The sequence below is a fragment of the Streptococcus infantis genome (assembly GCF_047464215.1).
Taxonomy (GTDB): domain Bacteria; phylum Bacillota; class Bacilli; order Lactobacillales; family Streptococcaceae; genus Streptococcus; species Streptococcus infantis_P.
Window position 1 is genome coordinate 115,344 of record NZ_JASHCG010000003.1, and the last position, 57,671, is coordinate 173,014.

Annotated in this window: 60 protein-coding genes (2 of these 60 cut by a window edge); 12 read left to right on the forward strand and 48 right to left on the reverse strand. The window is 38.2% G+C overall.

Features of this window, described 5'->3' with window-relative positions; genetic code table 11:
• On the forward strand, positions 1-102 hold the 3' end of the coding sequence (gene lysS / locus QM469_RS02840) for a lysine--tRNA ligase (protein ID WP_414276054.1). It extends 1,389 nt beyond the left edge of the window; the window shows 102 of its 1,491 coding nt (coding positions 1,390-1,491); its start codon lies off the left edge, out of view; its stop codon occupies positions 100-102.
• Between the two features lie 90 nt (positions 103-192).
• On the opposite strand, the gene QM469_RS02845 is transcribed toward lysS, so the two are convergent.
• The 3 genes from QM469_RS02845 to QM469_RS02855 form a co-directional block, all read right to left on the reverse strand.
• The gene (locus QM469_RS02845) at positions 193-1,863 is read right to left on the reverse strand and encodes a formate--tetrahydrofolate ligase (protein WP_414276055.1); all 1,671 of its coding nucleotides are present in this window, start codon (positions 1,861-1,863) and stop codon (positions 193-195) included.
• A gap of 171 nt (positions 1,864-2,034) precedes the next feature.
• On the reverse strand, positions 2,035-3,510 hold the full coding sequence (locus tag QM469_RS02850) for a hypothetical protein (RefSeq protein WP_414276056.1): 1,476 nt from the start codon (positions 3,508-3,510) through the stop codon (positions 2,035-2,037).
• Positions 3,491-4,690: a hypothetical protein gene (locus QM469_RS02855; RefSeq protein WP_414276057.1), complete on the reverse strand. Its 1,200-nt coding sequence runs from the start codon at positions 4,688-4,690 to the stop codon at positions 3,491-3,493. Before QM469_RS02855 ends, QM469_RS02850 begins: the two co-directional genes overlap by 20 nt.
• A 141-nt stretch (positions 4,691-4,831) precedes the next feature.
• Between QM469_RS02855 and QM469_RS02860 the strand changes: the two genes are divergently transcribed.
• The 3 genes from QM469_RS02860 to QM469_RS02870 are packed head-to-tail and all read left to right on the forward strand — an operon-like array spanning position 4,832 to position 6,631.
• On the forward strand, positions 4,832-5,521 hold the full coding sequence (locus QM469_RS02860; protein WP_371607709.1) for a phosphopantothenate--cysteine ligase: 690 nt from the start codon (positions 4,832-4,834) through the stop codon (positions 5,519-5,521).
• Positions 5,522-5,532: 11 nt separating this feature from the next.
• Positions 5,533-6,084, forward strand: a complete 552-nt coding sequence (coaC, locus tag QM469_RS02865; protein ID WP_371607708.1) for a phosphopantothenoylcysteine decarboxylase — start codon at positions 5,533-5,535, stop codon at positions 6,082-6,084.
• Positions 6,068-6,631 carry an ECF transporter S component gene (locus tag QM469_RS02870; RefSeq protein ID WP_001042711.1) on the forward strand — a complete coding sequence of 188 codons (564 nt, stop codon included), beginning with the start codon at positions 6,068-6,070 and terminating at the stop codon, positions 6,629-6,631. The genes coaC and QM469_RS02870 overlap by 17 nt, the downstream gene beginning before the upstream one ends.
• A 193-nt stretch (positions 6,632-6,824) precedes the next feature.
• On the opposite strand, the gene udk is transcribed toward QM469_RS02870, so the two are convergent.
• The 3 genes from udk to QM469_RS02885 form a co-directional block, all read right to left on the reverse strand.
• Entirely contained in the window at positions 6,825-7,463 is a 639-nt protein-coding gene (gene udk / locus QM469_RS02875) for a uridine kinase (RefSeq protein ID WP_007555045.1), read from the reverse strand.
• A 124-nt stretch (positions 7,464-7,587) separates the two neighbouring features.
• Positions 7,588-9,321, reverse strand: coding sequence for a phosphoenolpyruvate--protein phosphotransferase (gene ptsP / locus QM469_RS02880; protein WP_153225717.1), 1,734 nt, complete (start codon positions 9,319-9,321; stop codon positions 7,588-7,590).
• Between the two features lie 4 nt (positions 9,322-9,325).
• Positions 9,326-9,589 carry a phosphocarrier protein HPr gene (locus QM469_RS02885; protein WP_000146952.1) on the reverse strand — a complete coding sequence of 88 codons (264 nt, stop codon included), beginning with the start codon at positions 9,587-9,589 and terminating at the stop codon, positions 9,326-9,328.
• A 363-nt stretch (positions 9,590-9,952) separates the two neighbouring features.
• On the opposite strand from QM469_RS02885, the gene nrdH reads away from it, so the two are divergent.
• From nrdH to QM469_RS02915, 6 genes are all read left to right on the forward strand, one after another.
• Positions 9,953-10,171, forward strand: coding sequence for a glutaredoxin-like protein NrdH (nrdH, locus tag QM469_RS02890; RefSeq protein ID WP_000259242.1), 219 nt, complete (start codon positions 9,953-9,955; stop codon positions 10,169-10,171).
• Positions 10,172-10,239: 68 nt separating this feature from the next.
• On the forward strand, positions 10,240-12,399 hold the full coding sequence (gene nrdE / locus QM469_RS02895; protein ID WP_153225716.1) for a class 1b ribonucleoside-diphosphate reductase subunit alpha: 2,160 nt from the start codon (positions 10,240-10,242) through the stop codon (positions 12,397-12,399).
• Between the two features lie 173 nt (positions 12,400-12,572).
• Complete coding sequence (nrdF, locus tag QM469_RS02900; RefSeq protein ID WP_049526102.1) at positions 12,573-13,535, forward strand: class 1b ribonucleoside-diphosphate reductase subunit beta; 963 nt, start codon at positions 12,573-12,575, stop codon at positions 13,533-13,535.
• Between the two features lie 128 nt (positions 13,536-13,663).
• Positions 13,664-14,431: a DeoR/GlpR family DNA-binding transcription regulator gene (locus tag QM469_RS02905; protein ID WP_311522327.1), complete on the forward strand. Its 768-nt coding sequence runs from the start codon at positions 13,664-13,666 to the stop codon at positions 14,429-14,431.
• 274 nt (positions 14,432-14,705) lie between these two features.
• Positions 14,706-17,045 (forward strand): Xaa-Pro dipeptidyl-peptidase, encoded by a 2,340-nt coding sequence (locus tag QM469_RS02910; protein ID WP_315639203.1) that lies wholly within the window; start codon positions 14,706-14,708, stop codon positions 17,043-17,045.
• Entirely contained in the window at positions 16,996-17,466 is a 471-nt protein-coding gene (locus tag QM469_RS02915) for an arginine repressor (protein ID WP_075231622.1), read from the forward strand. The genes QM469_RS02910 and QM469_RS02915 overlap by 50 nt, the downstream gene beginning before the upstream one ends.
• A gap of 35 nt (positions 17,467-17,501) precedes the next feature.
• Here the strand turns inward: QM469_RS02915 and QM469_RS02920 are convergent, their stop codons facing one another.
• The 41 genes from QM469_RS02920 to ybeY all read right to left on the reverse strand — a co-directional run bounded on the left by QM469_RS02920 (position 17,502) and on the right by ybeY (position 53,626).
• A complete protein-coding gene (locus QM469_RS02920) occupies positions 17,502-17,666 on the reverse strand; it encodes a hypothetical protein (RefSeq protein ID WP_371559167.1) in 165 nt (54 codons plus the stop codon).
• A 9-nt stretch (positions 17,667-17,675) separates the two neighbouring features.
• Positions 17,676-18,986 (reverse strand): GTPase ObgE, encoded by a 1,311-nt coding sequence (gene obgE / locus QM469_RS02925; protein WP_045763293.1) that lies wholly within the window; start codon positions 18,984-18,986, stop codon positions 17,676-17,678.
• Positions 18,987-19,061: 75 nt separating this feature from the next.
• Positions 19,062-19,196 (reverse strand): DUF4044 domain-containing protein, encoded by a 135-nt coding sequence (locus tag QM469_RS02930; RefSeq protein ID WP_049548929.1) that lies wholly within the window; start codon positions 19,194-19,196, stop codon positions 19,062-19,064.
• Positions 19,197-19,226: 30 nt separating this feature from the next.
• Positions 19,227-19,418, reverse strand: coding sequence for a PspC domain-containing protein (locus QM469_RS02935; protein ID WP_075229473.1), 192 nt, complete (start codon positions 19,416-19,418; stop codon positions 19,227-19,229).
• A 26-nt stretch (positions 19,419-19,444) separates the two neighbouring features.
• Positions 19,445-20,761: a glycosyltransferase family 4 protein gene (locus tag QM469_RS02940; protein ID WP_414276058.1), complete on the reverse strand. Its 1,317-nt coding sequence runs from the start codon at positions 20,759-20,761 to the stop codon at positions 19,445-19,447.
• Between the two features lie 8 nt (positions 20,762-20,769).
• Positions 20,770-21,822 (reverse strand): glycosyltransferase family 4 protein, encoded by a 1,053-nt coding sequence (locus QM469_RS02945; RefSeq protein WP_414276059.1) that lies wholly within the window; start codon positions 21,820-21,822, stop codon positions 20,770-20,772.
• A gap of 99 nt (positions 21,823-21,921) precedes the next feature.
• Positions 21,922-22,251 (reverse strand): metal-sulfur cluster assembly factor, encoded by a 330-nt coding sequence (locus QM469_RS02950; RefSeq protein ID WP_000331926.1) that lies wholly within the window; start codon positions 22,249-22,251, stop codon positions 21,922-21,924.
• Between the two features lie 17 nt (positions 22,252-22,268).
• Positions 22,269-23,378 (reverse strand): RNA polymerase sigma factor RpoD, encoded by a 1,110-nt coding sequence (gene rpoD / locus QM469_RS02955; RefSeq protein WP_000201894.1) that lies wholly within the window; start codon positions 23,376-23,378, stop codon positions 22,269-22,271.
• Positions 23,379-23,380: 2 nt separating this feature from the next.
• On the reverse strand, positions 23,381-25,141 hold the full coding sequence (gene dnaG / locus QM469_RS02960; RefSeq protein WP_414276060.1) for a DNA primase: 1,761 nt from the start codon (positions 25,139-25,141) through the stop codon (positions 23,381-23,383).
• A 103-nt stretch (positions 25,142-25,244) separates the two neighbouring features.
• The gene (locus QM469_RS02965) at positions 25,245-25,628 is read right to left on the reverse strand and encodes a hypothetical protein (RefSeq protein WP_414276061.1); all 384 of its coding nucleotides are present in this window, start codon (positions 25,626-25,628) and stop codon (positions 25,245-25,247) included.
• A 69-nt stretch (positions 25,629-25,697) separates the two neighbouring features.
• Positions 25,698-26,123, reverse strand: coding sequence for a hypothetical protein (locus QM469_RS02970; RefSeq protein WP_414273425.1), 426 nt, complete (start codon positions 26,121-26,123; stop codon positions 25,698-25,700).
• A 36-nt stretch (positions 26,124-26,159) separates the two neighbouring features.
• The gene (locus tag QM469_RS02975; protein ID WP_414273426.1) at positions 26,160-26,468 is read right to left on the reverse strand and encodes a hypothetical protein; all 309 of its coding nucleotides are present in this window, start codon (positions 26,466-26,468) and stop codon (positions 26,160-26,162) included.
• Positions 26,469-26,767: 299 nt separating this feature from the next.
• On the reverse strand, positions 26,768-27,100 hold the full coding sequence (locus tag QM469_RS02980; RefSeq protein ID WP_414273427.1) for a DUF2185 domain-containing protein: 333 nt from the start codon (positions 27,098-27,100) through the stop codon (positions 26,768-26,770).
• Positions 27,093-27,632: an ankyrin repeat domain-containing protein gene (locus tag QM469_RS02985; RefSeq protein WP_414273428.1), complete on the reverse strand. Its 540-nt coding sequence runs from the start codon at positions 27,630-27,632 to the stop codon at positions 27,093-27,095. Before QM469_RS02985 ends, QM469_RS02980 begins: the two co-directional genes overlap by 8 nt.
• 9 nt (positions 27,633-27,641) lie before the next feature.
• Positions 27,642-27,713 carry a GH-E family nuclease gene (locus QM469_RS02990; RefSeq protein ID WP_142995355.1) on the reverse strand — a complete coding sequence of 24 codons (72 nt, stop codon included), beginning with the start codon at positions 27,711-27,713 and terminating at the stop codon, positions 27,642-27,644.
• A gap of 57 nt (positions 27,714-27,770) precedes the next feature.
• Positions 27,771-28,256 (reverse strand): hypothetical protein, encoded by a 486-nt coding sequence (locus tag QM469_RS02995; protein WP_414276062.1) that lies wholly within the window; start codon positions 28,254-28,256, stop codon positions 27,771-27,773.
• Positions 28,257-28,287: 31 nt separating this feature from the next.
• Positions 28,288-28,815 (reverse strand): hypothetical protein, encoded by a 528-nt coding sequence (locus tag QM469_RS03000; protein ID WP_414276063.1) that lies wholly within the window; start codon positions 28,813-28,815, stop codon positions 28,288-28,290.
• Positions 28,816-28,854: 39 nt separating this feature from the next.
• On the reverse strand, positions 28,855-29,478 hold the full coding sequence (locus tag QM469_RS03005; RefSeq protein ID WP_414276064.1) for a TipC family immunity protein: 624 nt from the start codon (positions 29,476-29,478) through the stop codon (positions 28,855-28,857).
• 319 nt (positions 29,479-29,797) lie between these two features.
• On the reverse strand, positions 29,798-30,520 hold the full coding sequence (locus QM469_RS03010) for a TipC family immunity protein (RefSeq protein ID WP_414276065.1): 723 nt from the start codon (positions 30,518-30,520) through the stop codon (positions 29,798-29,800).
• 86 nt (positions 30,521-30,606) lie between these two features.
• A complete protein-coding gene (locus tag QM469_RS03015) occupies positions 30,607-31,329 on the reverse strand; it encodes a TipC family immunity protein (protein WP_414276066.1) in 723 nt (240 codons plus the stop codon).
• A gap of 263 nt (positions 31,330-31,592) precedes the next feature.
• Positions 31,593-32,351, reverse strand: coding sequence for an ABC transporter ATP-binding protein (locus QM469_RS03020; protein ID WP_414276068.1), 759 nt, complete (start codon positions 32,349-32,351; stop codon positions 31,593-31,595).
• Positions 32,348-33,214: an ABC transporter permease gene (locus QM469_RS03025; RefSeq protein WP_414276069.1), complete on the reverse strand. Its 867-nt coding sequence runs from the start codon at positions 33,212-33,214 to the stop codon at positions 32,348-32,350. Before QM469_RS03025 ends, QM469_RS03020 begins: the two co-directional genes overlap by 4 nt.
• Before the next feature lie 61 nt (positions 33,215-33,275).
• Positions 33,276-34,277, reverse strand: a complete 1,002-nt coding sequence (gene trpX / locus QM469_RS03030; protein ID WP_414276070.1) for a tryptophan ABC transporter substrate-binding protein — start codon at positions 34,275-34,277, stop codon at positions 33,276-33,278.
• Between the two features lie 435 nt (positions 34,278-34,712).
• Positions 34,713-37,538: a phosphoenolpyruvate carboxylase gene (gene ppc, locus QM469_RS03035; protein ID WP_414276071.1), complete on the reverse strand. Its 2,826-nt coding sequence runs from the start codon at positions 37,536-37,538 to the stop codon at positions 34,713-34,715.
• Between the two features lie 24 nt (positions 37,539-37,562).
• Positions 37,563-38,774, reverse strand: a complete 1,212-nt coding sequence (gene ftsW, locus QM469_RS03040; RefSeq protein WP_371559161.1) for a cell division peptidoglycan polymerase FtsW — start codon at positions 38,772-38,774, stop codon at positions 37,563-37,565.
• A gap of 272 nt (positions 38,775-39,046) precedes the next feature.
• Positions 39,047-39,988, reverse strand: coding sequence for a peptidylprolyl isomerase PrsA (gene prsA / locus QM469_RS03045; protein ID WP_371559160.1), 942 nt, complete (start codon positions 39,986-39,988; stop codon positions 39,047-39,049).
• A 73-nt stretch (positions 39,989-40,061) separates the two neighbouring features.
• Complete coding sequence (locus QM469_RS03050) at positions 40,062-40,775, reverse strand: O-methyltransferase (protein ID WP_075230470.1); 714 nt, start codon at positions 40,773-40,775, stop codon at positions 40,062-40,064.
• Positions 40,776-40,780: 5 nt separating this feature from the next.
• Positions 40,781-42,583 carry an oligoendopeptidase F gene (gene pepF / locus QM469_RS03055; RefSeq protein ID WP_414276072.1) on the reverse strand — a complete coding sequence of 601 codons (1,803 nt, stop codon included), beginning with the start codon at positions 42,581-42,583 and terminating at the stop codon, positions 40,781-40,783.
• A gap of 18 nt (positions 42,584-42,601) precedes the next feature.
• On the reverse strand, positions 42,602-43,558 hold the full coding sequence (locus QM469_RS03060; RefSeq protein ID WP_414276073.1) for a competence protein CoiA: 957 nt from the start codon (positions 43,556-43,558) through the stop codon (positions 42,602-42,604).
• Between the two features lie 94 nt (positions 43,559-43,652).
• Positions 43,653-44,801: a hypothetical protein gene (locus QM469_RS03065; protein WP_311522349.1), complete on the reverse strand. Its 1,149-nt coding sequence runs from the start codon at positions 44,799-44,801 to the stop codon at positions 43,653-43,655.
• Between the two features lie 203 nt (positions 44,802-45,004).
• A complete protein-coding gene (gene tehB / locus QM469_RS03070; RefSeq protein WP_248034186.1) occupies positions 45,005-45,865 on the reverse strand; it encodes an SAM-dependent methyltransferase TehB in 861 nt (286 codons plus the stop codon).
• 14 nt (positions 45,866-45,879) lie between these two features.
• On the reverse strand, positions 45,880-46,347 hold the full coding sequence (gene smpB, locus QM469_RS03075; RefSeq protein WP_153224728.1) for an SsrA-binding protein SmpB: 468 nt from the start codon (positions 46,345-46,347) through the stop codon (positions 45,880-45,882).
• The gene (gene rnr / locus QM469_RS03080; protein ID WP_248034185.1) at positions 46,310-48,652 is read right to left on the reverse strand and encodes a ribonuclease R; all 2,343 of its coding nucleotides are present in this window, start codon (positions 48,650-48,652) and stop codon (positions 46,310-46,312) included. The genes smpB and rnr overlap by 38 nt, the downstream gene beginning before the upstream one ends.
• Positions 48,653-48,750: 98 nt before the next feature.
• Entirely contained in the window at positions 48,751-48,984 is a 234-nt protein-coding gene (gene secG, locus QM469_RS03085) for a preprotein translocase subunit SecG (RefSeq protein WP_000282514.1), read from the reverse strand.
• A 39-nt stretch (positions 48,985-49,023) separates the two neighbouring features.
• Entirely contained in the window at positions 49,024-49,173 is a 150-nt protein-coding gene (rpmG, locus tag QM469_RS03090) for a 50S ribosomal protein L33 (RefSeq protein ID WP_001809104.1), read from the reverse strand.
• Complete coding sequence (locus tag QM469_RS03095) at positions 49,173-50,372, reverse strand: multidrug efflux MFS transporter (protein ID WP_311522351.1); 1,200 nt, start codon at positions 50,370-50,372, stop codon at positions 49,173-49,175. The genes rpmG and QM469_RS03095 overlap by 1 nt, the downstream gene beginning before the upstream one ends.
• Positions 50,359-50,964: a dephospho-CoA kinase gene (coaE, locus tag QM469_RS03100; protein WP_311522352.1), complete on the reverse strand. Its 606-nt coding sequence runs from the start codon at positions 50,962-50,964 to the stop codon at positions 50,359-50,361. Before coaE ends, QM469_RS03095 begins: the two co-directional genes overlap by 14 nt.
• Entirely contained in the window at positions 50,964-51,788 is an 825-nt protein-coding gene (mutM, locus tag QM469_RS03105; protein WP_414276074.1) for a DNA-formamidopyrimidine glycosylase, read from the reverse strand. The genes coaE and mutM overlap by 1 nt, the downstream gene beginning before the upstream one ends.
• A 48-nt stretch (positions 51,789-51,836) precedes the next feature.
• Positions 51,837-52,736: a GTPase Era gene (gene era, locus QM469_RS03110; RefSeq protein WP_414276075.1), complete on the reverse strand. Its 900-nt coding sequence runs from the start codon at positions 52,734-52,736 to the stop codon at positions 51,837-51,839.
• A 16-nt stretch (positions 52,737-52,752) separates the two neighbouring features.
• Entirely contained in the window at positions 52,753-53,148 is a 396-nt protein-coding gene (locus QM469_RS03115) for a diacylglycerol kinase family protein (RefSeq protein ID WP_414276076.1), read from the reverse strand.
• Positions 53,129-53,626, reverse strand: a complete 498-nt coding sequence (gene ybeY / locus QM469_RS03120) for an rRNA maturation RNase YbeY (RefSeq protein WP_000275156.1) — start codon at positions 53,624-53,626, stop codon at positions 53,129-53,131. The genes QM469_RS03115 and ybeY overlap by 20 nt, the downstream gene beginning before the upstream one ends.
• A gap of 104 nt (positions 53,627-53,730) precedes the next feature.
• Between ybeY and QM469_RS03125 the strand changes: the two genes are divergently transcribed.
• Both QM469_RS03125 and QM469_RS03130 read left to right on the forward strand, forming a co-directional pair.
• Complete coding sequence (locus QM469_RS03125; protein ID WP_414276077.1) at positions 53,731-55,386, forward strand: NFACT family protein; 1,656 nt, start codon at positions 53,731-53,733, stop codon at positions 55,384-55,386.
• A gap of 60 nt (positions 55,387-55,446) precedes the next feature.
• Positions 55,447-56,304, forward strand: coding sequence for a YitT family protein (locus QM469_RS03130; RefSeq protein ID WP_414276078.1), 858 nt, complete (start codon positions 55,447-55,449; stop codon positions 56,302-56,304).
• A gap of 92 nt (positions 56,305-56,396) precedes the next feature.
• On the opposite strand, the gene nox is transcribed toward QM469_RS03130, so the two are convergent.
• A protein-coding gene (gene nox / locus QM469_RS03135; protein WP_414276079.1) for a H2O-forming NADH oxidase crosses the window boundary here: on the reverse strand, positions 56,397-57,671 show its 3' portion. Its footprint extends 105 nt past the window's final position; 1,275 of the gene's 1,380 nt are visible here — the last part of the coding sequence; its start codon lies beyond the right edge, outside the window — the gene reads right to left on this strand; its stop codon occupies positions 56,397-56,399.

Consider the following 57,671-nt stretch of genomic DNA (forward strand, 5'->3'; position numbering starts at 1 on the left):
CCACCAACAGGTGGTTTGGGAATCGGTATCGACCGTCTCTGCATGCTCCTCACTGATACAACTACTATCCGTGATGTGCTTCTTTTCCCAACTATGAAATAAAATACAAATCTCCTAGTCACATTCTAGGAGATTTTTTAGTATTAATATAAAAGACAAACTCGATTTTGAGCTTGTCTTTTTGTTGTTTAATTAGAATAATCCAAGAACAGTTCCATCACTTTCAACATCCATGTTGAGAGCTGCTGGTCGTTTTGGAAGTCCTGGCATGGTCATGACATCACCAGTAAGGGCAACGATAAAGCCTGCACCAAGTTTTGGTACCAATTCACGAATGGTAATTTCAAAGTTTTCAGGTGCTCCAAGTGCGTTTGGATTATCTGAGAAACTGTACTGAGTCTTAGCCATACAGATTGGTAGTTTATCCCAACCATTTTGAACGATTTGAGCGATTTGAGTTTGAGCTTTCTTCTCGAAGTTTACTTTGCTACCACGATAGATTTCAGTGACAATCTTTTCAATCTTCTCTTGGACAGAAAGATCGTTGTCATAGAGACGTGTGTAGTTTGCCGGATTTTCAGCGATAGTCTTGACAAGCGTTTCAGCAAGGGCTACTCCACCTTCTGCTCCATCAGCCCATACGCTAGCTAGTTCGACTGGAACATCGATTGAAGCACAAAGTTCTTTCAAGGCTGCGATTTCTGCTTCGGTATCAGAGACAAATTCATTGATAGCAACAACTGCTGGAATACCGAACTTACGGATATTCTCAACGTGACGTTTCAAGTTTGCAAATCCTGCACGAACAGCTTCTACATTCTCTTCTGTCAAAGCATCCTTGGCAACTCCACCATTCATCTTAAGAGCACGAAGGGTTGCAACGATAACTACTGCATCTGGCGCAGTTGGCAAGTTTGGAGTTTTGATATCCAGGAATTTCTCAGCACCAAGGTCTGCACCAAAGCCAGCTTCTGTCACTGTGTAATCTGCTAAACGTAGAGCCGTTTTCGTTGCCAAAACTGAGTTACATCCATGAGCAATATTGGCGAATGGGCCACCATGTACAAAGGCAGGTGTTCCATAGATGGTTTGAACCAAGTTCGGTTTGATAGCATCTTTCAAAATCAATGCCAAGGCACCTTCAACCTGTAAATCACCAACTGAAACAGGTGTACGATCATAACGGTAACCGATGACGATATTTGCCAAACGACGTTTCAAATCTTCAATGTCAGTTGCCAAGCAAAGGATAGCCATGATCTCAGAAGCAACTGTAATATCAAATCCATCTTCACGTGGAATACCATTAAGAGGACCACCGAGTCCAACAGTTACATGACGAAGAGCACGGTCGTTTAAGTCAACAACACGTTTCCAAAGAATACGACGTTGGTCAATTCCTAGCTCATTTCCTTGGTGCAAGTGATTGTCAATCAAGGCAGAAAGAGCATTGTTGGCAGTTGTGATAGCATGCATATCACCAGTAAAGTGAAGGTTTATATCTTCCATTGGTAGTACTTGAGCATAACCACCACCAGCTGCACCTCCTTTAATCCCCATTACAGGACCAAGAGAAGGTTCGCGAATAGCAATCATGGTTTTCTTACCAATCTTATTTAAAGCATCAGCAAGTCCGATGGTAATGGTTGACTTTCCTTCACCTGCTGGCGTTGGGTTAATAGCTGTCACCAAAATCAACTTACCAACTGGATTTGCCTCAACCTCACGAATTTTATCAAAGCTAAGTTTAGCCTTGTACTTTCCATACAACTCCAAATCATCGTATGAAATACCGAGTTTCTCAACAACATCAACAATCGGTTTTAACTCAATACTCTGTGCAATTTCAATATCTGTTTTCATAACAAACTCCTCTACCTCAAATGTGTTAATTCATTATAACACAAAACAAGATTTTTAACAGACATAAAGCTTGATAACGTTCGTAAATATACCGCTCTTAAAGGATTTATCGGCTACTATTTAAATTTTTATATGCCTTTATAGGTTTTAACTATATTTGAAAGCTTTCTACTAACTCAGAAAGTAACTATCAATTTCGGATAAATCATGTAGAATTTCGTCATCAGAAACTCCTATATACTCAGCTAATTCAATTGAATACTCAAAACGAAGACGTGTATTGATAGATAGATCAAAAGAGTAATCCTGTAATCGTCCTAGTTTATGATATTTATCCATAATATCATTAAAAATAATCTTGTATTTATCATCTAAGTTTTTGATATGGTTATCTAAGTTTTCCCTGTAATTTTGAATTAATTCCTGTTCCCTATCACTTAAAATCCCTTTGCCTATTTCCCAAATTATTGAAGTAGCAATTGAACCTACTACTGCTCCTAAGACAGGGACAGGAATAAGTGTTTGCCCAACACATGAACCAATTGTCGCTAATGTTGTATCCAATGTATTGATAGTTATAAAATTTATAAATTCATCCTCAGTAATCTCATTTGTTCTAAGTTTAGTAATAATATCTACCATACCGTAACTTGCTGTTACAAACGCACTTGCATTAGGAGCACTCATTTTAAAAACATTAGTGAGACCATAAATCACGTAACCTGATATACAACCTTTTACCGCACCTTCCACTGTTTCTAATCCACAGTCTAACCAATCTGATTGTTCAAATTCAAAAATTGTTTTTCCTTCTTTGTATTTCCCATACACAGCTGACATTAATGCTAAACCACCTTGTAAAAGAAAAGTATTTTTTGCAATCTTGTTAGCTTCTCTTAAATTTGGTAAAGAATTTTTTTTGGCAAGAATTTTCTTCTTAGCTAATTCTCTCCGCTTTACTTTGACCTTTTTATCAATTTTTATTTTCTCTAAGTCTAATACTTTATTAATTGAATTTCTTTTAGCATCATCATAATTTAGAACAGATGATTTCATCCAAGATTTATATGAAGTAAGTCCCTTGCTTTCGGTAATATCATTAATCATTTGTCGTATATCAGTAATTTGTTTAATAGATAATCTTTTACCATTAAATTCAACTTCTTTGGCGCCAGCCATAATTTTTTCGTATACTAACACGTGATCTTTTGGAAACATCATTTTCATTTTTTTACTGTAATGAAATGATTGAGCTAGTTCATCACGTAAATTATTATAAAACTTCATTTGAATAGTATTTCTACCAATTAACAAATCAGCTGGTCCATTATCATTCAATACTTTTACAATAGGATTTAACCCTTCAAAAGCTCTTCTCGCATTCACAATTCCTGCTTCTGCAAATTCAGCAATAAAACCGTGACCGCCGTATTCACCTCCACGATTCTTTAGAATAACGTCTTCAATGTTATCTCTAGCATAGTTTAAGATTTTAGAGGCATTGTCCTTGTTTAAAATGACATGTCGAGATTCATCCTCAATCATTTTCATGGCAATTTGTAAGTCTTGAATTCTCAAGTTGTTTAAACAATTGACATATGCACCTATCCCTTGATAAAATGCTCTATTAACAGCCTGATTCATCATTTATTTTAATTTCCTTATTAATCATCGAAGTAAGTGAGAGGGTTGAATTTACTAAAGCACCTGCTTGATATTTTTCTTCTTCAGAAAATAAGCTATAGTCCAGCCCAGTTAAAGATAAGTTGGCTAAATAAATCCCCTCAGTTTGCTTTTCAATTAAATTAATTAATTCACTAATTTCTATTATTGATTTATCAGTTTGTCTAATTAATAACTCAATTTTCTTTTGTTCATCAAGCGCTTCTTTAGCTACTTCTTCATTTTTTTTATTAGCAAAAACACCTGCTCCGACAGACGCTGTTAACATTAAGCCAGCAATCCCCCAACCAACAGGGCCCGCCATGGCTAAAAAGGCATTGCCAGCAGCCATACCTCCTCCTCCTGCTGCTAGACTTCCTCCACCTAACCAAGCTAATGCCGCACTATTTGCTGCTGCACCTGTCAAGCTAGAAATTGCTGTTCCTGTTGATGCGACACCAAAAGTAGTTGCAACTCCCATAGCTGCAGTAGGACCTAAAGTTGCGACTGTCACACCTAAAGCACTTAAAGAAGCTGTAGCTGCCGTACTACCGCTGGCTAATTCTGCTTCTTTGATTGCCTGAGTAATAGCTAACTGCTTATCTTCGAAATTCTGTATTTCAACAATTATTTCGTCTAATTTTGTTTCAAATTCTTTCGGTTTATTTGCTAATTTACTAATTCTTTCTTCAATGATTTTGACAACTTTGATCGCCTTGTCTCTACTTTTATAAAGCTCAGTCGATTTATTCGTTAGATCTGTGGCTTTTTCATTATATGTTTGAATAGATTCATGATAGTTCTCAACAGCTTCGGACCTTAGTTTACCATTAAAAAGATCTATTGAATCAATTTGAGATTTTGCTTCAGTTGCAACTTTTCCAGCTTGATTGATTGTGCTAGTTGTCACCTCTGTTACTTGTTGAACAGTATCATTCGCTACTGTAGCAGCTTGACCTGAAACGTCTGAAACAACATTTCCTATCTTATTTGATACATCTCCTATTACTTTTACAGAATCTGATAATAAATCTCCTGTAACTTTCCCAGCGCTATCTAAAGCTTTTCCAGCTTCATTAAGTACACTACTGGTTGTCTTACTAGCATCATCAATTACTTTACTAGCTTCTTTAACCATATTATCTGCAAACTTAAAAAAGTCCATAACGGCTTCCCCTTTTCATATATAACTAAAATAATTATCTTATATCTTAAATTAATTGTCAATAATAATATAGTTATAAAGTTTAGTTATATTTTATCGCTTTCATTTTACTTACTGTTCATTTTTTTGTACAATAGTTCTATGAAAATTTTAGTTACATCTGGTGGTACAAGCGAAGCAATTGACCGAGTTCGCTCCATTACCAACCACTCTACTGGTAGACTTGGTAAAGTTATAACTGAGACTTTACTAAAAGCTGGTCACCAAGTTTGTCTGATTACTACGCAACAAGCACTAAAACCAGAACTACACCCGAATTTGACTATGATTGAAATCAAAAACACTTCCGATTTACTCCAAGAGATGAAACGGATTGTCCCTGATTATCAAGTCTTGATCCATTCAATGGCTGTTTCTGACTACAGCCCAGTTTACATGACAGGTCTTGACCAAGTTCAAGCGAGCCAAGATTTAAGTGAATTTTTACATAAGAAAAATATGGAAACAAAGATCTCCTCTAAGGATGAGGTGCAAGTCCTATTTCTCAAGAAAAATCCAAAGATTATCTCTCTTGTTAAAGAATGGAATCCAAGTATCCATCTCATTGGCTTTAAACTGCTTGTCGATGTTACTAAGGAGCATCTGATTCAAATCGCTAGAGAAAGTCTTGTAAAGAATCAAGCAGACTTGATTGTCGCTAATGACCTCACTCAGATTAATGTTGATCAACACCTGGCTTATCTAGTAGAGGAAAAAGATTATCAGATTGCTGCTAGCAAACAAGAAATTGCTGACTTGTTAGTCAGAAAAATTCAAGGATTTGATCGTTAGAAAGGAAAATTATGGCTCGTATTACACTCGCTGTGACAGGCTCTATCGCCTCTTACAAGGCTGCTGATTTGGTAAGTGGCTTGAAGAAACAAGGGCATTCTGTTACTGTACTCATGACTCAGGCTGCGACTGCCTTTATTCAACCTTTAACCCTTCAAGTCTTATCTCAAAATACAGTTCATCTCGATCTTATGCAGGAACCATATCCTGACAAAGTCAATCATATCGAGCTAGGAAAAGAAACAGACTTGTTTATCCTTGCCCCTGCGACCGCTAATACGATTGCGAAAGTCGCGCACGGTTTTGCCGACAATATGGTTACTGCTACTGCTCTTGCCTTGCCACACTATATTCCAAAACTAGTAGCACCTGCTATGAATACCAAAATGTATGACCATCCAGCAACTCAAACAAACCTAAAAACTTTAGAAACTTATGGTTATACAATTATTGCTCCAAAAGAGTCCCTACTGGCCTGTGGCGATGTAGGACGTGGTGCTCTTGCTGATCTTGATACTATTTTACAACAGATAAAGGAAAAACTTCATGAACAAACGCTCTAATATTGCTCCAATTGCTATCTTTTTTGCCAGCATGATCGTCATTCATCTGCTGAGCTCTATTGTCTTTAATGTCTTGCCCTTTCCAATTAAACCGACCATAGTCCATATCCCAGTCATCATTGCTAGTATCATCTACGGACCACGGATTGGTGCAATCTTAGGTTTCTTGATGGGAATGATTAGCTTGACAGTCAATACGATCACGATTCTCCCAACCAGCTACCTCTTCTCTCCATTTGTGCCAAATGGTAACATCTACTCCCTAGTTATTGCGATTGTACCACGCATCCTTATTGGTTTAACTCCATACTTTGTCTACAAACTCCTCAAAAACAAGGCAGGGCTTATCTTCGCGGGAGCACTCGGTTCCCTCACAAATACTGTATTTGTACTAGGCGGAATCTTCTTCCTCTTTGGAAATGTTTTTGACGGAAATATCCAAAAACTATTAGCTACTGTTATCTCAACAAATTCTATTGCAGAACTCATAATCTCAGCAATACTGACCCTAGTTATTGTTCCGAGACTTGAAAAAATCAAAAAATAAGAGGTCGGGAAAATCCCGGCCTCGATTTTTATTTGACCTAAGTAACTGACTCTGTATTTAATTAAGATTACAGACTTCTAAAAGTCCCTTTGACGAGACTATCTAAAAGCATGATTGTAAAGACTCACTGATATTGGAAAAGGCTTCAATCTTAGAAAAATATTTACTTTCCCACAGCCTTTTTATCTGCTTATTATTGAGCAAGACGTGCTTCTTCTAAAATCTTTTCAATCTTTGTTGTCAGCAAATCAATAGCTACTGTATTGGTTACTCCTTCTGGAATAACGATATCTGCATAACGCTTTGTTGGCTCAATAAATTGATGATACATGGGTTTTACCACACCAAGATACTGGTCAATAACGCTATCCAGGCTACGACCACGTTCTTCCATATCACGTTTAATACGGCGAATGATACGAACATCATCATCTGTATCTACGAAAATCTTGATATCCATCAAATCACGAAGTCGTTTGTCCTCCAAAACCAAGATTCCTTCTACGATAAAGACATCCTGAGGTTCTTGACGATAAGTTTTAGAACTTCTGGTATGGGCAGCATAATCATAGGTAGGAATATCAACTGGACGACCTGCCAACAACTCTTTGATTTGCTCAATCATCAAATCAGTATCAAAAGCAAAAGGATGGTCATAGTTGGTCTTAATACGCTCTTCAAAGGTTAGATGAGATTGATCTTTATAGTAGGAATCATGCTCAATCATAGAGATTTTTTCATTTGGAAAATGCGACAAGATTGCTTTAGATACGCTTGTCTTTCCTCCTCCAGATCCACCTGTTACTCCGATAATGATTGGTCTATTTTGCATTGTAGCCTCCTTGTTTTTTCCCCTGTCTATTTTACCATATTTTTGATAAATTTTACAGATGGAGTTTTCTACAAAATAGAAGAAAAAATCCTCATAGCTATAAGCTACAAGGATTTGTAATTGATTAATCGAAGTTAACGTATTCTTTAGAAAGTTCAAGAACTTCTTCCATTGTTGAACATTCAGTAAGAGCACGGTTAGCGTATTCTTGCATTTTAGCAGTGTCGAGTTTCTTCATCAAGCTACGTGTACGAAGTACAGATGTTGCTGACATAGAGAACTCATCCAAGCCCATTCCGACAAGAAGTGGAACAGCTGTTTGGTCACCAGCCATTTCACCACACATACCAGCCCATTTACCTTCAGCGTGAGCTGCTTTGATAACGTTATTGATCAAACGAAGGATTGATGGGTTGTATGGTTGGTAAAGGTATGAAACTTGTTCGTTCATACGGTCTGCCGCCATTGTGTATTGGATCAAGTCGTTTGTACCAATTGAGAAGAAATCAACTTCTTTTGCAAATTGGTCTGCAAGCATAGCTGCTGCAGGAATTTCGATCATGATACCAACTTGGATGTCATCCGCAACTGCAACACCTTCAGCAAGAAGGTTAGCTTTTTCTTCATCGAAGACTGCTTTAGCTGCACGGAATTCTTTCAAAAGCGCAACCATCGGGAACATGATACGCAATTGACCGTGTACAGAAGCACGAAGAAGAGCACGGATTTGAGTGCGGAACATTGCATCTCCTGTTTCAGAGATAGAGATACGAAGAGCACGGAATCCAAGGAATGGGTTCATTTCATGTGGCATATCGAAGTAAGGAAGTTCCTTGTCACCACCGATATCCATTGTACGGACAACAACTGGTTTACCGTTCATTCCTTCAAGAACAGCCTTGTACGCTTCGTACTGTTCGTCTTCAGTTGGGAAGTCTTGAGAATCCATGTACAAGAACTCTGTACGGTAAAGACCTACAGCTTCTGCACCGTTTTCGTTAACACCTTCAACGTCTTTTGGAGTACCAATGTTTGCAGCCAATTCGAAGTGTTTACCGTCAGCAGTAACTGTTTGAGCATCCTTCAAGAGTGCCCACTCAGCTTTTTGTTGAGCGTAAGCTTCACCAGCTGCTTTAAATTCAGCTGCTTGTTCTTCAGTAGGGTTGATAATCACTTCACCTGTAATACCATTAACAGCAAGTAGGTCACCATCTTTAACGATTTCAGTGATATTGTTTGTACCCAAAACTGCAGCGATTTCAAGTGTACGAGCCATGATAGCTGAGTGACTTGTACGACCACCAATGTTTGTTACAAAAGCTTTAACAAAGTTTTTGTCCAATTGAGCTGTATCAGATGGAGTCAAGTCGTGAGCAATCACGATTACTTCTTCATTGATAGAAGCTGGGTTTGGCAATTTTTTACCAAGGAGGTTAGCCAATACACGTTTTGTTACGTCGCGGATATCCGCTGCACGTTCTTGCATGTATGGGTTGTCTTCCATGCCTTCAAAGATTGTGATAAACATGTCTGTAACTTCTTTCAGACCTGCTTCTGCATTCACTTTCTTAGCACGGATAGTTTCTTTGATTTGACCGATCAATTCAGGGTCAGCAAGAACCATCAAGTGAGCGTCAAATACTTGTGCCGCTTCTTCACCAAGCGTACCTACAGCCTTCTCGCGGATAAGAGAAAGCTCGTTTTGAGAAGCTTCAAGAGCAACATCCAAACGAGCCTCTTCTGCATTTGTATCTTCGACTGTAACAGTCTCGAATGATAAATCCGGTTGAACGAGTAGATATGCTTTTGCAACTGCAACACCGTCAGATGCTGCGATTCCTTTAAGCATTTCTGTCATTTCCTTATGCCAATCCTTCTTTTTCCATTGTTTCTGAGATTGCAGCGATAGCGTCATCAGCGTCTGCACCTTCAGCAGTGATTGTAACGTCAGCACCTTGACCAACACCAAGGCTCATTACACCCATGATAGATTTAAGGTTAACTGATTTACCTTTGTACTCAAGAGTGATATCTGAAGCAAATTTGCTAGCTGTTTGTACCAACAATGTTGCTGGACGTGCGTGAATACCTGTTTCTGCCACTACGTGGAAATCTTTAGAAGCCATAGTTTGACTCTCCTTTAATAGTTTTCTTGTTGAGTTACATATCTGATAACCCTTACAATTTAGTATTATATCACCTTCATTGATATTTTTCAAGTATTTTATGGACTTTCTTCAATTTCCTTTCAGATAACTTGCTGAAAATCTTCTATTAAATTTAGCAAAACACAGTATGTAGTTTTTGTCGAGACACCTATAATGAAATCATTGCTTTTTCTGTAATTATTTTTTAATGCTACACTATATATTGTGTTTGTTAGTAAAATCAGTAAAATAAGTACACAAGATTTAGTTTTAGAAAGTTGACAAAGTTTTTTTTTCTGATATACTAAGAAAGTAATAATTTTTTAAAGAGGAGTTACAGAAATGGTAACCGTATATTCTAAAAACAACTGTGTCCAATGTAAAATGACGAAACGTTTTTTAGACAGTAATAATGTTGAATATAAAGAAATCAATCTTGATGAACAACCTGAATACATTGATCAAGTAAAAGAGCTCGGCTTTAGTGCTGCTCCTATTATTCAGACACCAACAGAAGTTTTCTCTGGTTTCCAACCAGGTAAACTCAAACAACTTGCTTAAGAACCAGGACAAAAGCTTCTATGTCTACCTTAGAAGCCTTTCTTTTGTAATTAGATAAAGGATTTTTTATGGGATTAAAACAACTTGAAGATGTGACTTACTTCCGTCTTAATAATGAAATTAACCGTCCTGTTAATGGACAAATTATGCTTCACAAAGACAAGGAAGCTTTAGAAGCCTTCTTTAAAGAAAATGTTGTACCTAACACAATGGTTTTTGACTCAATAACGGATAAAATCAACTTCCTCATTGAGCATAACTACATTGAGACAGCATTTATCAAGAAATACCGTCCAGAATTTTTGGAAGAACTGCATCAATTTATCAAGGATCAGAACTTCCAATTTAAGTCTTTCATGGCTGCCTATAAATTCTATAATCAGTATGCTCTGAAAACTAATGACGGAGAGTACTATCTTGAAAGCATGGAAGACCGTGTCTTCTTTAATGCCCTTTACTTCGCGGATGGTGATGAAGCGATTGCTATTGATATCGCTAATGAAATCATCCACCAACGTTATCAACCTGCTACTCCTTCTTTCTTGAATGCAGGTCGTGCACGTCGTGGTGAATTGGTATCTTGCTTCTTGATTCAGGTAACAGATGATATGAACTCTATCGGACGTTCTATCAACTCTGCTCTTCAACTTTCACGTATTGGTGGTGGTGTGGGAATTTCCCTCAGCAACCTTCGTGAAGCTGGAGCTCCTATTAAAGGCTATGAGGGTGCTGCTTCTGGTGTCGTACCAGTTATGAAGCTTTTCGAAGACAGCTTCTCTTACTCTAACCAACTCGGTCAACGTCAAGGTGCTGGGGTTGTTTACCTCAATGTCTTTCACCCAGATATCATCGCCTTCCTTTCAACTAAGAAGGAAAACGCCGATGAAAAAGTGCGTGTCAAGACTCTTTCACTTGGTGTTGTGGTTCCAGATAAATTCTACGAATTGGCTCGTAAAAATGAAGAAATGTACCTCTTCAGTCCTTACTCTGTAGAGCTTGAATACGGCGTGCCATTTAACTACATCGATATCACAGAAAAATACGATGAGCTAGTTGCAAATCCAAACATCCGTAAGACAAAAATCAAAGCGCGTGATTTGGAAACTGAAATTTCTAAATTGCAACAAGAATCTGGCTATCCTTATGTAGTAAACATCGATACTGCTAACCGTGCAAATCCTGTCGATGGTAAGATTATCATGAGTAACTTGTGTTCAGAGATTCTTCAAGTCCAAGAACCAAGTCTTATCAATGATGCTCAGGAGTTCCTAAAAATGGGTACTGATGTCTCATGTAACCTTGGTTCAACAAACGTGGTCAACATGATGACTTCACCTGACTTTGGTCGCTCCATCCGTGCTATGGTTCGTGCCCTTACTTTTGTTACAGATAGTTCACACATCGTCGCTGTTCCTACTATCGACCACGGAAACAGCCAAGCTCATACATTTGGACTTGGAGCTATGGGACTTCACAGCTATCTTGCTCAACAATTGATCGAATACGGATCACCTGAGTCTGTTGAATTTACAAGCATCTACTTTATGCTTATGAACTACTGGACCTTGGTTGAGTCAAACAATATCGCACGTGAACGTGGTGTAACCTTCCACAACTTTGAAAAATCAGACTATGCTAACGGAAGCTACTTTGATAAGTATTTAACTGGCGAATTCCTTCCGAAATCAGACCGTGTTAAAGAGCTCTTCAAAGATATCTTTATTCCTACTGCTGCTGACTGGGCTGAACTTCGTGATAAAGTTAAAGCAGATGGACTTTACCACCAAAACCGCCTTGCTGTAGCGCCAAATGGTTCTATCAGCTACATCAACGATGTTTCTGCCTCTATTCACCCAATTACGCAACGTATCGAAGAACGCCAAGAGAAGAAAATTGGTAAGATCTACTATCCTGCTGCTGGTTTGTCAACAGAAACAATTCCTTACTACACTTCTGCTTATGACATGGATATGCGTAAGGTAATTGATGTTTATGCTGCTGCGACTGAGCACGTGGACCAAGGACTTTCACTCACACTCTTCATGCGCAGTGATATCCCAACAGGTCTTTACGAATGGAAATCAGAAAATAAACAAACAACACGTGACTTGTCTATCCTTCGTAACTATGCCTTCAACAAAGGTATCAAGTCTATCTACTACGTCCGTACCTTTACAGATGATGGTGGAGAAGTCGGTGCTAACCAATGTGAGAGCTGTGTGATTTAATTCAACTCTCAAAAAAATTACATTTACTTAATCCATTTAACGTATTTTGCTGATAAAATCATGTAAGAACATAAAAGTCGGGCCTCCGACTTTTTGTTCGATTATAGAATAGAATTATGATAAAATAAGAATGATTATGTTATCGTATTACTACACACAGAAAGAGATTTCAAATGAAAACTTACTACAAAGCTATTAACTGGAATGCCATCGAAGATGTCATCGACAAATCAACCTGGGAAAAGCTGACTGAGCAATTCTGGCTCGATACGCGTATTCCCTTGTCAAATGACCTAGATGACTGGAGAAAGCTTTCTAACAAGGAAAAAGACCTTGTTGGTAAAGTTTTTGGAGGTTTGACCCTTTTGGATACCATGCAATCAGAAACTGGTGTTCAAGCCCTTCGTGCTGATATTCGTACGCCTCACGAGGAAGCTGTTTTTAACAATATCCAATTTATGGAATCTGTTCATGCTAAGTCTTACTCTTCTATCTTCTCAACCTTAAATACCAAGTCTGAAATTGAAGAAATTTTTGAATGGACTAATACCAATCCATATCTTCAGAAAAAAGCTGAAATTATTAATGAAATCTACCTAAACGGAACGCCACTTGAAAAGAAAGTAGCTAGTGTTTTTCTTGAAACCTTCCTCTTCTACTCTGGTTTCTTCACTCCTCTCTACTATCTTGGAAACAACAAGTTGGCCAACGTAGCTGAGATCATCAAGTTGATTATTCGTGACGAGTCTGTACACGGAACCTACATCGGCTACAAATTCCAACTTGGTTTCAATGAATTGCCAGAAGATGAACAAGAAAAACTCAAAGAATGGATGTACGACCTTCTCTATACTCTTTATGAGAATGAAGAAGGCTACACAGAGAGCCTCTATGACGAAGTCGGATGGACCGAAGAGGTTAAAACCTTCCTTCGCTACAATGCAAATAAGGCTCTTATGAATTTGGGGCAAGATCCTCTCTTCCCTGACTCAGCGGACGATGTCAACCCAATCGTTATGAACGGGATTTCAACTGGTACATCAAACCACGACTTCTTCTCTCAAGTTGGTAATGGCTATCTACTTGGTGAAGTTGAAGCTATGCAGGATGATGACTATAACTATGGACTAAATTAATACCTAACCTAAAAAAACATCTAAGTTTAATTACAAACCAGATGTTTTTTTTTGTTTATTTTTGTTTTCTTTAAGTTGCTTAGCTGTTTAAAATATGATAAAATAATATTAGATTTGGGGGTGGTTCAATGCTGAAGCAAGAAAAATTAGATACTATTTTAGAAATTGTTAATACAAAAGGAACTATCACTGTTAAAGAGATTATGAATCGCCTTGATATTTCCGATATGACAGCTAGACGATATTTACAAGAGTTAGCGGATAAGGATTTACTGGTTCGAGTTCATGGAGGAGCTGAAAAACTTCGAACAGGTTCCTTATTAAATAATGAGCGTTCTAACGTTGAAAAACAAGGGCTACAAACAGCAGAAAAACAAGAAATTGCTCGCTTTGCAGGTCACTTAGTTGAAGAAAGAGAAACTATTTTCATTGGTCCAGGTACCACATTAGAATTCTTTGCGCGTGAGCTTCCTATCGATAACATTCGTGTTGTTACCAATAGTTTGCCTGTATTTCTTATTCTAAACGAGCGTAAGCTAACTGATCTCATTCTAATCGGTGGTAATTATCGTTCAATTACAGGAGCTTTTGTCGGTACTCTCACTCTTCAAGATATCGCTAGTTTGCAATTTTCAAAAGCCTTCGTTAGTTGTAATGGTATCAAGGATCAAGCTATCGCTACTTTTAGTGAAGACGAAGGTGAAGCGCAGAAATTAGCACTTGAAAACGCCAACAAAAAATATCTCCTAGCTGACCATAGCAAATTTGATAAATTTGATTTCTTCACATTTTACAATATCTCAGATATCGACACCATTATAACGGATTCAAAATTAAGTGACCAAACACTCCAATCACTGTCTAAACAAACTAAAATTATCAAGTCAAAACCTTAAACTCTACAACTAGTCATAGAATTTAGTAGCTACTACTAATTCCATGGCTAGTTTTTTATTTTATATTAAGCGTGCAATCTAAAATATTTCAATTATTTTTCAAATCTATGATTTCTGTATTTTTAATTTAATAGATTCCTCGAATCTGTCTTTTTATATTCCATTTCACGAAGTCATCCTTTTTAGTTTATTATAACAGTTACTTGTATTTTCTATCATTTCCCCTACTTTTTTGATATAATAAATTTAGAATGATTCTTCAAAGGAGGCATCTATGCGTTTTAATCAATTCAGTTACTATCCTGTAAGCCAGCAACAAGCTTTACGGGAATTATCCAGCCTTGGATTCAAGCTTGACCAATCAAATTCTGATAAAGAACTGTTTGAAGCTTTTGTTAGAACTTGCTTTTTCAATTACAAAAATACGGATTATCCCCTCTCAACTTTAGCGGTTGATAAAGAAACTGATCTGCTCACTTTCTTCAACTCTGATCGTGAATTAACTGCAGAAATTTTCTATACTGTTGCCTTTCAGTTGCTTGGTTTCAGCTACTTAACGGACTTTGAAGATGGTCTTGTTTTTCACAAAGAAACGGCATTCCCAATTGTATACGGAGATTTGATTGACAATCTCTATCAACTCCTTAACACGCGCACTAAAAAGGGAAATACCTTGATCGATCAATTGGTTAGCGATGGTCTTATCCCTGAGAACAATGATTACCACTACTTCAATGGTAAGAGCTTGGCAACCTTCTCTGCAAACAATGCTATTCGGGAAGTTGTTTATGTGGAAAGTCGAGTTGATTCTGATAATGATGGACTGCCAGATCTTATCAAGGTAAACATTATTCGTCCATCTTACCACGGCAAAATTCCAGCTGTTATGACGGCAAGTCCTTACCATCAAGGAACCAATGATAAAGCAAGCGATAAAGCTCTTTACAAAATGGAAGTTGAGCTAGAAGTCAAGGAACCGCATGAAATTTCTCTAGAAAAACCAACATTAGACTTGGTTGAACCAGTTGGCCAAGCAGAACTCGTTCCAGAAGCTGAAGAAAAACTGACTCATATCAATAGCAGCTACACACTTAACGACTACTTCCTTCCAAGAGGATTTGCAAATATCTACGTATCTGGTCTTGGAACCAAGGATTCTCAAGGTCAAATGACCAACGGAGATTACCGCCAAGTTGAAGCCTATAAAAATGTTATTGATTGGCTCAATGGTCGTTGTCGTGCCTTCACAGACCACAGTCGTAAACGTCAGGTCAAGGCTGACTGGTCAAATGGAAAAGTTGCCACTACTGGTCTTTCTTATCTAGGAACAATGTCTAATGGTCTTGCAACTACAGGAGTTGATGGTTTAGAAGTCATTATTGCTGAAGCCGGTATTTCTTCTTGGTACAACTATTATCGAGAAAATGGTCTGGTAACAAGCCCTGGTGGCTATCCAGGGGAGGACTTCGATTCATTAGATGAATTAACTTATTCTCGTAATCTCTTAGCTGGTGACTATATTCGTGGAAACGAAGCTCATAAAGAGTCTATAGAAGAACTCAAGAAAAATCTAGACCGTAAAACTGGAGATTATAACCAATTCTGGCATGACAGAAACTACCTACTTAATGCTGAAAAAGTTAAGGCTGAAGTTGTCTTTACCCACGGTTCGCAAGACTGGAATGTCAAACCACTTCACGTCTATCAAATGTTTAATGCTCTTCCAAGTCATATTAATAAACACCTCTTTTATCATAACGGGGCCCATGTTTATATGAACAACTGGCAGTCTATTGATTTCCGTGAATCCATGAATGCTCTTTTGACACAGAAATTATTGGGGCATGAAACTGATTACCGACTTCCAAGAATCGTTTGGCAAGACAATACAGCTCCTCAAACATGGATGACTCTTGAAGATTTTGGAAATCAAACTGACCACAAAACTTTCACATTAGGTACTGAAGAAGCTGTCATTCAAAACCACTATGAAGACTCTGATTTTGAACGATTTGGAAAAACTTACCAAACCTTTAATAATGAACTCTATCAAGGGAAAGTCAATCAAGTTACGATTGACCTGCCAGTGACAGAAGAACTTCATCTCAATGGGCGTGTTAAACTAAACCTCCGTCTCAAATCAAGTACAAACAAAGGCTTACTATCTGCCCAACTTCTCGAACTTGGTCAAAAGAAATACCTACAACCGTATCCAGGAGTCTTGTCTGCTCGTACGATTGATAATGGTCGTTACCACATGCTGGAAAATCTTTGCGAGCTACCGTTTAGCCCAAATGCACAGCGCGTTATCACCAAAGGCTATCTCAATCTTCAAAATCGTCATGATTTACTGAAAATTGAGGAAGTTAAGCCTGATGAATGGATGGAATTTCAATTTGAACTCCAACCAACTATTTACAAACTAAAAGAAGGCGATACAGTACGTCTCGTTCTTTACACAACAGACTTTGAGATTACTGTACGTGACAATACAGACTATCACTTGACTGTCGACCTTGAACAGTCCAATCTTGAGATACCTTTTCAAAGGGAGGTAACTGTAGATGAACAAAGCCGAGCAAAGACACCAGCTCATCCGAGCCTTAATCACTAAACAAAAAATTCATACCCAAACTGAATTACAAGAACTACTGATTGAAAACGGAGTACAGGTCACACAAGCAACACTTTCAAGAGACATTAACCTGATGAATCTTTCTAAGATTCGTGAAGGTGAACACTCCTATTATTCAATCAACACTGACTCTACATCCAAGTGGGAAAAACGGCTAGAAGTCTATATGGAGGAAGCACTCTACATGATGCAACCCGTCCAACACCAGGTTGTTATCAAAACCTATCCAGGTTTGGCACAATCCTTCGGATCTATCTTGGACGCCCTAAACTTCCCTGAAATAGTGGCTACTATCTGTGGAAATGATGTCTGTTTGGTTATCTGCGAGGATAAGGAACAAGCTCAATCTTGCTTTGAACGCCTCAAACAATTTGCACCACCTCTATTTTTTGATCGGTAACAAAAACCCGTGATGGCTATCATCACGGGTTAATTTTATGATTTGCTACTGTCTGCTTGCTTTTTAGTTCTTGCTAGTCTCAAAGCACGATTTGGATTGAGGCGATTAAAGAGTTCTTCTAACTTTTTCTCATTCCAGACGTCTGCTGCAGAAACAAAATTTCCATCAGCATCTCGGAAAGATATCGGTTTATCTCCCATAGCTATCTCCTAGTCTACAAACTCAAACTCAAACTTACCGATACGAACCAAATCTCCATCCTTGGCGCCACGAGCACGGAGAGCTTCATCAACTCCCATACCACGCAACTGACGAGCAAACTTCATGACAGACTCATCACGATCAAAGTTAGTCATGTTAAAGAGTTTGATGAGTTTTTCACCTGAAAGTACCCAAGTTGCATCGTCATCACGACTAATTTCAAATGGTTTTTCTTCTTCGTCAAAGCCATAATAAACTTCTTCTTCCATTTCTGACTCATCATAAAGAAGGAATTCTGGAGTCTTATCAAGGAGCTCTGCTGTTGCATCTAGTAAAGGTGCTAAACCTTGTTTAGTCAAACCTGATATTGGGAAGATTGCTGGTAATTCCTCGAACTCATCAAAGTTAGTTGCCAATTTTTTCTTGAATTCTTCAAGGTTTTCCTGACTTTCTGGCATATCCATCTTATTAGCAACAATGATTTGGGGACGCTCCATTAGACGAAGGTTGTAAGATTCCAACTCTTTGTTAATAGCTAGATAATCTTCGTAAGGATCGCGACCTTCACTGGCTGACATATCGATGATGTGAAGGATAACGCGAGTACGCTCAATATGGCGAAGGAATTGAGTTCCCAAGCCCACACCTTGACTTGCTCCTTCAATCAAACCAGGAAGGTCTGCCACTGCAAAGGACTCACCTGATTGGGTACGGACCATACCAAGATTTGGAACGATTGTTGTAAAGTGATAGGCACCAATTTTAGGTTTTGCAGAGGTAATTACGCTGAGCAAAGTTGATTTTCCAACTGAAGGGAATCCAACCAAACCAACATCAGCAAGAATTTTAAGTTCTAACTGTAATTCGCGCTCCTGACCAGGTTCTCCATTCTCAGAGATCTCTGGCGCAGGATTTTTGGGTGTCGCAAAACGGATATTTCCACGGCCACCTCGACCACCGTGAGCAACGATAAACTCTTGGCCGTGCTCAATCAAGTCAGTGATAACTTTTCCAGTTTCTGCATCACGTACAGTTGTACCTTGAGGCACTCGAACAATCAAGTCCTCTGCTCCTCTACCATGCATTCCTTTGGTCATCCCTTTTTCACCCGATTGGGCTTTGAAATGACGATTGTAACGGAAGTCCATCAGGGTACGTAAACCTTCATCTACAACAAAGACAACGTTACCACCACGGCCTCCATCACCTCCCCATGGACCACCATTAGGGACGTATTTTTCACGGCGAAAGGCAACCATCCCATCGCCACCATTTCCAGCCTTGACCTTGATCTTGGCTGTATCTAAAAACATACTCATATTCTTTTCTCACTCTAAAAAGGGCTGGGAAATCCCAGTCACCAACTATTACTACTTGCTAGAAAATCTAGCATTTTAAAATCTGCTAAATACACCGATGGCTGTAGCAAAGATACCTGCTAGGGTTACAAACAACATAATCAAAACGACGAATAGTGTCAATTTCTCAAAAAATGTTTTTTTACGTTTTCCATTATCACCAAATGCCATTATTTTCTCCTTTTCTATAATTCCCTATTTTTAATATTCTTCCGAAACTGGAGCAATTGCCCATAAAATTAAGTAAGCAATCAGTCCACTACCATAACAAAAAGCTAGAACTCCCCAGATTACACGTACAATCGTAGGATCAATATCAAAATAATTAGCTAGACCAGCGCATACTCCACCGATTTTTTGATCTCGACTACTTCTCATAAATTTCTTTTTCATTTCTTCATTTCCTTTCTTCGATGATCTTAGTCATTCCAATAATCTCTCAAATCATTCAACTGTTTCTTAGATGCCTTTAACATTCGTTTAGAACTTTTGACTGGAACTGAAACTGCCTGTTGTGGTATATAAAATACTGTCTTTAAAATACGTTTCGTAACAGGTTCATCTGCAGTCAATTCTTTTTCAAAATTGTTTGAGATGATAGCATCCAAATAAAACTCATGGACTCTCTTAGCAAAATTCTCAGCTGAAATTTCATACAATTTATCAGCCAAAAGGTTTTCATCCATGTCAGGCGTAGCAATAAGAGCCTCTAAAATAGCACCTGATAGATCACGCTCTTCATAATAAAGAGTTCCAAACATCTTATCGCTAATCAAATTATCTAGATAAGGATTTCCATGAGCTATTACCGGAGTCTTACTTGCAAGACTTTCAAGATAGGTCAAGCCTTGCGTCTCACTAGTTGAAGCTGAAATGAAGAAGTCAGCAGCCTTATAGTAAAGTGCGGTCTCACTTGGGGCAATCATCCCTGTAAAAATAACAGAATCTTGAATCTGTAAATCTGCTGCTTGCTCCTTGAGATTTTCCAGATAAGGACCATCTCCAGCTACGACTAATTTAACATTTTGCTCTTCTTTTAGAACATCTGGAAATGCTGCCAGAACGGCTTGAATGTTCTTCTCGTAAGAAACACGCGAAAGGCTAAGAAGCATCTTTTCATCTTCCTTAATACCTAGTTTAACCCGTAAGTCTGCGATATGTTCTGGTCCAATCTCAGGTCGTTCAAACTTGGCTAGCTCAATCCCTGTAGGAATAACTCGTTTTTCAACTTTTACCTTATAATCTGATAGAAGGTCTCGCACAATCTCACTTGGACAAATCACACCATCAACATCATGAAGGAAGCCTCTTACAAGATACCTGACCATACCTGGACGAATCAACATCCCTTTAGCGATATAGTGAACATAATCTTCGTACTGGGTATGATAGGTATGAATAACAGGGATTTTCAACTCACGCGCTATCCAAATCCCTAATAAACCAAGAGAAAATTCGGTCTGCGTATGAATAATATCCAGCTTGTATTGCTTTGCTATCTCAAGAGCTTTCGTAAATCCACGATAGGCGAAACGACGATCCTTAAAGGCAAAGAAAGGAACACTAGGGATACGGATAATCTGCCAGTCTTCATAACGATTAACATCCTTGTCTGTTGTTGTAAAGATAAAGACGGCATGTCCTTGCTTTTCAAGTTCTGTTTTTAAGGTTCGAATACTGGTCGCAACACCCGAGACCTGCGGGAAATAAGTATCTGTAAATAATCCAATTCGCATATACTACCTCATTTTTTTCCTAAAGCTGCTTGCTCCCGATAGAATTTTAGCCAGATTTCAAGAAGATGCTCTTCTGAATATTCTCTTGAAATGGCCTTAGCCTTTTCTTTCAACTCTTTTAGTGCTTCTGGATGCTCTCGATATTCCAAAATAGCCGCTTTCATCTCTTCTACATCACTTGTTGGTCTGTAATTTCCTTCAAGAATGACCTTGTAAAGATCTAGATCACGAAGCATAACGGGTGCTTCACAACTCGCAGCCTCTAAAATAGTCATTGGAAAGAGCTCGTTATAACTTGGAAGCAAGAAAAGATCAGCCAAGGCATAGAATTCTCTCATCCTTTCTGGATCAACAATCCCTGGGAAAATTAGATTTTCAGGAGGGTTATCCATAATCTTTTTATAGCGTTCATAACCATCGGTTATTCCCCCAAAAGAGAAGCCACCAGCCCAAATAAAAGTGATATCAGGTAATTCCTCAGCTAGAGTGATAAAGTCATCTATTCCTTTACGCTTCTGAACCTGACCTGCACCAACGACTACAAACTGATTCTCATCAATTCCCATATCTTTACGAAGTTGTTCGACTTGCTCTATAGGAAGTGGATGCCATTTTTCTTTGTTGACAAAGTTAGGAATATAGGTCACTTTTTCACGTGGAATTCCAGCAGCAACCAAATCCTCAATGAAGCTAGGATTGACAACAACCAGATGCTCCATACGGTCATAAAAAGAAAATACATAGCGTTTGACAATCCCCTTTAAGAAGAATGGAATCTTCAAACTACCTTCCAAGGTGTCTGGTAAGAAGTGAACATAGCCAATCTTACGTCCAGAACGTTTTTTCTGAAAGGTCGAGAGATAATAAGGAAAATCAATCGTATGAAAATGAGTAACATCCGCTTCGATTGGAAGATTTTCTGTTACGATCAGTTGGTCTTTCGCATCTCGTTTTAAAAGCTGTACCAGTTCACGGTAAGCCCCAGACACACCTTGACCAGCTACCTTTTCACTTGAACTTAGCATATTGATGCGTAATTTCTCTTTTTCCATAGTAACCATTATACCATTTTCTTCAAATAAAATCAGCAAATAAAAAGAGAGATAGCATAAAAGCTGGGAATTCCTGGCGTCTACACTATTTCTCTTTTCATAATATACTTACTTGATACCTAAAGCGATACGAGCGTAACGACTCATTTTTTCAACTGTCCAAGCTGGATACCAAACTAATTTGACTTCAACGTTAGTAACTTCTGGAACATCTGTCATAGCATCATAGATTTGGTCAGTTAAAAGATCTGCCAAGGGACAACCCATGGTTGTCAAGGTCATATCAATTTCAGTCTCACCTGTATCGCCATCAAAACGAATCTCGTAGATCAAGCCTAGATTGACAATATCAATCCCCAATTCAGGGTCAATCACTTCTTCTAGGGCTGTCAAAATACGTGTTTTGATATTTTCAATTTGCTCTTCTGTATAAGCCATCTTCACTCTCCCTCAACTTAATCTTCAATGAAATCACGAAGTGGTTTGCTTCGACTTGGCTGGCGAAGTTTTCTCAAAGCTTTCGCCTCAATCTGACGGATACGCTCACGAGTCACGTTGAAGACTTTACCAACATCTTCCAAGGTACGCATTTTCCCATCATCAAGACCAAAACGGAGACGCAAGACATTTTCTTCACGATCTGTAAGAGTATCCAAGACTTCATCCAACTGCTCACGCAAAACGATACGAGTTGTGTAGTCAACTGGATTTTCAATCACTTCATCTTCGATAAAGTCACCAAGATGGCTATCGTCCTCTTCACCGATTGGTGTTTCAAGAGAAACCGGCTCTTGGGCAATCTTGAGGATTTCACGAACCTTGTCAGGTGTCATATCCATGCGTTCAGCGATTTGTTCAGGAGTTGGATCTTGTCCCAACTCTTGAAGAAGATTACGTTGTTCACGAACAAGTTTGTTAATGGTTTCCACCATGTGAACTGGGATACGGATGGTACGAGCTTGGTCAGCAATGGCACGAGTAATGGCCTGACGAATCCACCAAGTCGCATAAGTTGAGAATTTGAACCCTTTAGAGTAGTCAAATTTATCAACGGCCTTCATCAAGCCCATGTTTCCTTCTTGGATCAAGTCAAGGAACTGCATTCCACGTCCAACATAACGTTTAGCGATAGATACTACCAAACGAAGGTTCGCTTCTGCAAGGCGTTGTTTAGCTTCGATATCACCCGCTTCAACAGCAAGGGCCAACTCTTTTTCCTCTTCATTTGTAAGCAGAGGAACAACCCCGATTTCCTTCAAGTACATACGGACAGGGTCATTGACCTTAGCAGAGGTTGAACCGATCAAATCTTCATCCGTCAACTCTGGTTCTTCCTCAGTGCTTAAAACACGCGCACTTGGATTTCCTTCGTTGTCCGTAATTGAGATACCAGCATCTTGAATGCGTTGCAAAAGATTCTCAATACCTTCCACATCTAAAGTGAAGGGAATTACGAGGGCGTTATTGATTTCATCATCAGTTGCTGTACCAGTTTTTTTATGATTGCGAATAAATTCCGCTACTTGGACGTCAAAGGTTGTTACTTCTTTTTGTTTTGTTGCCATTCTTACTCCATTCTTCTTTTTTGGGCAATTAAGCGTTCTAGCTCTTCTAATGCGGTGTCTGTATCACCGACATGGCTAGCTTCCTGAACTTTCTTTTTAATTTGCAGATTTTCCTGATTCAAAAGAGCTCTTTTTCTAGACTCTTCCACTTCGGCTAACTCGTGAGGGGACATCTCAGGTGGCAAATCTAAGGCTAGGACTTGATACCAAGCACTCTCCACTTCTCTGGTCTGATGAGCCAAATCCTCAGATGAGATACTTCCATTATCAATCAAGAGTCCATACAAGGTCTGAAACTCTGGAGTTTCAAAGATAAAATCCTCTCTTAAGCGATAGTCATTAAGCACCAAGGGATGTTCCATCATTCGGTAGAGGATATGGGCTTCCGCTCTCATCACTGCTGTCAGCTGCTTGGTAACAGACATAGTGACAGGACTCGGACTATAGGTCTCCTTGACCTTCTCCTTTCTCTGTCTGACACGACTTTCATTGACAATATGTTCGACTTGCTGATAGTCAAAAGATGGCAAGTGATCCGTCAAAATGTGAATGTAGGAATTCTGAGCTGTGATAGAGGGTTCCTTGGCAATTAAGGGGGCAATTTTCTCTATAAATTCAATCTGTGCTTGTAGATTTTCACTATTTTCAGGTCTGAAATGATGAATGTAAAACTCAACAGGACTAATGCGTGTATTGGTTAAGAGATAAGCCAAGTCTTGAGGAGAATTTTTCTGCAGATATTCATCCGGATCCATTCCGTCAGGAATCTGGACGACTTGGACAGGTATATCTTTAAGCTCATCCAAGGCTTTCGCTGTGGCAGCTTGCCCAGCCTTATCTCCGTCATAAGTGACGATAACCTTTTTAGTAAAGCGTTTCAGATGCTCCACATGTTCACCCGTCAGTGCGGTCCCCATAGAAGCAACTGCATTTTCAATACCAGCTCGATAAGCCGCAATGACATCCATAAATCCTTCCATCAGGTAGATTTCAGGAGCCTTACCCGATCCTTTTTTTACCCTCTCCAAATGATATAATTCGTAACTTTTATTAAAAATTGCCGTCGCTCGACTATTTTTATACTTTCCAGTTTGAGAATCAGTCTCTTGCCATACACGACCAGAAAAGGCAATCACCTTTCCTTGATCATTTGAGAGCGGGAACATAATGCGATTATGAAAGGTATCAAAGAATTGGTTACTCTCAGATAGATAAAACAAACCCGAATCCAGCAAGTCCTTCTCACTATAATCATCTGCTAAACGCTGATATAGATAAGAGCGTTCTGCTGGAGCTAAACCAATCATAAAATGCTTGAGAACATCATCTGTTAAGCCACGTTTATAAAGATAGTTTCTCGCCTCCTCACCCATCTTCGTCGTCATGAGGATGGCATGATAAAAACGAGCGGCTTTCTCATGCATATCGTAGAGATTTTGATGGGGCGACCTAGGCTGTACAGAACTATGAACAGGCGCTGCCATCTGAATCCCAAGTCTCTCAGCTAATATCCTCACTGCATCCGCAAAGGTTACCTGCTGATACTCCTCGATAAACTTAAAAACATCTCCAGAACGACCACATCCAAAGCAGTGGTAAAATTGCTTATCTTCTACCACGTTAAAGGAAGGGGTCTTTTCACCATGAAAAGGACAGAGCCCTAAAAAGTTCCGTCCAGATTTTTGTAAAGAAATCACTTCTCCTATGATTTCGACAATATTGGTATTGTTTTTGATCTCTTCGATGAGTCTCTTGTCAACCATAGACAATACCTCCATTTTATCACAGTTTACTCTAACTAGTATAGCTTATTTCTGAAAAAAAGTAAACCATTTCATACACTTTACATGAGACTATTTCATAAAACTAGCTAGTCACTTTCTCCACTTTTACATCGTTTTCAGATACAATAGCCACTAAATATTCTGTCGACATTATGAAATAGTGATAAAGCTTTTTATTCAATACATTTGCAGAAGCGACCAAGTCCCCAAAATCTGTATTTTCGACCTCATAGATATAGTTGGTCAGATAAAGTGGTCTGTTCTCTGCTAATCCTTGCTCCCAATATTTATCTCTTAATTCTAAACTTTCCTGAACTGTTCGGAAAGCCCAAATTTTTGTAAATGTAAATTTAAATTTTTCTGAATCTTCCAAGTAGGCAATTAGAGTATCCCCATCTATATTTATCTCGATGCCATAGTCACCAAAAGGGATGAATCCCGGTTTAATTTCCGTCCATTTTTCCATATCATTTCTCCAAGTTCTATTTTCTGATAATTGTACTACAGCGGTGTACATATTTATTTAGCAAATTTTTTAGTATTGACTGATATTTAATTTCAAATTTGCAGAAACAAGAATATCTAGTACACTATCTTGAGTTATGATGATATAATGCCGTGAATGCAACGTTCCTGGGTCATAATATGATGTGTATTCCAGTTTCTTCACTAATTGACTATTCTTGACTTCGTAAATGACATTTTGGAAATTATTTTTTTCAAATTTTTTAAACATCTCTTTATCCAGAACTGCAGATAAATACAATTCCCTGCTAAAAAATCGTGCTTCATCATAACAAAAACATGATAATTTAAAACGATTCTTTTCTCCAATCAACCGAATTTCTTGACCATCTGACAAGTTTGTCAACAAGACTTTTAACTTATACTTATCTACAGGAATCAAACCTTTAAAGACTTCTACCCATTCTTCATTTTTAGTTTCTAGCTCTGATGTCATAAATACCTCCATTATTCCATTTTACGTTTTAAACCTCTAATTTTCATATATTTCATTTGATACTTCAATCAGTAAATCTTGAAGTTCCTCTAAATCAAGATACAGATTTCTAACTCCTACAAGTAACTGAGAAAAGGCTTGTCTATCTAATTGGCGATTCTCACTTAATGACTTAACAATCCAAGAATTTCCCTTCTCAATCCATTTTAAATGAAGGGGTAAATAATCATTTAAAATATCATCTATATTTTCTAAATTAGTAGAAGATATCTTGTTAGAGGTTTGACTATTATTTATTAAAGATAAACTTTTACTAATTTTTTTCAACTCTGTTTCTATCGTCACTTTAATCTACTCCCTTGTGCGCCAATATCTAAGCCTCCAAATCATCCAAAGACTGCATGCTATAGTCTAAATGAAGGCCTTATTCCCCAGCAAACTCCCTTGTAAAATAGTCCATCTTAAATCCAATTTAAAAAATCCATTCTTGAAAATCTTCTTGTGTGTATGCCATGTTTTTATCTCCTACTATTTGTATTTTCGGAAAAACAGTGCTTTATCTTCATTTATCTTTTATACTTTTAGCTACTTGGCTTAACCATTCATTTGTTTTTTTAAAATATACCATAGTCATTCAGAAAAGATTATTGCAAAATCTCTGTAATAGTAACTTCTCTTTCTGACTTTAAATCATAAAATCCTATATGTACATTGTCCTTGTATAGCCAAAACAAATCTGTTCCATATTTTGCAGGAAAAATTTCTAGTAGAACCGGAGCAATTTGCAGTATACTTGTCGCACCTAGAATTGTAAAATTATCAGGATCAGAAATATATTCTTCATCATCAATAGAAGATAATATTGTCCAGCCATTTAACTGAGAAATTGAAGATTTCTCTCTATAAGTGTACTGAATCGGATAGCCATTCAATACATTATTTGAAACCATAAATCCACCAAAATCACTATTATTCATCAGCAAGTAACCCTCCATTTTCAGATAATAAATCTTGTCTCCAACTGAATTCTCTCGCATAATCTATAGCTGACTTCCCTTGAAAATCTTTATGGTGAATATCAGAACCACTAGCAATCAACATCTCATATAAAGGCAAGGCTTCCTTGGTTGTTAATTTCAAGACTGTAATCGCAGTAATCAATGGAATTGCCCCATATTTATCAACTTGGTTAACATTTATCCCTGCTTTCAACAACATTGACATGACCTTAGTTGCATACTCAACATCTACTCTCCAATTCGCTTTAAATTGAAACAAATTATGTAAGGCATTTCTATTATACGAGTCTAAACAATTAACATCAATTTTTTCATCAATAAGAAACTGAATAATCTTTAGTTTTTCATCTAGCAAAGTATTGCTAGTTAAAACCATGTTTAACAAATTCAACTTCTCATGTGTAATTTGATTCACATCGCCCTTGTAGAGCGAATGAAACTCTTCAAACGTTCCTTCTTGAGCTGCATCAAATATATCTCGTAATATCATTTCTTTCTCCTATTCATATTTATGACTTCTATTTGATTTTGGTACTTCAATTTGAAAATTAGCAGGATTTGACTGGTTTATTTTTAATCAATCTAGTATTTGAATCTATTGCTTGCTAAACTATCAAATTACCAAACCTTAATCATATGTCACTTTTACTTTAACCTTAACAGTTTGGTTAGATAAATTCTTTATTTTGATTTCAAATCCTTTTTTTGAAGCAAATGAAAAAAGTGTCTTTTGAGGTGGATCCATGATAATACCTTCGCGATCGACACCAATGCCATTATGAGGATTCTCTAACATCGTTACATCCCAGCTTTGTGTTTTTTCATTATAATGATAGGTTTCAATCCTAGAATCCTTAATATTATATCCAATTCCTTTTTCAGGATCAAACCAATCATCGTCTCGAGAAAGCTTTATCTTTCCATATGTAGTAACTGGAATGACCTCTACATGGATTATGGAGTCCAAACTCTCAGAGTGTCCGTTTACATGCACCTTTGTCTCTTCATTTGCACCTAAAGTGATGATTTCCCATTTTATATTACAAATCACAAGAGTTAGGATGGATACAGTAAACAGTAAGATGGTTAAAATAACGAAATCTGATTTTTTCAATTTATTCCTCATTTAAATTTTTCAAAAAAACTCAACTTGATACAATCTCAAAACAAAAATACCCATATGGGAGGGATTCCACATCTAGTGTGGTCATATCGTAAAGCCATACCATCATTTGAGGAATCCCTCGAATCATCAGATAATCCATGTACCTATTAATACTATCTTGAAAACCAGTAATATCTTTCTTTTCTACTAAAAAATTAGTATGTTCTACATCTTCCATTGATATGTAATTCTCAAGGATTTTATAATCAGAATCTGGATGTAACCAATACATTTGTTTTCTTAAAAAGTTCTGTTTATCTTCTACAGTTACAGTGTCCGCACACTTGAGATAGAAAACTCCAATATCTAATTCTTCCTGAAAATCCAATTTTTCGTTGATATAGAAAGGGGTAATCAGAATGCTTTCTGTAGTTTCTTCTGTTTGGATAATTTCTCTCAAAATACCAAATAAATTTGTTATTGTCGGATAAATTCGACACTTTGAATCCTGATAACTTGTATTTACATAAATAATATTGTTTACCACGCCTTCTTTTTGTTTCTTCATATGATTCACCTCATCCGTAAACAGTTTTAGGATATTTCTTTAATCCAGTATGTATTCGGAAATAACTTTTACATTACCCCAATTTTCAACTGAAAATTGACTAGGATAGACGGAAAGCCAGTCTGGAATAATCTTATTTCGTAACAATTCTTCACTTTTAGTAAAGTATGGTGAAAGATCCATTTTTTTATCTTGTACATACTCCATAATTTGATTACGTTCTGTCAACCTTTTTTCATCAATAATGCTTAGAGACTGAACCAATTCATCAGATTTGTGATTATACTTATAATATATATCTATAATCACTCCACTACTATGCATGAATCGGAAATTTATAGACATTTCTCCACTATCTAGTTTACCATCTGGATAATAAAAACTGTACGAAATACTCTCAACTCCTGTAGGTAAGACTTCTGAACGATACTTTTCTGAAATTGAACCGTAAAGCAGCCCGCCTGTTTTATTTACTTCCATCTCAGGTATTCTATTTAAAGTAGAATTCGTACGTAAAAAAGAAGTTGTGGCATGATGGTACTCGTCATGATAAATTTCTTCAAAAACATTACTATAGCGTGGCTTTAAAAAAGTGAAAGCGAGTGGTAGTAGCATGATTACAAATGCCCCTATAGATAAGGTATAAAACATTTTTTTATTCATTTTGCGACCTCTTTCTTGTTAATCAATATAATCGTGCAAATCAGCTTTTTATCATCTTCTATCATAAAACTTAAAAGAACTCCTTAAACACAAAATCATATTCTTCCTTCAATCAAGTTACATTACTTATCCAATCTATAATTAGATCCAATAATCTGAATTAGGAACATCCTTCGATATTTTTTCCGTAGAACATGGAAGATAACTATTTACCGTATTTAAACACAAAATTTCGATTATCGTCCTAAAATATAGATATAAACATCTTTTTCCAAGTCATACACTTGATAGAAAGTACTTTTTGTATAAGTAGGACAATCTATTTGGAAAAATTCAATGGCACAATCTCTACATCCCCAAGATTATCAACGGAGTAGCGTTGACTACCATTTTTGAACCAGCGTTCTAGAACAACATCATAGAGCATAAAGTGGGATTTTTCTTTAATCCAAGCTTCATCAATCCCATGAGGTTTTAAATACTCTAGTACTTCGTTGGGATTTGTTAGGTAAAAATTAGGTATCGAATCCCCTATTTTCGACTGACGTGATAATTCTTTATATGCCTCCAAATCTAGATTTCCCTCATCCTTATGGAGTATATTGTAACTAGCTAAGTCATACGCTACCGACCATTTAGAATCTGAGATTTCGACTGATTGGTTAAGTTTCTTATCATTGTAGTCATATTTTATATAAAGATATCTCCCATCAGATAATAGTTGCTGGTATTCAATAATAAAAGTTTCTTCAAAACCTACAATCACTTTTAAACTCTCATTTTCAGACAAGCCTGCATCAAGTCCTATGGGAATTATCCAGTCTGGATCTCTAAACGACTGACTTCCGTCAACGGCTTTGCTAAAATCAGCAAGTCCAGGTAAAATACCACTATGGGTTTCTGCATAGTTCATTTCTAAAAAGACATTACTTAAAGATTCATACACTCCCTTATAATAATTCTTTTGATAGACACGATATAGACTAAACAAAGTTAGAAAACCTACTACAGTTATGAGTACAATTTTAAAAATTTTTTTCATCTACCTTTTTCCTTACTTAAATCTTGGATAAACTGATAAGCAACATTATTCTTATTTTTTAACAGCTCCATTGCTTGGGTATCATCCTATTCAGAAAAACTTAGTGGCACAATCTCTACATCCCCAAGATTGTCAACTGAGTAGCGTTGACTACCATTTTTGAACCAGTGTTCTAGAACGACATCATAGAGCATAAAGTGAGATTTTTCTTTAATCCAAGCTTCATCAATCCCATGATGTTTTAAATACTCTAGTACTTCGTTGGGATCTGTTAGCTGAAAACTTGGTAAACCTTTAGTAGAACTAAAACCATAGGAAATTTTCAAATATAATGCTAAATCAAGTTCTCCTCTAGTCTTTATTTCTATACGATAACCGGTCAATCCATATGCTAATGATTGATCAGATTCCGAAATTTCAATAGTTTGTTTGAGCATCTTATCTCTATAATCATAATCAATAAAAAGGTATATGCCATCAGGTAACGACCGCCTATACTCAATTAGAAATGTTTTTTCAATACCTACATACACTAATATAGTTTCACTCTCAGATAAGCCTGCTTCAGGACTCATACCAACTATAATATCCTTATCGCGATATGATTGGCCTCCGTCAACGGCTTTACTAAAATCAGCAAGTCCAGGTAAAACACCACTATGGGTTTCTGCATAGTTCATCTCTAAAAAGACATTACTTAAAGATTCATACACGCCCTTATAATAATTCTTTTGATAGACACGATATAGCCCTAACAAAGTTAGAAAACCTAATACAGTTATGAGTACAATTTTTAAATTTTTTTTCATGACTTTTTCCTTATCTAGAACTTATATAATTTACAAAGTAAAAATACATTTTAGATACCTTATTTTAGAGACAAGATAAAATTCAGACGCAAAACCCTTTTTTATAAGTTTTTTATCTTTAGCAACATTTTCCTTATAATCATTATACTATAAAATCTTAGACGGTGAAATCCAGACCGTTTTTAGATAATCTCCCTTTAATACAAAAAACTTAGAAGCAAAAGCCTACTTCTAAGTTTTTTATCTCAATTATTTAAAATCAATTACTCAAACAGTTGATAGTAATCGGAAATTTTCATCTTGGCTTTTTCATCCTTGTTTAAATCTTGGATGATTCGTCCTTCTTTCATGACAATGAGGCGATTTCCATACTTGAGAGCATCTTCCATATGGTGGGTAATCATCAAAGCAGTCAGATAATCCTTACTGACAAAGTCATCTGTCAATTCCATCAAGGCCACACTTGTTTTAGGGTCAAGGGCTGCCGTATGTTCATCCAACAAAAGGAGTTCAGGACGTTTCAAGGTTGCCATCAAGAGGCTCAAGGCCTGTCTTTGTCCACCTGACAAAAATTCAATCGGTGTATCTAAGTGCTTCTCTAGCCCATTGCCAACCTTCTCAATGGTTGCTTGAAATTCTTCCTTGTAAGCTGAGAGTCTTCTTGGAAATAGACCACGTTTTTCTCCACGAAACTTTGCAATCAAGAGGTTTTCTGCAACAGTCATACGAGGGGCAGTTCCCATCTTAGGATCCTGAAAGACACGAGAAAGGTACTTGGCACGTTTTTCAGGACTAAAATGAGTCACATCCTCCCCCATGATGCGAATACTTCCACTAGTCAAGGGCAAAGTTCCTGCAATGCTATTAAAGAGGGTTGACTTGCCTGCACCATTTCCACCTAAGATTGTGATGAAGTCGTGTTCATAAATATCAAGCGAAACATCGTTTAGGATAATCTTTTCTTCATCAAATCCATTTTTCACAATTTTTGTGGCATTTTTTAATTCTACAATCGCTGTCATTTGCTTAACTTGACTCCTTTCAAGTATTTATCCTTAAGAGTTGGAATTACCAAGCAAGTTGCTAGGATAAGAGCACTGTACAAACGGAGGTAGCTAGTATTAAAGCCGAGAGCAATAACGCCCCATACCAAGAATTGATAACTGATGGAACCAACAACAATAGTAACTAAGCGTTCCGCTAATGTAAGGCTCTTAAAGAGCACTTCACCGATAATCAGACTAGCAAGTCCAACTACGATAACCCCGATACCACGAGAAACATCCGCATAACCTTCTTGTTGGGCAATTAAGGCACCAGAAAGGGCGATCACACCATTTGACAAGACCAAGCCCATAAGCTCCATACGGCCTGTATTGATACCAAAACTACGAGCCATATCTGGATTATCCCCTGTAGCGATATAGGCCTGTCCAAGTTTCGTATCTAGGAAGAAAAGCATGAGAAGGATAACCAAAGTCACAAAGATTAAACCTGTCAGTAATTGATTAACCTCTGATGAAAATGGAAGAACATCTTGGATTTGCTTGGTGTTTAAAAGTCCAAGGTTAGCCCGTCCCATAATCATGAGCATGATAGAATGACAGGAAGTCATGACTAAAATTCCTGATAGAAGAGTTGGAATTTTCCCTTTGGTATACAATAGTCCAGCTGCTAAACCAGCAAGACAACCGGCTCCTATGGCTGCTAAAGTAGCAAGAAAAGGATTGACTCCTTGTGTAATCAGAGTCACTGCTACTGCTCCTCCCAATGGGAAGGAACCTTCAGTTGTCATATCTGGAAAGTTCAGAATTCGAAAGGTCATAAAGATTCCCAAACCCAGGATAGCCCAGACCAATCCCTGTGAAATAATAGATATTAGCATGTTTGTTTCGTTTCCTTTATTTTAAAAATTGGAGGAGATGTCTCCAACTCCTCCTACATTCTTATTCAATTACTTGACCAGCTTCTTTGAGAACTGATTCAGGAATTGTGATTCCAAGTTCTTGAGCGACTTTTTTGTTGATAACTGATTTACCAGTTGAGAAGACATTGACTGGTGTATCAGCAGGTTTTTCACCCTTCAAGACTTTGGCAATCATTTTACCAGTAGCAACACCAAGATCGTGTTGGTCCACAACGACTGATGCCAAACCACCTGCTTCTACCATGGCAGTCGCACTTGGGTAGATTGGTTTTTTAGCTGTTTGGTTGCTTGATACTACAGTTGAGAACGCAGATGCGATTGTGTTGTCAATTGGAATCCAGATTGCATCTACTTTACCAGTCATAACATTAACTGTTGAAGCAATTTCATTCGTTGAAGGAACTGCAAATGTTTCTACTTTAAAACCAGCTTTTTCAGCATAAGTTTTGAATTCTTCAACTTGTGATTTTGAGTTATCTTCACTACTTGAGTAAAGAGCTCCAACCGTCTTGACATCAGGAGTCAATGTCTTGATCAATTCAACCTGTTGTTGAGCAGGGTTGTGGTCAGACACCCCAGTGATGTTCCCACCTGGTTTTTCCAAGTTTTGTACAAGGTTAGCACCAATTGGGTCTGTGATAGCTGCCATGATAACAGGAAGGTCTTTTGTTGCACTTGCAAGACCTTGAGCTGCTGGTGTTGCAATACCGACAACGACATCATTTCCATTTGCCACCAATTGTTTACTCATTGTCGCAACCTTACTTTGGTCACCTTCTGAGTTCATAAAGTCGATTTTAACTTGGTCACCTTTATAGCCTTCTTCAGCAAGTCCATCTTGGATACCTTGGTAAATCAAATCGAGTGATGGATGGCTGACGAACTGTAGAACACCAACCTTAGCAGTTTTATTTGCTATCTCAGTTTTAGTTTCTTGCTTCGTTAAGCTAGAATATACCAAGCTTCCACCAACAACAAGTGCTAATGCTACGATAATACCAAGTAGACGTTTGTTTTTCATAATTTTCTCCTTATTTCTTCTTAACTTATTATTTTTTTATTCAATCACTTATTCAAGCGACGCCATCGTTTGATTTCCATAATTTTTTCCTCCCCATAGAAAAAGTCCTCACACAAAAAACTTGTGTGAGGACGTCGATGCGCGGTGCCACCTCAATTATAGAAACTTGTCCTATCGCTCTTACTCGCTAAAACGAGTTGCACTGTAAGGTGTGCTCACCGAATTCTTATGATTTCAAATTCTTAATAACATTCAGCCCAATTTTCATCACTTCCATCTATCTGTTTCCACCAACCACAGACTCTCTAAAAAATTTCAATGATTACTTTCTGAATGCTTAAATTATATCATTTTACTAAAACTTGTCAAGGGTTTTCATAAAATATTTTAAATATTAACAAAAATTCCTACGGTTTTTATAAAAACTAACTTGTATCAACCTGAATTACGTAATCCTGTAGCAATTCCGTTGATAGTTGTATGGATTAATCTTTCTTCATCTGAAGATAACTCACCACGACGTTGACGCTTAATCAATTCTAACTGAATATAGTTAAGAATATTGAAATAAGGCATGCGGTAGTTGAGACTGTCTTTCAAATAGGTATTTTCTGCCAAAAGCTCCTCATGGCCTTCAATAGCCAAGATAACATCCTTAGTCAACTGCCATTCATCTAAAATGGTATAGTAAATTGCTTGGACTTCCTCACTTTCACAAAGTTGTGCGTACTCAAAAGCAATATTCATATTTGACTTAGACAAGACCATGTCTACGTTAGATAAAAGCGACTGGAAGAAAGGCCAGTTTTTATACATGTCACGAAGGATTTCGATATTTTTAGGATCTTGATCGATAAATTCCTTGAAACTTGAACCAACACCATACCAGCCTGGGAACATAACACGACTTTGTGACCATGAGAATACCCAAGGAATAGCGCGCAGACCACCGATTTCAGTGATTGTTTTACGAGCAGCCGGTCGAGAACCAATATTGAAACTTGAGATAGCCTTGATTGGACTCGATTCAAAGAAATAATCATAGAAATGTTCATTTCCAAATACGAGTTCACGATAAATATCGTAGCTACGTTCTACTACTTGATCCATGATGGCTTCATAGCGATTTGACGTATTGGTATCACTCTTCTTCTTGGTAATCATACGGTTGATAGCTGCTGAAACCAACATTTCGAGGTTATAGTAAGCTGCATCCTTGTTTCCGTATTTGTTTCCGATAACTTCTCCTTGCTCAGTCAAACGGATACGATCCTTGATGGACTTGAGTGGTTGAGAAGCAATAGCATCATAAGTAGGACCACCACCACGGCCAACGGTACCACCACGACCATGGAAGAAAGTTACTTTGACTCCAAATTCATCACCAATAGCAGTCAATTGTTGTTGGGCCTTATAAAGTGTCCAACAAGATGATAGATAACCACCATCCTTGTTACTATCAGAGTAGCCGAGCATGATTTCTTGGTAGTTGTTTTTAGATGCAATCCATTTCTTAGCAAGTGGTAGAGAGAAATACTTTCTCATAGTTTCTTCAGAATGATCCAAGTCTTCAATCGTCTCAAAGAGTGGAACAATCTGAACACGCGCTTTTTCAGCATCTACCAGACCAACTTCTTTTAGCATAATAGCCAACTCAAGCATATCTGACACACTTGTTGCATGTGAGATAATCGTTTGACGAATGACATCTTCTCCTAAACGATCTTTTAATTCACGTGCTGTTTGGAAAATAGCCAGTTCTTTTTCGAGAAGTTCAGACTTCTCAGCATGAGTTGCAGACAAGATTCGAGGATCTTCTAATAATTCATGCAAAAGCAATTCACATTTTTCATCTTCTGATAAATCACTATAGTGGTCATTGATTCCAGCAGATGCCAACAATTCTGCTACACAGGCTTCGTGGACGCTTGAATCTTGACGCATGTCGATGGAAGCCAAGAAGAAACCAAAGACTTCTACAGCTTCTAAAAGTTCTGCAAATTCACCTGTGAGTAAGGCCTCTGCCTTGTTTTCAAGTAATGAGTCCTTAATAATGTATAGATCTTGCTTAAACTCTTCGACTGTTTCGTAAAATGGTGGACGATCTTCAGCCAGCTCTTGAATAGCTCCTGAAAGACGATTACCAATGTAATCTGTAACCGCTCCTTGCTGATGGCTATTGGCACCGAGCAAACGTTCAACAGGATGACGTTCATCAGCTGACGAGCCAACAACAGACCATTCTTTCAAATTCAAAAGAGTTTGAATCAATTTGGACTGAATCAAATGAAAGGCACGACGATAGGGTTCTTTCTCACGAAAGACGGATGTATCTCCAGACTGAGCAGCCATTTCTTCAACAGCTTTGCTAGTTTTTGATAAATTCGTTGAAAGAGAGAAGGTACGATACAGACTAGAAATCTTACTGATATAATAGTTCAAAACCACTTCACTTTGAATGGTAGCAGAACGCATGAGCGTCTCAGCAGTTACAAATGGATTTCCATCACGGTCTCCACCGATCCACATTCCCATAGTAATTGGTTTGGCTTGTTTAAGATCAATACCTTGTTCTTTTGCTAGACGCTTGTACTCTAACATCAAGTTAGGGACAGCCTGTAGGAAGGAACTATTGTAGTACTCCATCACGTTGGTGATTTCGTTGGTTACTTTTAGTTTCTTCTCCCGAATCATATCTGTCTGCATGATAATCTCAATATAGCGACGAAGATCATTATGCCATTTTTCTTTGTTGATGAGTCCCATTCTCACATCACGATATTTACGCAAAAGGGTATGGATATGAGTGGTCAAATCCAACATACTCTTACGTTGAACCTGAGTTGGATGGGCTGTCAAAACTGGTACCACATTCAAGTGTTCAAGAATCTCGGCAGCATTTTCTTTTTCAGCCACCATTTTGATCGTTGTTGACAATTTACCCAGATAGTCTTGATCAACATTATTTAGGTGGTTAATCTCATAAGCCAAGTCAACATCTTCTGAGATGTTAATTAAAAGAGGCAAAATAGAGAAGTATCTAGAAATGTAGACCATCTCATCATTTGAAAGCCCTGTTACTACTTTATCTAGCCCTTGATAGTCAAGTTTTGAAGAAAGTTCTTTCAAGTGCATAATCTTATCAAAGGTTTCAGCAGGAAGCATATTTTTTGTAATATCTTCGAGCATTTCTGTCAAGATTTGCACTTCTTCTTGTACGACCGTTTTGTTACTATAATTTTCTAACTTTTGAAGAGACATTTTTTTCTCCTTGTTATCTATGTCTTAAAGCTGTGCGTCGTATTCACTAAAAAGTCGCGCACGCTTCTCACTGGCATCAATATTTAATACAAATGCTATGGCTACAGAAAGAACCAAGAGGCTATTCCCCCCTTGCGAAAGGAAAGGGAAGGTTACCCCTGTTGAAGGAATCAAGCCTGAAATACCTCCAATGTTAACAAAAACCTGTATTAGAATCATACCACCAATACCGATTGCTACCATTGAGTTGAAAGGATCCCTTGCTCGAATACCTACCAAAATTATTCGTAGAATTAAGAAGAATAGGAGAGCGAGAATAAGACTTGCCCCTACAAATCCAAACTCTTCAATGACAATCGAAAAGACAAAGTCTGTATGGGCTTCTGGCAGATACCCTCGTTTTTCAATAGAATTTCCTAATCCCAGACCAAACCATCCTCCATTAACCATGGCATAGTAGGAATTGGCCAACTGGTGTCCAGCTCCAGCCAAGTCATTAAATGGGTTGAAAAAAGCACTGAACCGCTTGGCAACATAACCAAATACGGGAATTTTAGAGAATTTCTCAACACCGATTATCCGAATGGCTGTTAAGGAAATCATAGAGACACCAGCTAGTAAGCCCAGAATAGTTGTGAACCACCGATAAGCTATTCCACTGATGGTATACATGAGCAAGGATACCAAAATCAAGATGGTAGCATTCCCAAGGTCAGGGAAGATTGCCAAACTACCAATCATGACCAAGAGGACAAAACGCCAATCATTAAAGGCTCTTGGCAACCACTGATTGAGGGTTAAAACTTGGAAGTCATAAACTGCTATCTCATCTTGTTGTTTTGAAAAACGCTGAGCCAAGTACCAAATGATAATAATCTTTAGATACTCTGCTGGTTGAATCGTGATGGGACCAACCTTGATCCAGCCATATGCTCCATTGATGGGACTACCTATTAACCGTGCCAGAGCTAGGAGTATCAGCTCGACAAACATAATGATAAAGAGCAACCGCTCATTACGAAGAAATCCTAATTTTAATTTATAGATTAAGGCTATTAAGAATAAACTGGCTATCCAGAAAATCCCCTGATTTCGCACTAGATATAATGCACTTTTCCCCTCCTGAATAAGGGTCGCACTAGTTGTCGAATAAACTACTATCAATCCTAAAACGGATAACAGTAAATAAGGAATCAAAATGGAATAATTCAGCAGGTGCCTTTTACTTATTTTCATATGTCACCTATCTTTCGGAAAAATATTTTTATTTTCCCTTATTATTTCTAGTTTTACATGCTATTATACCATTTTTTAGCCTAGAAAAAAACTCTTATAGTATAAACATTCGAATTTTACTCAAAACAGACTCTGGACTAGAATGTCTTGAGTATTCCCCTTATCCGACCTATCGAGCGTTTTAAGTTACTAGGACTTTTAAAACTATAATGTTGATATTTTATAAACTTAAAAACTACCTTACAGACAGAGGAAGGTAGTTCATTACTATCTTAGTTTGAGGTGCTACTGCTGCTGTCAGAAGTTGTTTCGCCTTTGATGTATTGTGTAAAGATATTTTGGAAGGCCTGATCTTTAACTTTAATGTTGGCATCTTGCAATTCTTTACTAATAACACCTTGAACAAAGGTTGCATCATTTTGTTTTTGAGTCAAAATGATTGTTTTAAGTTTTTCTTTATAATCATCCAAGTTAGAAGATTTTTCTGATTTCTTCGTCAACTTAACAATGTAGAAACTACTTGTATAAGCTTGAGTTCCTGGAGCAGTGATAACATCTGAAATTCCGTTGACATCAAGAGCAAAAGCTGCTTTCTTAACTACATCTGGTAATTCTGTTGATGCAGAGTCAAAAGTAATTTCTCCACCATTTTCTTTTGTCTTTTCGTCTGTAGAATTGTCTTTTGCAAGTTGTGCAAAGTCAGCTCCAGACTCTTTTGCTTTGGCAAGAACTTCCTTAGCCTTATCTTCACTGTCAAGTTTAATAATTTGAGCCGTTACTTCTGGAGTATACTCTTCAAAAGCTTTTTTGTAGTTTTCATCTGTTAATTCAGCTTCAGCAGCTTTCTTAACAGCATACTCAACTAATTTACTTGTACGAATTTGAGCTTTACGGCTTTCTGCAGTCATACCTGAACGGGCGAGAATCGTTTGATAGCTATCACCGTATTTCTTTTGTTCTTCTGCAACTGCATCATCTACTTCTTTATCACTTACTTCTGAACCATATTGTTTTTCAAAAACTTTTTGAATGGTCATATTCAGCAAGACTTGTTGAGCAGTAGCATTATTTTTGACTTCTTCAAAGAATTGATGCTCAGTAATAACATCGCCTTTCATGCTAATCAAGTCAGTTCCTTCAGAACTGTTTGAACAAGCAGCCAAAGTAGCTACTGACAACAATGTGATGGCTCCTGCCATTAGTTTTTTCTTCATGTTTACTCCTTTTGTATACTAAATAAAGGTTTACCTTATCTATTTTACCAAATTGTCTTAAAAATATCTGAAATCAATCAATATCAGGCAGTTCTACTTCTGCTTGATTCTTTCTCAGCATGAGAATCCCATCTCCAAGAGGAACCAAGCTAGCGGTTAAGCCAGGATTGTCTAAGGTTGCATCAAATAGTCTTTGCAAGCCACGATAAATCGTCCGTTGTCCACGTCGGACTTCCATAATATCCCTCGCAATATCTCCTCCTTGGAAAATATCATCCAAGACAACGACTCCACCTACTTCGAGGTGTTTGAGGATTTCTGGTAGAAAGACGATGTATTTGGACTTAGCAGAATCCATAAATACAAAATCATAGGTCTCAGTCAACGTTGACAGGACATCTACCGCATCACCTTCTAAGAGAGTGATTTGTTTGCGGCTATCAAATTTTGCAAAATTTTCCTTGGCAAAACCAATCATCTCAGGATTTCGGTCAATAGTGGTAATTTTTGACTTAGGTGAATGCTCTGCCATTAAAAGTGCTGAAAATCCAATAGCCGTCCCGATTTCCAAAATGTTTTTTGGTTGAATGGTTTCCATAAGGAAACGAAAATAAGCGACGGTTTCGTGAGGGATGATAGGAATATTCTCCTTGCGAGCAAAGTTTTCTAGCTCTTTTAGGGAACCCGTCACCTGCTTTTGTCTGTGGCGCATGAACTCGACAATCTCATGCTTGACAACAGGACGTCGCATGTTATGATTGGCATTTTTACTATAAGACTTTACCATCTGTCTTATGCCAATCCTAATTTTTCAACAAGAGCTTCAAACTCATCTAAACGACGTTCAAAGACAGCAAAGGCATCGTTGAGGTAGTCTTCCTTCTCCATATCAACGCCTGCTTTTCTCATGACATTAAGTGGATAGTCTGACTTCCCTGCCTTGAGGTAATCGATATAGCGATCACGATCTTCTTGGCTACCATGAACAATCTTTTCAGCCAAGGCTGAAGCTGCTGCAAAGCCTGTTGAATATTGATACACATAGTAGTTGTAGTAGAAATGTGGAATACGGGCCCATTCATATTGAATTTCAGGATTGTCTTCTTTACTCAAACCATAGTAAGCTTCATTCAAGTCGGCATAAAGCTCATTTAAGAATTCACTAGTCAAGACTTCACCATTTTGGTCAGCTTGGTGGATAGCGTGCTCAAATTCAGCAAACTGAGTTTGACGGAAAACTGTACCTCGGAAGCCATCTAGGAAGTTGTTTAAGATTGCAAAGCGAGTTGCATCATCTTGAACTTCTTGCAATAATTTTTCTGTCAGGATGTTTTCATTAGTAGTTGAAGCAATTTCTGCTAAGAAAATTGAATAGTCTCCATAAACATATGGCTGGGTTTCACGAGTATAGCTAGAGTGCATACTGTGTCCAGTTTCATGTACAAGAGTAAAGAGATTATCTAGATTGTCCTGCCAGTTAAGAAGCATGAAGGCATTTGTATCGTATGATCCACCTGAATAAGCACCTGAACGCTTGCCTTGGTTTTCATACACATCTATCCAACGTTCGCTAAAGGCACGTTTCACACGACTCAAGTAATCATCACCCAAAACTGCCAAAGCTTCTTCTGCCTTCTTCAAGGCTTCCTCGTAAGTAAAGCTGTAGTCTACTGAAGAAAGTGGTGTATAGACATCATACATCTTGAGGTCTGGAATACTCAAGATTTTTGAACGTAATGCAAGATAACGATGCAAAAGTGGCAAGTGTTTGCGAACTGCTGACACTAGATTGTCATAGACACTTTCTGGTACAAAGTTAGCCGCAAGAGCAGCCTGACGAGCACTCTCATAATTGCGAACTTTAGCACGGTAGTTTTGGACTTTGACATTGGTCTGTAGAGTCTTAGCATAGGTATGCTGGAACTGCTCGTAAGTAGCATAAAGTGCTTCATAGGCACAACGACGTACTTCACGATTTTTTGATTCCATCAAACGTACGTAGGTTCCGTGAGAAAGCTGCACTTCATTATCTTCGTCATCCAAAACGTAAGGGAAAGTAAGATCAGCATTGTCTAGAATAGCAAAGGTTTCACTTGCCGACCCAAAGATTTCACTGGCCCCTGCAAGCAATTCTTCTTCGCGCTGTGAAAGAACATGATCTTTCTTTTGTAAGAGCTGATCAAAAAAGTGTTTATAAAGCTCAAGTTTAGGTTCAGCAGCCAAGAAAGCAGTCATTTGTTCCTCAGTAATCTCCATAAACTCTGGCTCGTAGAAAGAAAGTGCCTGATCAAGCTGGCTATAAATCGTCATAGCCTTAGCATAGTATTCTTGATACTTAGCTTCACGTGTGTCTTGGTCATTTTTCATATGCGCATAGACATAAAGCTTCTCCAACTGGCGCTCTAACTCTAGAGAACGTTCAGTAATTTCAAGCAAGCTCTGAGCACTGTCTAAAAGATGACCTACATATTGGTCAACTGTTTCCACTTCCTCTGACAGTTGCTTGAGGGCTTCTTCCCAAGCCTGATCAGTAGCAAAGATCGTTGATAGATCCCATTTGTCTTTTTCATTTATTTCATTTCGTTGTAATACCATAAGATTCCTCCATCCTTTCTATTTTACCACATTTTTTAAGAAATATTGCTGATAAAAAGCTGGGGGATAGAGCTTTTGTGTGTCAGTTTTGGGATTTTGTTGATAATAGGCCTGAAAATTGTTGTAATAGCCCTGCAAATCTATAGTTATCTGGCAAAATTGACCTTTTTCTATAGGCCTTACTTGAGGATACCAGTCCTGATTCTTCAGATTCAAAAGGTTCTCCCCTCTCAAGTATGCCTGAGCTTGTTGCTTCATCCAATAAGGAGTTTGATAGTAGAGTTGTTTTTGAATGTAATGGCAAATGTTCTTATCTTGTTCAACCGAAAAAGTGATAAGATTTTGTTGCTGATAAGGAGTCCGTAATATTTCTAGAAGATTTCCTTTGTCATAAGAAAATTCCTTGACTTGATAATGGAGTTTTCCTTTCAAATCTTGGTGAAGGAGATACTTGAGTCTCAAAACCTGTTTTTTATGGTCTAACTCCCAAATATGAAAGCCCATGTTATTACTAAAGTAAAGAAAATCTCTCTGAAGTTTAGTTAGACGCTCTCTTAGCCAGAGCTTTTCCCCTAGTAGCCAAAGAACTTGAATTCCCAAACTTCGATAACCATTGCTTCTATCCCTCAAAAGGTCACAAGAAATGGGACTACACTGGATTTCTAGAGCTAGTTGCTTATTGATAAAGATATCTGCGATTTGCTTCAGTTCAGGTATGGGATATTCCATCTCAACTTCATCATTCTTCTTAACCCAATAAAATAAACGTTTCTTGTTTTCCAGATGCTCTGGCCCTTCATTTTCATGGAAAAAATCACATTGTTTAAGACTTTCATGGGCAAAATGCCTTCGCACGTTTTTTCCTTTCCTCAAGCGGACACTTGTTCTACAAGCTGGACAATAATAAGCTTGTTTGACTAGTTCATCCTCCAAGGCATTGACTAGGCTCCCTTTTTCATCTCTAGCTAAAAACATAAAACCTCCTTTTCTACTTTATTCGAAAAGGATAAGAAAAAGGCTGAGAAAAACAGCCTTTTCATAGATTATTTAACGACTTAAGAGAGAGTTTTTATCTGCTTTTTCTTTTGAGTTTCTTTTCCAACATCGGAATGATGTTAGAAATCTGATCATTTTTTATGACCAAGACTCCGTATTCATGGCAACGATTGATGTATACTGGATTTATTTTCCCAGAACAAACAATTAGTTTTAGACAACTTTCCCCGGCAAAATGGGTGGCATAAAGTTTTAATTCATTTATAGCCTCTACTGATAAGTCTGTCATTTTACAGGAAATAAAAACAATGGACCTACCTTTACGAAGGACAACATCAATCTCATTTTGTACATTATCAGCCTCAGGGAAAATACCATTCCAATCAATTTCAGCCCCAATCATACATTCATCAAAATACTCTGACTCTAGCGCTAGAAGGTAAAGATAGAGTTCTAAAATATGGCCTTTGCTCCGACAAAGCAGTTGGGCCTCGGGGGTAGAAAAAGTATAACTAACGTGTTTAGAAGTTTCCTCTTCAATATGGAGCAAGCCAGCATCTGTTAATAAGGAAATGATAGATTTAGGGTAATAATAACGTTTCCCATTATTCTCTAGCACTTTTCCTGTTTCAGAATGAATATTACTCGTCTTTGCCAGCGCAAAAAATTGTGTTACTTTTAACCACTCTTCAGGATTTGTAAGGGCAAAATTTGCCAGTTTTTTGATAGCAGCAATCTGTTTAGGCGTATGGAAAGGTTGCTTGGACTTTAGTAGTTTACCACCACGTAGGGCAATCAACTGCTGGATGGTTAGAGTTGGGACCACCAGGTTCTTTTTCTCCAATTTCCCAAGCTTCCAGTCATACTGTAGACCATGGTCAACATCCATTGCAAGAAGTGGTATATTTCTCTCCAAAGCATACTGATAAAGAACCATTGCTAATAGATTATCTCCGCCAAAAGCATCGATGGTCACTGAATCATAGTTAGTCAAGAAAAGATTCAAATCATCCGTAATCTTATCTAGACTTATTTGCCGAAAATGCACTTGTTTTACATGGGAAACTTGATCCAGCAAAAAATGTTTCAAGGCCAATCTTTCATCTTCTGTAATTTTTTTCAAGGAGAGAAATAAAACCTCATCACAATCACAAATAAAAGTCTGATAAACATTTTTCTCGATAGTGTGATGATCAAAAAGTTCGACTAAAAGACTAGGCATATCGCTACCTCCCTATTAAAAATTTGCTAGTTGTATAGAAAATTTAAAATTACTTAGAATAAACTTCATAGAAATATGGGTTAAGAGATTGTCTTAATCATTTTCTACACTTCTAGTATAGCATAATTACAATAATTCATTCTCAAATCTTTATATAGAAAAACGAATAGAAGATTTTTCTATCCTCTATTCGTTTTATTAGCTTATTTTACCTTTTTAGCCAACATGGTCGCAAATCGTAGTTGGATACGATTGCCATTTTCGTCACGACGGTGCAAATGACCAGGATTTTCATTGTACTTCACTAACTCCCAGTCCTGGTAGTAATTTGCCAATTCCCCTTCTTTAAAGGTGAATGGGAAGTTCACTGAACATGGATAATCTTCTGTATCCATAGCACACACTATCAAATTGTAACCTCCAATTGAGGTTTGTTCTTGCATGTTTTGGATAATAGCAGGAATACGTTCTGCTTGTAAAAACATGAGCACAACCGTTGATACGATAAAATCATAAGTTTGTCCAATGCTAGCTGAATTGATATCGTAGAGACCTACAGGCATTTCTAAATCTTCTTGCTCTACGATACTTTGCAACATTTCAAGGGATAGCTCATTTTGATCTACAGCTGTGACATCAAATCCATGTTGAGCGAGAAAGAGGGCGTTTCTTCCTTGACCACATCCTAGGTCAAGTGCCTTACATGGCTTCACCGTCTGCATAGCTTCTAAAACCTCCGAATGAACTGGATTGCTATTGTATTTCTTTGGGAAATAATCCTCTGGTTTACAATAAAATTCCAGATACCATTCTACATCATCTGTGGCAGCTTCCACTCTGTGCCAAGCTTGAGGTTGCGCCATAGGATTATCGGCACCTGCTTCAAAGAGGTGCTCAGCTATAACTTCCCCCTCCTCAGTCAATTCAATAAACTTAAGAGCCCCTTTTAATACGGTAATCTTGCCCCAGGTTCCGACCTTAGTATTGTGTTTTCTTTGAACAGCTTCTGGCATGGTGTCTTTATTCCAGACAGGCATGCGTTTATAGGCAACTAGTTTTTCCATTTACTTCACTCTTTCTATCGATGGTTAACTGCTTTCATAACACGCGCAATGTCTCGGTCTTGCTCACGACGTTTAATCGACTCACGTTTATCGTAGTCATGTTTTCCTTTAGCAAGTCCTAAAAGAAGCTTGGCATAGCCGTCTTTGATGTAGACTTTAAGTGGAACCAGAGTCATCCCTGTCCCTTTGGTTTCTTGCTCCAATTTCTGGATTTGTTTTTTATGAAGGAGAAGTTTACGACGACGTTCTGGCTCCTGGTTCCAGATGTTGCCCTCCTCATAAGGAGCGATATGGACATTGCTCAGCCAAACTTCCCCATTCTTAACCTGAGCAAACCCATCTTTCAGATTGATGCGGGCTGCTCGAACACTTTTGATTTCTGTACCAGTGAGGACCATTCCTGCTTCAATGGTATCAACAATTGTATAATCGTGGCTTGCTTTCTTATTTTGTGCGACGACCTTTCCCTCGCCCTTTGCCATGCTTAGCTCCTTTCTTTGCTACTTCCTTATAAAAAGGTTTCTTGCTCTTTTTCTTCTTGTCTTTTGATGAATGCTTGCGCTTATCACTTGAGCGACCAGCTTTTCTCTTGTCTTCTTTCTTATCCGAACGACTACCTCTATCCTTGCGGCCAGAGTCTTTCAAACCTTTCTCAATCACATCAAATTCGCTTGGAATAAAGGAGAAATCAATCTCCCCTGTCATCTTATCGGCTCTTTCGACACGAATGCGTATCTGTTGTCCCACACGGAAGGTTGTCCCTGATTTCTCCCCACGAAGAGTCAAATCACGTTCGTTAAAATGATAGAACTCAGGTAAATTAGTAATGTGAATCAAGCCTTCGACTGTATTTGGCAATTCAACAAAAAGACCAAACTTGACGATACTTGAAACGACTGCATCATACTCTTCACCCACAAACTCTTCCATGTATTCAGCTTTTTTCATGGCTTCAACTTCACGCTCTGCCTCAATAGCTCTGCGCTCACGATTTGAAGACTGGGTCGCAATCTCAGGAATTACTTGTTCAAAATGCTCCGCTACTTCCTTAGAACGTCCATAGTCACGAATCATACGATGAACAAGGAGGTCCGGATAACGGCGAATCGGACTGGTAAAGTGAGTGTAATAGTCCGCAGCTAGTCCATAATGACCGTGATTATGCTCAGAATAACGAGCCTGTTGCATAGAACGCAGAAGCATCATAGAGAGAACATCCGCATAAGGCTCACCTTCAACAGCACGCATGATGTCTTGAAGAGCTTCCTGACTAATCTCACTAGCAGTCCCATAAATTCTCAAGCCAAAACTTGAAGCATAATCAATAAATTTCTGAACTTTCTCAGCTTTAGGCTCCTCGTGAATTCGATAAATAAAAGGAAGTTCCAACTTGCTAAAATGCTCAGCAACTGTTTCATTGGCAATCAGCATAAAGGACTCAATCATACGTTCTGCAGTACCGCGATGACGAAGAACAATATCTACTGGTTTCCCTTGCTTGTCAACCAAGATTTTAGCTTCATTGGTATCAAAATTAAGAGCTCCACGCTTAATCCGCATACCTTCAAGAATTTCATGGAGCTTGGCCATGAGTTCGATGCTAGGAACAATTTTCTTATACTCTTGTCTCTTCTCTTCATCACCTTCTAGGATATCATTCACATCACTATAAGTCATACGGAAACTTGTCTTGATAACTGTCTGCGTAATGGTGTAATTACGAACCCGACCATTTTTGTCAATCTCCATAATAGCAGATTGAGTCAAGCGGTCCACTTGAGGATTAAGAGAACAGATGCCATTTGAAAGGCGTTCTGGTAGCATTGGAACTACTCGGTCTGTCACATAGACAGAGGTCGCTCGATTGAGGGCTTCCTTGTCAAGGGCAGAACCCTCTGTTACATAGTATGAAACATCCGCGATATGAACTCCTAGTTCAAAATTTCCATTCTTCAAGTGCTTGATGTGAACTGCGTCGTCCAAGTCCTTAGCATCTGCTCCATCTATGGTAAATGTAATTTCATCTCTCAGGTCCAGACGGCCTTCCATGTCTTTTTGGGATGGAGCATCAGGTACACTTTCTGCTTCTTTAATAACAGCCTCTGGAAATTCTGAGACAATGTCCATTGATTCCAAGACCTCAAGAACGTCAATTCCTGCATCCGTTGAATGTCCCACAACATCTAAAACACTCGCCACAAAGAAGTCGTGTTTCTTACTTGGGTATTTATCGATAAAGACCTTGAGAACTTCTGTCCCTTCTAGTTTGAGAGATGGCTTTTTCACATAAATCGGTTGACTAATCTTTTGATTTTTAGAACGGATATAACCCGCATACTTTGGTTTCTCTTCATCAAGAATAATTTGCCCAACAACTGTTGTTAAACTGTGCTCTAGGATGTCGATAATCTTTGCTTCTGCAGCAGTTCCTTTGTTACGGTCAGCAACTTTCTTGATGACAACTTCAACAGTATCACCATCAATGGCATAATTAACATCACTTTTTCCAACAAAAAGATCGTCTTCTTCGCCTTCAAGACTTACAAAACCGAACCCATTTTTATGGGCATGGAAAATTCCTTTTAGGGTAATCTCATGTTTTTTCTTCTGTTCTAGGGTTAAACTACCATCTTCTTCAAAGCGAATCTGGTGCTTACGTTCCATCAAGGAAAGAGTTTTGATTAACTCACGGAAGTCCTTTGAACCATCCTTCCCGAGAGCACTGGCCAAGTCATTAACTGTGACACTCCCCTTCTCTTGTAAATATTCTTTTATTTTATCTTTCATGTTTACTTTCTAGATTTATAATATTTTCTTTTTGGTGTAAAACCTTATTTCTTTTAAAAATAAAAATAGGCAAAGACCTAGTCCCGCCCATTATTTTCTTATCTACTTGATAATACCGTCAATGCTAAGGCAATGGCTAGCCAGAAAAAGACTAAAATTCCTGTCAAACGTTGCATCACAGCTTCAAAACCGCGCGCTTTGCTACGTTCAAACAAATCACCTGCACTGGCATCAAATACATTGCTAGATTGGTTTTTAGTTGGTTGCATGAAAATTGCAATCACAATCACAACAGATAATACTAATAGAATGGTTAATAATAGGTTATACATATCAAACTCCTTAAAATCCCTATTATTCTACCATAATTTCTACTTAGATTCAAGATGTAGAGTCACTTTTCTTTCTTTAGGGCAATACTTTAAGACCTCAATCTTGTCTGGATGGGTTTTGGAGTTCTTACTGGTTAGATAATTGATGCTGCCACAAGAGGAGCATTTGAGATTGATTTTTACTCGCACTAGATTTCCTTCACTTTTAATAATGTTCTAAATTGGATAAGGTTAAATAAACAACTGAGAGCTACACAAAGAGCTGTTGCATAAAATACTGAGTGATAGCCAAATTGTCCCGCTACTGCTGATCCTGCTAAGGGACCTATCACCCCTCCTAGATAAAAGAAGACTTGATTAAAGGCAAATACCCTTGAAATGCCAACTTTAGGAGTCATTTTGCTTAGGAGAGCATTGACACCAGGTATTAGAGCTCCTGTCCCAAGACCAAATAGAAAACGATAGAAGCCTAATTGGAATGGGCTCGTCGCATTTGCACATAATAGATATATGAAAACTGAATATCCCTGAGCTACGACAAGAAGTCGATGATTACCCACTTTATCACCTAATTTACCCATGATACCTGCACTCATCATACTTGAAAATCCCATGCTGGATACAATCAAGCCAGAGACAAAGAGAAGATTCTCTTTCTGTCCAAGGTCTCGTACATACAGGGCAAGGATGGGACCAATAGATTGGGCAGCAAATTGAATCACAAAGCTAGTTAGAAATAGATTTATCAAGAGAACAGGATATTTAACAGAAGTAAAGAGCTCTTTTGTAGGGAGTGCTTTTTCTTTTGGCACTGGTTGAAAGTTTTCTTTGATAAAAAGAATGGTTAAGATAGCTGCCAAGAACAGGAAACTACCAACCAATAAAAAGACATTTCGAATTCCAAAAATTTCGGCAATGAAACCACCGACAAAGGGACCAGTCAAAGTTCCGGCGACAACACCAGTTGATAAAGTCCCTAGAGCGTATCCTGACCTATCTTTGGGAACTTGACTTGCAATTAAAGCTGTCGCATTGGGTACAAATCCTGTAAAAACTCCATTAAGAAACCGTAAGAACAAGAGCCAGACAACATTTGGAACAAATGCCAGACCTCCCATAGTAATGGTCATGGCTAGCCCAGCACGAATCATCATGGTTTTTCGACCATACTTGTCTGCTAAGATACCCCAAATTGGTGATACAAAGGCTGCAGAAATAGCAGAAACTGATATAGCTAAACCTGAATAAAAGGCAACTTGATCTCCTTCAATTCCTAACTGTTCGACAAAAATAGGCATGAAAGGAACAACGAGAGAAATGCTGGCTCCTGTTAAAAAGCAACCAAACCAAGCAATACGAAGATTATCCTTCCAACTAATCTCTTGCATGGGCATCGCCTCCTTCAAGTAAGGTCACTACTTGACTCAAAAGCCGCGTTCGACTGCCATTATTGTCTAATATATAAGTAGCAAATTTTTTCTTTTCTTCTAAAGGCCACTGTGAAGCTAAACGAGTTTCAGCTGACTCTTTGGATAACTGATCACGGTTCATTAAGCGATCCAGCTGGGTATCTAGCCTTACATAAACTAGCCAAGTTTCATCGAACCATGAAGCATAGTCCTGTTCAAAAAGCAATGGAATATCCATAAAAAATAGTTCTTCTGTTTCACTGAACTTGTCTCTCAAAGCCCTCAATTCGTCACGGATGATTTTTCCTTGAGTTTCTTTAGACCATTCTCTTTCCTCAGAGTTAGAAAAGATAAGACTGGCAAGTAATGGTCGATTCAGTTCCCCATCTTCTAGAAGGACTTTTTCACCGAAATGCTCTACTAAAATCTGATAAAGGCGACCACCAGGTTTTTGAAGTTGGTGAACAAGAGCATCCGCATCTACCACTTCAAACCCTTTTTGTCTTAGAAAATTTGTGACGGTGGACTTCCCGGATGCAATACCACCAGTGATTCCAATAATTTTTCCCATCACTTTCTCCTTTGACATTTTGGGCAAAAATGGGTTCCACGACCACCGAGTTGAATTTTTTCGATAATGGATCCACAACGTGAACAAGCTTGTCCAGCTTTATCATAGACTTGATGAAAGTCTTGCATGGTCCCATCTTCGCCAAATGCATTGGTATAGGTGCGAATGGTTGAACCGCCTTTCTCAACAGCCTGCCCCAAAACTTCAATGGTTTGATCATGGACTTTTCTAGCCTCTTGGGCGCTTAAACTTTTAGAAGCTCTAGAAGGATGAACTTTCGCTTTCCAGAGAACTTCATCCACGTAGATATTTCCCAATCCAGCAACCAAAGTCTGGTCGAGAAGATGTGATTTGATAGGCTTTTTAGATTTCTTCAAGGCACCTATAAAAATCTCTAAGTCAAAATCCTCTTCAGTAGGTTCTGGTCCAAGCTTTTTAGATACAAAGTAAGCATCTAAGAGTTCAGGCGCCAAGAGTTCCATAGTACCAAACTTGCGAACATCATCATAAACAAGCGTGCCACCGTCTTCAAACTGGATAAAAATATGAGCATGCTTACGTTCAGGGACTTGACCTGGATAATAAAAATACTTGCCTTCCATCCGTAGATGCGAAATCAAGACCTTGTCTGTTAGATAGAAAAGTAAATACTTGCCACGGCGCCCCATCGATTGAATCTCTTGACCTGGCACTTCCTTTCGAAACTCGTCCAAATCCGTCTTAATCATCTTGGGATAGCGAATTTCTACACTCGAAATCTTCTTACCCAGAATCAGTTTTTCAAGACCTCGTCGAACCGTTTCGACTTCAGGTAATTCAGGCATAACTCCTCCTTCTCTAAAAACAAGAAGCAGGCTACTGCCCACCTCTTCTTAGTATTCTTTTTCGTTATAGCCAAAGTCAGCCAAATCTAGCTTCTTATCTCGCCAGTTTTTCTTAACCTTGACCCAAGTTTCTAGGAAGACCTTGTCTCCTAGCATGAGCTCTATATCACGACGGGCCATAGTCCCAATTTTTTTGAGCATGACACCACCTTTACCGATGACAATCCCTTTTTGGCTGTCACGTTCAACCATAATGGTTGCTCTAATGTGAACCTTATCAGTATCTTCATCTCTTTTCATTGAGTCAACCACTACTGCAACTGAGTGTGGAATCTCTTCACGAGTTAAGTGTAAGACTTTTTCACGAATCATCTCAGAAACCAAAAATCGCTCTGGATGGTCTGTGATTTGATCGGCTGGGAAATATTGGAAACCTTCTTCAAGATTTTCACTGAGAATATCGACTAAACGTGAGACATTATTCCCCTGAAGGGCTGAAATAGGGACAATTTCCTTGAAATCCATCTGATTACGGAAATCATCAATTTGAGACAATAGTTGGTCAGGATGAACCTTATCAATCTTATTGACCACCAAAATCACTGGAACCTTAGCAGCCTTAAGACGCTCGATAATCATGTCATCGCCCTTACCACGCGCCTCATCTGCAGGCACCATAAATAGAACTGTATCCACTTCACGAAGGGTGCTATAGGCAGACTCTACCATGAAATCTCCGAGTGCTGTCTTAGGTTTATGAATGCCTGGTGTATCGATAAAGACGATTTGCTCCTTATCAGTGGTGTAAATCCCCATGATTTTATTGCGCGTTGTCTGCGCCTTATCACTCATGATGGCAATCTTTTGCCCCATGACGTGATTCAAAAAAGTTGACTTCCCAACATTGGGACGTCCTAGAATGGCTACAAAGCCTGATTTAAATGTCATAATTTCCTCTTACTGTTTAAAATAATAAATCCCAAATCCGTGGGAGAAAGATAAGCGCACCTGTCAAAGCGGCAAAAAGTGAGACTACAAGCACGGCGCCAGCTGCCATGTCCTTAGCTTTCTTTGCCAACATAGAAAAGTGATAGTGACTAGCCAAATCTACTACATTTTCAATAGCTGAATTAATAATCTCAAAAGCTACTACCATGAAAATGCTCATAAGTAGAAATAACCATTCGATTCGCGACACCTGAAAAACAAAACCTGCAAGGATGACGACAAGAGCCGTCACTGCATGTTTTCGCATATTGCGTTCTTCCTTGATAGCAGTAAAAATCCCTGTGATGGCAAATTCTAAACTGGCTATCAGGTCACGATTTTTCCATTTTCGTTTATTGTCTTGTGAGTCCATAGGCTGTCAAAATTTCTTCTTGTAAACCGAACATCTCCGCTTCTTCTTCCGGAGTGTAGTGATCATAGCCGTTGATATGTAAAAAGCCGTGTACTGCCAAGAAACCCATCTCACGCTCAAAGCTGTGGCCATATTCCTCGGCCTGCTCATGAGCCTTATCGATAGAGATGAACAATTCCCCAATATAGGCATCAAACTCAGACATCATCTCTGCCAATTCCGGATTTTCAAGCAAATCTTCCTCGTCAAAGGCAATTTCCAACTCTGGCTTATATTCAAGGCTAATGACATCTGTCGGACGGTCGGTGTCACGGTACTCAAGATTAAGTTCATGACTACGCTCATTGGTCACAAAGGTAACTGCCATTTCCTTGTCTTCTTTTCCTAATTTTTGGGCTGCAAATTCCAAAATTTCTTGGGTTTGTTGCAACATTTCTTTTGAAACTTGACCCGTTTCATCTACCATTTCAATATACATGTATTTCTCGATTCTCTTTACTTGGCTTTATTATATCACATTTCTATGATTTTATTCTACCTTTTTGATATAATACTATGGAATACATTCACGAGGAGAGAACCATGTCATTTGATGGATTTTTTTTACACCACATGGTTGAGGAATTGCGAACTGAACTACTCAATGGTCGCATCCAAAAGATAAATCAACCCTTTGACCAAGAACTGGTCTTGCAAATCCGTAGCAATCGTAAAAGTCATCGTTTGCTCCTGTCTGCCCATCCAGTTTTTGGACGCATCCAGTTAACAGAGTCCACCTTTGAAAACCCTGCTCAGCCATCTACTTTTATTATGGTATTGAGAAAGTACCTTCAAGGAGCAGTTATCGAGTCAATCGAGCAAATTGAAAATGATCGTATCGTGGAAATCACGGTTTCCAATAAAAACGAGATTGGGGACCATATCCAAGCCACGCTTATTATTGAGATTATGGGCAAACACAGCAATATTCTCCTTGTAGATAAGTCTAGTCACAAAATTCTTGAAGTTATCAAGCATATCGGTTTCTCTCAAAATAGCTATCGTACCTTATTACCAGGTGCTACTTATATCGCTCCTCCAAGTACGGAGGCTCTCAATCCTTTTACCATCAAGGATGAAAAATTGTTTGAGATTCTACAAACTCAAGAATTGACAGCTAAAAACCTTCAAACCCTCTTTCAAGGTTTAGGTCGTGATACAGCAAACGAATTGGAAAAATTATTAACGAATGATAAACTAGCCACTTTCCGAAGCTTTTTTAATCAAGAAACCAATCCTTGCTTAACAGACAAATCCTTCTCTTGTGTGCCATTTTCCAATAAATTAGACGATCAGTTTTCAAGCCTTTCTCAATTACTTGATGTCTATTACAAGGATAAGGCCGAGCGTGACCGCGTCAAGCAACAGGCAAGTGAACTCATTCGCCGAGTTGAAAATGAGCTACAAAAAAATCGTCAAAAACTTAAAAAACAAGAAAAAGAACTCCTTGCTACTGAAAATGCAGAGGAATTTCGTCAAAAAGGTGAATTGCTAACGACTTTTCTTCATCAAGTTCCCAATGACCAAGATCAGGTCATTTTGGACAATTACTACACCAATCAACCTATCACGATTGCACTTGATAAAGCTTTAACACCAAACCAAAATGCTCAAAAATACTTTAAACGATATCAGAAGTTAAAAGAAGCTGTTAAATACTTGACTGAACTAATCGAAGAAACCAAGGCTACTATTCGTTACCTAGAAAGTGTAGAGACAGTTCTCAATCAAGCCGGACTCGATGAAATTGCTGAAATTCGTGAGGAATTGATTCAAACAGGATTTATCCGCAGAAGACAAAGGGAAAAAATCCAGAAACGACAGAAACCTGAAAAATATCTTGCAAGCGACGGAAAAACCATTATCCTAGTTGGTCGTAACAACCTTCAAAACGACGAGTTAACCTTTAAAATGGCTCGTAAGGAAGAGCTCTGGTTCCACGCTAAGGACATCCCTGGAAGTCACGTTGTTATCACTGCCAATCTCAATCCTACTGACGAAGTTAAGACAGATGCGGCAGAGCTAGCTGCCTACTTTTCAAAAGGCCGTCTCTCCAACCTCGTTCAGGTAGATATGATTGAGGTCAAAAAACTCAATAAGCCCACAGGTGGTAAACCAGGATTTGTGACTTATACTGGACAAAAGACTCTCCGTGTCACACCTGACCCTGAGAAAATTCAATCCATGAAAGTAAAATAAAGACTTTTAACCTGAAGGCTGTCAACATTTTAGATTTTTTAAAAAAAGGAGGTAAGCTCAATGCTACGGCATATCAAGTCTATTTTAACCATTATATTCGGAGCTGCCATCTATGCCTTCGGACTCACGTATTTCGTTGTGCCCCACCACTTATTCGAGGGGGGAGCAACTGGGATCACCTTGATTACGTATTATCTCTTTAACATTCCCATCTCTTTGATGAACCTGTTGATTAATATCCCGCTCTTTATTCTAGCCTGGAAAATATTTGGTTCAAAGACTCTGTACACAAGTTTGCTCGGAACCATTTCCTTATCCATTTGGTTAGCAATCTTTGAAAAGATTCCTCTCCACTTTAATCTTGAAGGAGATTTGGTTATCGTTGCCTTGGTTGCGGGGGTTCTTTTGGGACTTGGTTTAGGTGTTATCTTCAATGCTGGTGGTACCACTGGTGGAACAGATATCGTCGCTCGAATTCTCAACAAGTACACCAATATCTCCGTTGGAAAATTACTCTTTACACTAGACTTCCTTATCCTAATGCTCATTTTAATTATCTTCCAAGATCTTCGTCTCGTAACCTATACACTTTTATTTGACTTCATCGTCTCTAGAGTTATCGACTTGATTGGTGAAGGTGGATATGCTGGTAAAGGATTTATGATCATCACCCAAAAGCCTATGGAGTTAGCTGATAAAATCAATGAAGAGCTCGGTAGAGGTGTCACCTTCATATCTGGACAAGGTTACTACAGTCAAAAAGATTTGAAAATTATCTACTGTATCGTAGCAAGAAATGAAATGATTAAGATGAAAGAACTGATTCATACGATCGATCCTAGAGCCTTTATTACCATCACTGAAGCTCACGAAATTCTAGGAGAAGGCTTCACCTTTGTAAAAGAAGAAAATTCCTAAGACATAGACAACAAAAATAGTAACTTCGAATTTGAAGTTACTATTTTTTGATGATAAAAACGGAAGAATTAAATCTTCCGTTTCACAAATCATTATTTTTCAGCTGTTAATGCTGCCATAGTGATGTAGTTGTATGGTTTATTGAAGTGTGGCAAGAAGAATAGGTCTGTCAAGGCCAATTTTTCAATTGTAACGTGTTCTTGGATAGCAAGTGAGAACATGTGAATTCCCATAGCGATTCCAGGATCACGTGATACCATTTGAGCACCAAGAATTTCACGGCTATCTTTGTCGAAGACAATCTTGATAGCTACTTCATGGTTGTCATGTTTCATAAATTCTGGTTTTTGAAGATCGTTGAAGCCAGTTTCAGTTGCATTGTAGCCTGCAGCTTTTGCTTTTTCAAGAGTCAAACCAGTTGAAACCATGTGAAGACCGTAGATAGAGATACCGTTTGATCCTTGAACACCGATTCCTTCAAGTTCATGTCCACAAGCGTTGTAAGCACCTACGATACCAGTACGAACTGCGTTTGATGCAAGGGCGATGTAGCTAGTGTCTTTACGAGCGTTATCATAAACAGTCGCACAGTCACCCACAGCGAATACACCTGGGATAGATGTTTCTTGTTTTTTGTTAACAAGGAAAGCACCGTTGCGGAAGAGTTCAATCTTACCATCAGCAAGAGCTGTGTTAGGACGGAAACCAACTGCAAGGATAACCATATCAACGTCAAAGCTTTCTTTGTCAGTGATCAAGCGTTCAACTTTACCATCACCTTCGATAGCTTTAACAGTTTGACCAAGTGCCAAACGGATGTTGTGGTCTTCCAAGTTTTTAGCCATCAATTGTGTGAAGTCTTTGTCGTAGTATCCGTTCAAGACTGTATCTACGATATCAACAAGAACAACTTCTTTTCCAAGACGTTCGAATGCTTCAGCAAGCTCAACACCGATGTATCCACCACCAACAACAGCGATACGGTTAAGATTTTGGCTCTTATCTGCAAGTTTGTTGATAACTTCTTCAGCGTTTTGATACAATTTAACGAATTGTACATTTTCAAGAGTAGCTTTGAACTCACGGTTACCTTTGACAATTTCAACACCTTCAATTGGTGGCAAGATTGGTGTAGAACCAGTTGCAAAGATCAATTTGTCATAAGACTCTTTGTGTTCTTTTCCTTCAACTTCTGCAGTAACAACTTTGTTATCGTAGTCGATTGAAAGTACAGGTGAGTTCATGTAAATTTTCGCACCTTTAGCTTCAAGCGTTTCTTTATCAGAGTAGAACAAGCCTTCAGGACCGTCGATTTGCTCACCGATCCAAAGAGCCATTCCACATCCAAGGAATGAAATATTTGAGTT

Coding starts and splice junctions, on each gene's coding strand:
- QM469_RS02910 (WP_315639203.1), top strand. CDS start 14,706: ATGCGTTTTAATCAATTCAGTTACTATCCTGTAAGCCAGCAACAAGCT.
- QM469_RS02985 (WP_414273428.1), bottom strand. CDS start 27,632: ATGATATTACGAGATATATTTGATGCAGCTCAAGAAGGAACGTTTGAA.
- rnr (WP_248034185.1), bottom strand. CDS start 48,652: ATGAAAGATAAAATAAAAGAATATTTACAAGAGAAGGGGAGTGTCACA.
- secG (WP_000282514.1), bottom strand. CDS start 48,984: ATGTATAACCTATTATTAACCATTCTATTAGTATTATCTGTTGTGATT.
- QM469_RS02970 (WP_414273425.1), bottom strand. CDS start 26,123: ATGACATCAGAGCTAGAAACTAAAAATGAAGAATGGGTAGAAGTCTTT.
- QM469_RS02850 (WP_414276056.1), bottom strand. CDS start 3,510: ATGATGAATCAGGCTGTTAATAGAGCATTTTATCAAGGGATAGGTGCA.
- prsA (WP_371559160.1), bottom strand. CDS start 39,988: ATGAAGAAAAAACTAATGGCAGGAGCCATCACATTGTTGTCAGTAGCT.
- tehB (WP_248034186.1), bottom strand. CDS start 45,865: ATGGAAAAACTAGTTGCCTATAAACGCATGCCTGTCTGGAATAAAGAC.
- QM469_RS02930 (WP_049548929.1), bottom strand. CDS start 19,196: ATGGCATTTGGTGATAATGGAAAACGTAAAAAAACATTTTTTGAGAAA.
- ptsP (WP_153225717.1), bottom strand. CDS start 9,321: ATGACAGAAATGCTTAAAGGAATCGCAGCATCTGACGGTGTTGCAGTT.
- QM469_RS03130 (WP_414276078.1), top strand. CDS start 55,447: ATGCTACGGCATATCAAGTCTATTTTAACCATTATATTCGGAGCTGCC.
- QM469_RS03060 (WP_414276073.1), bottom strand. CDS start 43,558: ATGTTTTTAGCTAGAGATGAAAAAGGGAGCCTAGTCAATGCCTTGGAG.
- QM469_RS02860 (WP_371607709.1), top strand. CDS start 4,832: ATGAAAATTTTAGTTACATCTGGTGGTACAAGCGAAGCAATTGACCGA.
- QM469_RS03095 (WP_311522351.1), bottom strand. CDS start 50,372: ATGCAAGAGATTAGTTGGAAGGATAATCTTCGTATTGCTTGGTTTGGT.
- QM469_RS03000 (WP_414276063.1), bottom strand. CDS start 28,815: ATGAAGAAACAAAAAGAAGGCGTGGTAAACAATATTATTTATGTAAAT.
- QM469_RS03125 (WP_414276077.1), top strand. CDS start 53,731: ATGTCATTTGATGGATTTTTTTTACACCACATGGTTGAGGAATTGCGA.
- smpB (WP_153224728.1), bottom strand. CDS start 46,347: ATGGCAAAGGGCGAGGGAAAGGTCGTCGCACAAAATAAGAAAGCAAGC.
- QM469_RS03050 (WP_075230470.1), bottom strand. CDS start 40,775: ATGGTAAAGTCTTATAGTAAAAATGCCAATCATAACATGCGACGTCCT.
- QM469_RS03065 (WP_311522349.1), bottom strand. CDS start 44,801: ATGCCTAGTCTTTTAGTCGAACTTTTTGATCATCACACTATCGAGAAA.
- QM469_RS02855 (WP_414276057.1), bottom strand. CDS start 4,690: ATGGACTTTTTTAAGTTTGCAGATAATATGGTTAAAGAAGCTAGTAAA.
- obgE (WP_045763293.1), bottom strand. CDS start 18,986: ATGAGTATGTTTTTAGATACAGCCAAGATCAAGGTCAAGGCTGGAAAT.
- ybeY (WP_000275156.1), bottom strand. CDS start 53,626: ATGTATATTGAAATGGTAGATGAAACGGGTCAAGTTTCAAAAGAAATG.
- nrdF (WP_049526102.1), top strand. CDS start 12,573: ATGAAAACTTACTACAAAGCTATTAACTGGAATGCCATCGAAGATGTC.
- QM469_RS03010 (WP_414276065.1), bottom strand. CDS start 30,520: ATGAAAAAAATTTTTAAAATTGTACTCATAACTGTAGTAGGTTTTCTA.
- QM469_RS02915 (WP_075231622.1), top strand. CDS start 16,996: ATGAACAAAGCCGAGCAAAGACACCAGCTCATCCGAGCCTTAATCACT.
- QM469_RS02885 (WP_000146952.1), bottom strand. CDS start 9,589: ATGGCTTCTAAAGATTTCCACGTAGTGGCAGAAACAGGTATTCACGCA.
- trpX (WP_414276070.1), bottom strand. CDS start 34,277: ATGAAAAACAAACGTCTACTTGGTATTATCGTAGCATTAGCACTTGTT.
- QM469_RS02870 (WP_001042711.1), top strand. CDS start 6,068: ATGAACAAACGCTCTAATATTGCTCCAATTGCTATCTTTTTTGCCAGC.
- QM469_RS03025 (WP_414276069.1), bottom strand. CDS start 33,214: ATGCTAATATCTATTATTTCACAGGGATTGGTCTGGGCTATCCTGGGT.
- ftsW (WP_371559161.1), bottom strand. CDS start 38,774: ATGAAAATAAGTAAAAGGCACCTGCTGAATTATTCCATTTTGATTCCT.
- rpoD (WP_000201894.1), bottom strand. CDS start 23,378: ATGGCAACAAAACAAAAAGAAGTAACAACCTTTGACGTCCAAGTAGCG.
- ppc (WP_414276071.1), bottom strand. CDS start 37,538: ATGTCTCTTCAAAAGTTAGAAAATTATAGTAACAAAACGGTCGTACAA.
- QM469_RS02965 (WP_414276061.1), bottom strand. CDS start 25,628: ATGGAAAAATGGACGGAAATTAAACCGGGATTCATCCCTTTTGGTGAC.
- coaE (WP_311522352.1), bottom strand. CDS start 50,964: ATGGGAAAAATTATTGGAATCACTGGTGGTATTGCATCCGGGAAGTCC.
- QM469_RS02940 (WP_414276058.1), bottom strand. CDS start 20,761: ATGCGAATTGGATTATTTACAGATACTTATTTCCCGCAGGTCTCGGGT.
- QM469_RS02935 (WP_075229473.1), bottom strand. CDS start 19,418: ATGAAAAAGAAATTTATGAGAAGTAGTCGAGATCAAAAAATCGGTGGA.
- QM469_RS03005 (WP_414276064.1), bottom strand. CDS start 29,478: ATGAATAAAAAAATGTTTTATACCTTATCTATAGGGGCATTTGTAATC.
- dnaG (WP_414276060.1), bottom strand. CDS start 25,141: ATGGTTGACAAGAGACTCATCGAAGAGATCAAAAACAATACCAATATT.
- pepF (WP_414276072.1), bottom strand. CDS start 42,583: ATGGTATTACAACGAAATGAAATAAATGAAAAAGACAAATGGGATCTA.
- nrdE (WP_153225716.1), top strand. CDS start 10,240: ATGGGATTAAAACAACTTGAAGATGTGACTTACTTCCGTCTTAATAAT.
- QM469_RS02905 (WP_311522327.1), top strand. CDS start 13,664: ATGCTGAAGCAAGAAAAATTAGATACTATTTTAGAAATTGTTAATACA.
- QM469_RS02920 (WP_371559167.1), bottom strand. CDS start 17,666: ATGGGAGATAAACCGATATCTTTCCGAGATGCTGATGGAAATTTTGTT.
- QM469_RS03020 (WP_414276068.1), bottom strand. CDS start 32,351: ATGACAGCGATTGTAGAATTAAAAAATGCCACAAAAATTGTGAAAAAT.
- QM469_RS02950 (WP_000331926.1), bottom strand. CDS start 22,251: ATGGCTTATACAGAAGAGCAAATTGAAAATATCAAAACACGTATTTTG.
- QM469_RS02845 (WP_414276055.1), bottom strand. CDS start 1,863: ATGAAAACAGATATTGAAATTGCACAGAGTATTGAGTTAAAACCGATT.
- mutM (WP_414276074.1), bottom strand. CDS start 51,788: ATGCCTGAATTACCTGAAGTCGAAACGGTTCGACGAGGTCTTGAAAAA.
- QM469_RS03115 (WP_414276076.1), bottom strand. CDS start 53,148: ATGGACTCACAAGACAATAAACGAAAATGGAAAAATCGTGACCTGATA.
- QM469_RS02980 (WP_414273427.1), bottom strand. CDS start 27,100: ATGAATAATAGTGATTTTGGTGGATTTATGGTTTCAAATAATGTATTG.
- nrdH (WP_000259242.1), top strand. CDS start 9,953: ATGGTAACCGTATATTCTAAAAACAACTGTGTCCAATGTAAAATGACG.
- coaC (WP_371607708.1), top strand. CDS start 5,533: ATGGCTCGTATTACACTCGCTGTGACAGGCTCTATCGCCTCTTACAAG.
- udk (WP_007555045.1), bottom strand. CDS start 7,463: ATGCAAAATAGACCAATCATTATCGGAGTAACAGGTGGATCTGGAGGA.
- QM469_RS02945 (WP_414276059.1), bottom strand. CDS start 21,822: ATGGTTACTATGGAAAAAGAGAAATTACGCATCAATATGCTAAGTTCA.
- QM469_RS03015 (WP_414276066.1), bottom strand. CDS start 31,329: ATGAAAAAAAATTTAAAAATTGTACTCATAACTGTATTAGGTTTTCTA.
- era (WP_414276075.1), bottom strand. CDS start 52,736: ATGACATTTAAATCAGGCTTTGTAGCCATTCTAGGACGTCCCAATGTT.